This window comes from Kiloniellales bacterium, assembly GCA_030066685.1.
Classification (GTDB): Bacteria; Pseudomonadota; Alphaproteobacteria; order Kiloniellales; family JAKSBE01; genus JAKSBE01.
In genome coordinates, this window is the sequence record JASJBF010000037.1 from 1 (window position 1) to 55730 (window position 55730).

The window sequence follows — 55730 nt, forward strand, 5'->3', positions numbered from 1 at the left end:
GGTCCCGCGATCCGCCGCCAGCTCGGGGGCGTCCGGCAGCTTCGGGTCGCTCACCAGGCCCCAGGCGGCCAGGGCGAGGATCGCCGAGAGGCCGAGATAGAGCCGGATCTGCGTTCCGCCCGGCGCGCGTCCGGCCGGCTGAAAGCTCTGCGGCTTGGCATAACTCATTTGAGATCTCCTCATCCGAAGCTTGGACCTGTCCTTGGCTTGGCATTGCAGGCGAGTCGAGTCTTGGAAGAGAAATGCAACGTGCCGCCGCGCAGCGCAAACGACGAATCCCTATAGGTCAGGTCAGAAAATCTAATGCGACAACAGAGCAGGTCTTCAGCCTGCAGGGCCGAGCGTTCCGTCTCCGCCGGGTGGGGGCCGCCGTCCGCTTGACGGCGGCCCCTCGAAGGACGCGGGCTCGGCCCGGCGTCTCAGTCGGTGTGGATCAGCCAGGTCGTCCGGTACCTCTTGATCTGGCCCTCCTGCAGCCGCGACCAGTAGGACGCGAGCTCCTGCTTCACCACCGGGAAGAGGATGTAGAGCCCGATAATGTTGGCGACCGCCATGGCGAAGATCGCGGAGTCGGAGAAGTCGACCACGGGGCCGAGGCTCATGGAGGAGCCGATGACCACGAAGATGCAGAAGATCACCTTAAAGACGAGCTCGATCTTCTGCCCCTCGCCGAAGAGGTAGGTCCAGCACTTCACCCCGTAGTAGGACCAGGAGATCATGGTCGAGAAGGCGAAGAGCACCACCGCCAGGGCGAGGACGTAGGGGAACCAGGGGAAGACGCTCTCGAAGGCGGAGGAGGTGAGCTCGACGCCGCTCATCCCGGCCTCGTTGGAATAGGAGCCGGTGATGACGATGACCAGCGCGGTCATGGTGCAGATCACCACGGTGTCGATGAAGGGCTCGTGCAGGGCGACCAGACCTTCGGTGATCGGCTCTTTGGTGCGCACCGCCGAATGGGCGATCGAGGCCGAGCCGACGCCGGCCTCGTTGGAGAAGGCGGCCCGCTTGAAGCCCTGGATCAGGGCCCCGATGGCCCCGCCGGCCACGCCTTCCGGGCTGAAGGCGCCGACGAAGATGGCGCCGAAGGCCGCCGGCACCTCGGTGATGTTGGCGAGGATGATGATCACCGCCGCGGTGCAGTAGACCACGGCCATGAAGGGCACGACCTTCTCGGTCACGCGGGCGATCGACTTGATGCCGCCGATGATCACGGCGCCGACGATCCCGGCGACGATCAGGCCGAAGAGCCAGCCCTTGTCGGCCATGAAGCCGGTCTCGCCGCCGGTGATGTTGACGATCTGCTGGAAGGACTGGTTGGCCTGGAACATGTTGCCGCCGCCGAGCGCGCCGGCGATGCAGCAGACCGCGAAGAAGACCGCCAGGAACTTGCCGAGCCCGGCCATGTTCTTCTCGGCCAGGCCCTTGCTCAGGTAGTACATCGGCCCGCCGGAGACCGAGCCGTCGGCGTACTCGTTGCGGTACTTCACGCCCAGGGTGCACTCGGCGAACTTCAGCGACATGCCCATGATGCCGGCCAGGATCATCCAGAAGGTCGCGCCCGGCCCGCCGATGGAAACGGCGATTGCGACACCCGCGATGTTACCCAGCCCGACCGTGCCCGAAAGCGCGGTCGCCAGGGCCTGGAAGTGCGAGACCTCGCCGGCGTCCTTGGGATCGGCGTAGTCGCCGCGGATCAGCTGCATCGCGTGCTTGAAGGCGCGGAAGGAGATGAAGTTGAAGTAGACCGTGGCGATCGCTGCGGCGATCACCAGCCACATGACGATCAGGGGGAACTGGACCCCGAAGACCGGCACCGAATAGAAGATGATGCCGACGATGAAATTGGATATCGGGGCGATCGCCTCGTTGATGGCGGTGTCGATCCCGCGCTCCTGCGTCTCCTGCGCAAGCGCGGCCGGAGTCCAGAAGAGAGCCAGCAAAGCGGCTGCGATCAGCTTTTTCATGGGTGCCTCCCAGGGCCTTTTTCTTGGCGCGCCTGTCGCCGGAGTCTCCGGGGAAGGCCGCGCAATGAACCGTGAAGTCGGTGGTGGTGACTCCGGTCAGGGCACGACGGTGACCGGAACCGGCGAAATCTGAACCAGAGATCCGGCAACGCTGCCGAAGAGCATCGCCTTGATCTTGGACAGACCGCGCCTGCCGATGAATATCTGGCAGGCACCTTTCTCGCTGGCCAATGCGCTGAGCACCTCCGCAGCATGGCCGTGGCGGACCACGCCCTCGACCTCAAGCCCCTCGCCCTTGAGCGAGGCGACGAGGGGATCGAGAACCTGGCTCTGGGCCCGGGCGATCTCCTCCTCACGTCGCTTGTGGCGCTCTTCGTTTTCCTCTGGGGTGTTGAAGGTATAGGGCGACCACTCGATCACGTGGGCGACGATGAGGCGGGCCTTGCCCGCTTTGGCGCGCAGCTTCGCATAGTCGGCCGCGCGTCCGGCAGGCTCGCTGCCGTCCACGGCCAGAAGGAATGTGTCCGTCATGCTTCCCCTCCCGAGCGTCGGGCGGCGATGCGACGAACCTCCACTGCGACTTGATCTCGAAACGACTACTGGGAGTCCGTCGTGACGCCCGTCCGCTCTCCTGTTCCACCCAAGACAATGCCGAGCCCGTCGATGTAACCGGGCGCGTCCGGGTTCGTTGCCCGGACCTGGACAGCGGTCCTCAATGGACCCCTTGAGCGCGATCAGTGTGGCCCTGGCTCAATCGCGGGTCCAGGATTTAGTTGGCGGCGGCAGAACCGCGAAATCAAACGCTACGCCCTCAGCGCCGCGTTCTCCGGGTCGTAGGGGCTTTCGGCGATGATGCGGGCGGGGCGGCGCTGGTCGAGGACGCGGACCTCGCAGGCGCGGCCGATCTCGGCGAAGTCGCTCTTCACGTAGCCCAGCATCAGGGACTTGCCGACGTGGTGGCCGTAGCCGCCGGCGGTGCCGCGGCCGACCACCTCGCCGTCCATGAAGACCGGCTCGTTGCCGAAGGGATCGGCGTCGTCGGCGTCGATCTCGATCGTGCAGTAGGTGTTGGGCACGCCTTCCTCCTGCTGGCGGACCAGGGCGTCGCGGCCGGTGAAGTCGCCCTTGTTGAGCCGCACGAAGCGCTTGAGGCCGGCCTCCAGGGCCGAGTTCTCGGCGTTAAGGTCGGTGCCCCAGAGCCGGTAGGACTTCTCCAGGCGCAGGGAGTCCATGGCCCGCATGCCGGCCAGGCCGATGTCGAACTCGCGGCCGGCCTCCATGAGCGCGTCATAGAGGTGGTTCTGGTACTCGATCGGGTGGTGCAGTTCCCAGCCGAGCGAGCCGACGAAGTTGACCCGCAGCGCCCGGACCCCCGGCGCGAAGCCGACGGTCATCTCCTGCAGGGTGAGCCAGGGGAAGGCCTCGTTGGAGACGTCGGCGTCGGCCAGCTTCTCCAGCACCTTGCGCGCGTTGGGCCCGGCGAGGACGAAGACGCCGTACTGGGTCGTGGTGTCCTTGAGGATCACCGAGCCGTCACGCGGCAGGTTCTTTTGCAGGAAATCCAGATCGTAGTCGTGGGCCGCGCCCGAGGAGATCAGGAAGAAGCGCTCGCCCCAGAGCCCGTCGGCCAGGCGGCTGATCGTGAACTCGGAGCGGATCGACCCCGAGGGGTTGAGGGCGTGGGCGAGGGTGATGCCGCCGAGCTTTTTCGGGATGACGTTGGCGACGAGGCGGTCCAGGAAGGCGCGGGCGCCGGGGCCCTCGACCTCGAACTTCGAGAAGGCCGAGAGTTCGATGACGCCCACGTTCTCGCGGACGGTGCGCACCTCGTTGCCGACGTGCTCGAACCAGTTCGAGCGACGGAAGGAGTAGAGGTCCTTGCGCTCCGTGCCCGCGGGCGCGAACCAGTTGGGCCGCTCCCAGCCGAAGCGCTGGCCGAAGACCGCGCCGGCCGCATCCAGGCGGTCGTAGCAGGGCGGCGCCTTCGCAGGACGGCAGCCCGGGCGCTCCTCCATGGGATAGTGGATGATGAAGACGTGCTCGTAGGCCTCCTCGTTCTTCAGCCTGGCGAAGTTCTTGGAGACCACGCCGAAGCGCCGCGGATCGACGCCGATCATGTCGACCGTGGGTTCGCCCTCGACCATCCACTCGGCGAGCTGCCAGCCGCCGCCGCCGGCCGCGGTGATGCCGAAGGAATGGCCCTCGGAAAGCCAGAAGTTGGGCAGGCCGAAGGCCGGGCCGACCATGGGATTGCCGTCCGGCGTGTAGGCGATGGGGCCGTTGACGATGTCCTTGATGCCGGCGTTCTCGAAGCTGGGCACCCGGGCCATGCAGGCCTCGACGTGGGGCATCAGGCGCTCCAGGTCGCCCGGGAAGAGGTCCTTCTCGAAGCTGGCCGGCACGCCGTCGGCGAAGCGAGCCGGGGCGCCCTTCTCGTAGGGGCCGAGGATCCAGCCCATGCGCTCCTCGCGGAAGTAGTACTGGGCGTCGGACTCGCGGAGGATCGGCAGCTCCGCGTTGCCGGCCTCGCGGTAGTCCTTCAGCACCGGGTCGACGTCGGTGACGATGTACTGGTGCTCGACCGGGATCGAAGGGATCTCCAGGCCGACCATCTTGGCGGTGGCGCGGGCGTAGTTGCCAGTCGCGCAGACCACGTGCTCGCAGGCGATCTCGCCCTTGGCGGTCTTGACGATCCACTCCAGGCTCTCGCTGCGCTCGATCCCCGTGACCTCGGTCTGCTGGTAGATCTCGGCGCCGTTTTGCCGGGCGCCCTTGGCCAGGGCCATGGTTACGTCGACCGGCGCGATGTGGCCGTCGGTCGGGTGCCAGAGCGCGCCGACCAGGCCGTCCATGGAGGCGAGCGGCCAGAGCTTCTTGATCTCTTCGACGCCGATCAGGTGGCATTCGACGCCGATGGTCTCGGCCGTGCACTGGTAGTTGCGGTACTCGTCCATGCGGTCGCGGTTGGTCGCCAGGCGCAGGTTGCCGGTGTTGTGGAAGCCCACGGCCTGGCCGGTCTCGGCCTCCAGCCTCTTGTAGAGCTCGACCGAGTACTGGTGCAGCTGGCCGACGCTGTAGCTCATGTTGAACAGCGGCAAGAGGCCGGCGGCGTGCCAGGTGGAGCCGGCGGTCAGCTCGGTCCGCTCGAGCAGGACCACGTCGTTCCAGCCCTTCTTGACCAGGTGATAGAGGACGCTGACGCCGTTGACGCCGCCGCCGATGACAACCACGCGGGCATGGCTCTTCATGCCGAATCTCCTCGCTGCCGTCCCCCGCAGGCCGCCCGGCCGCCCTGGGCCGGTTTTCTGTCCTGATTACAGCCTCTTAGAGGGTATGTCTCAAGGAAACCATGGTCCCTCGGCGCGCCCCGGTCCCCCGAAGGTGCGACGCTGCCCGCCGAATTTCCGACATGCGGCACCCCCTGACGGGACCGATCCCGGCACCGCCGCCGCGATTGCGCGCAGGCCGGTCGCTGGGGCGACAGAGCGGCGGTGCTGCCTGGGCGGACTATCGCCGCAAGACAAGGCTTTGGGGACAAGGGCCATGGCAAATCCGGCAGAGATCGCCAGGGCGCGTCGGCGCGGGCGCGAGAGCGGCGGCCGCGAGGCGCGGCGGGCGGCGCGCGGCGGCGGCAGGAGCGAGCAACTGCGCTTCATCCAGCGCAAGATCCCGGTCTACGAGATCCTGAGCGAGGAGGGTCTGGCGCTCTGTGAGCAGAACGCCGAGACCGTGCTGCAGGAGATCGGCATCGAATACCGCGACGACGAGGAAGCGCTGAAGATCTGGAAGGACGCCGGCGCCGACGTCGACGGCGTCCGGGTGCGCTGCCCCAGGGGCATGTGCCGGGAGATCATTCGGAAGTCCGCGCCGGCAAGCTTCACCCAGCACGCCCGCAACCCGGCGCGCAGCGTCGAGATCGGCGGCAACGCCACGGTCTTCGCGCCGGTCTACGGCCCGCCCTTCATCCGCAACCTGGACGAGGGCCGCCGCTACGCGACCATTGAGGACTTCCGCAACTTCGTGAAGCTGGCCTATGTGGCGCCGGCCATCCACCACTCCGGCGGCACGGTCTGCGAGCCGGTCGACGTGCCCGTCAACAAGCGCCACCTGGACATGGTCTACAGCCACATCCGCTATTCCGATAAGCCCTTCATGGGCTCGGTGACCGCGCCGGAGCGGGCCGAGGACAGCGTGGCCATGGCCAAGCTGGTCTTCGGCGAGGCCTTCGTCGCCGAGAACACGGTGATGGTCAGCCTGATCAACGCCAACTCGCCCATGACCTTCGACGGCACCATGCTGGGCGCGCTCAAGGTCTACGCCCGGGCCAAGCAGGCGGCGATCGTCACGCCCTTCATCCTCTCCGGGGCCATGGCGCCGGTGACCCCGCTCGGGGTCATGACCCAGACCCTGGCCGAGGCCATGTCGGGCATCGCCTTCGCCCAGCTGGTGCGGCCCGGCGCACCTTGCATCCTGGGCAGCTTCGCCAGCTCGATGTCGATGCAGTCCGGGGCGCCGACCTTCGGCACGCCGGAGCCGGCGCTGGTGCTCTACGGCATGGCCCAGCTGGCCCGTCGCCTGGGGGTGCCCTTCCGCTCCGGCGGCTCGCTCTGCGGGTCCAAGGTGCCGGACGCCCAGGCCGCGCACGAGAGTAGCCAGACCCTGCTGCCGACGGTCCAGGCCGGGGTCAACTTCGTGCTGCACGCGGCCGGCTGGCTGGAAGGCGGCCTAGCCTCCTCCTACGAGAAGTTCGTCATCGACGCCGACCAACTCGCCATGATGCAGGTCCTGACCCAGGGCTACGATCTCTCGGAGAGCGGCCAGGCCATGGACGCCCTGCGCGAGGTCGGGCCGGGCCAGCACTTTCTCGGCTGCGCCCACACCCAGGCCAACTTCGAGACCGCCTTCTACCGCTCGCCGGTCGCCGACAACAACTCCTTCGAGCAGTGGGAGGCCGAAGGCGCCCTGGACACGGCCCAGCGCGCCAACACCCTGTGGAAGAAGTGGCTGCGGGATTACGAGGCGCCGGCCCTGGACCCCGGGATCGACGAGGCCCTGCAGGCCTACATGGCCCGGCGCAAGGACTCCGAGCCCGACGCCTTCGCGTGAGGCCGCCGGGCGCCGGCGCTACTCCGTCGACCTTACGGGCTTGAAGAGCGAGAAGGCGCCGCGCAGATCGCCTTCCGCGAAGCCGACCGCCTGGTCTTCCGGATAGGCCTCGCGCAGGGCTTCGGCCACGCCCGGTGCCAGCTTGCTGCCGTGGCAGCCGAGGCAGGCCTTCTGGACCGGGATCGCCTTCATGAAATGAACGCCGCGCTCGCCCTTGTAGACGGCCGTCTGCACGGTCTCCATCTCGGGCAGGGGCTCGCCCCGGGCGGCGCGGGCGGCGTAGGCCTGCAGCACCAGCAGCTCCTGTGTCCGCGGCCGGTTCTCGGGGTTGCGGACCTTGAGGGCGGTGCGGCGGATGTCCCAGCCGGTCTCCTCCTTCAGATCGGCGGCGACCTGCGGCGCCAGGTGCTGACAGGCGGACACGGCGCCGCCGGGCCCGCGCTCGTCCTTGGCCACCTTCAGCTCCGCCTGCATCGCGGTGACCAAGCGCTTGATTACCGCCTTGGCCTCCTTGGCCCGGGCTTCCAAGGCTTGGGCGTCGGGCTCCTGCGCCGTCGCCGGTGCGGCCAGCATCGCGGCGATCAGGGCCAGCCGTAACACGTGCTTCATCAAGTCTCTCCCTTCGTCCTCTTCCTTTCGCCGGCGCGCCGCCAACTTTGGATATCGTAACTTCGAAGATTCGAATATATTGACACTGTAGCGAGCTTTGTTTGAGAATCCAAGCCTGTTTCGAAGCGAGGAGAGGGCGCGGGATGGATCCGAAGGAAATGCGGCGCACGGCGCCCGCGATCGCCGAGCTGATGAAGGTGCTGTCCAACGAGACCCGCCTGATGATCCTCTGCCTGCTGGTCGAGGGCGAGCGCTCGGTCAATGACCTGGCCGAGACCCTGGGAGTCCGTGGGCCGACGATGTCCCAGCAGCTGGCGCTGCTGCGCAAGGACGGCCTGGTCAAGACCCGCCGCGAGGGCCAGACCATCCACTACAGCCTGGCCCGCGACGACATCCGGGCGCTGATGGGCTTCCTCCACGACAGCTATTGCGGTGCCGCGGGCAGGCGCGGCCGCAAGTCCCGCGCGGCCTGAGGGCCGGCCCCGTGCCGAGGGTCGCGCTCTCGGTCGCGGCCTGCCTGATTCTCGCCGCCTGCGAGAGCTTGCTCTTCTATCCGACGGCGGACCTGACCGGCGATCCAGGGCGCCTCGGGCTTTCCTATCAGGAGATGAACATCGAGACCGCCGACGGGCTGGCGTTGGACGCCTGGTTCCTGCCCGCCGAGGCGGCGCGGGACACGGGCTGCACCTTGCTCTTCCTGCACGGCAACGCCGGCAACATCAGCACGCACCTTCCCATCGTCACCTGGCTCCCGGCGGCTGGCTACGGCGTGCTGCTCTTCGACTACCGCGGCTACGGCCGCTCGCCGGGCGAGCCCAGCCTTTCGGGACTGCGTCGCGATTTCGATGCGGCGCTCGACGCGCTGCTGGCGAAGGATGGCATGGCGCCGGGAGACGTGGTCGTCTTCGGCCAGAGCCTGGGCGGCGCGGTCGCGGTGACGGCGCTCGCCGCCTCGCCCCACCGCCATGAGGTCAAGGCCCTGGTCATCGAAGGCGCGCCTTCGAACTATCGCGAGATCACCCAGGAGAAGCTGGCCGCCTTCTGGCCGACCTGGCCGCTGCAATGGCCGCTGGCGCAGATCATGACCGACGACTTCCGCCCGGCGGAGGCCATCGCCGAGATCAGCCCGACGCCGGTCCTGATCCTGCACGGGCAGGCGGACCGCGTCGTTCCGCCGCACCATGGCGAAGCCCTCTTCGCCGCCGCCGGCAAGCCCAAGACCCTGTGGCGGCTCGAAGGCGGCCGGCATATCGCGGCGCTGAACGAAGAACGCCATCGCGAGGCCCTGGTCCGCTTTCTCGGGCGCTGCGACGCCTGATCCAGGAGGTGACAGGACCGAGGCCTGCCGACCGAGCGGCCCGGACCGCGCCCCTTGGTATTACCCCAAGACCTCGATCCAGGTCGCCATGCCGGCGGCCTGGTGCTCCAGCATGTGACAGTGCAGCATCCACTTGCCGGGGTTGTCGGCGAGGAAGGCGATGCTGGCCTTCTCGTTACGTTGGAGGAGGACGGTGTCGCGCCAGGGCGTTTCGGTCTGGGCGCTGCCGTCGCGCTCGACCACCCGGACGTGATGGCCGTGCAGGTGCAGGGCGTGGGGCCAGGCGGTGTCGTTGATCATCTCGATCACCGCCGTGCGGCCCCGTTCGACGCGCAGCAGGGGCTCGTCCGTCATGCCGGCCGTGCCGTTGAAGGCCCAGGCCTTGCCCTGGTCGACCAGCTCGCGCAGGCCCATGCGCCGGCCCTTGAACCGGGCGCTGGCCATTCGACCCATGGCGCCGCCCTCCATCAGCAGCTCCCGGCGCAGGGCGCCACCGAGGTCCAGGGATCTTGGTAGCGGATTGTCGGGCAAGGCGGCGGGCGGCGGCAAAGGCCGGTCGCGCGTGGGTGCTTCGGGCCGGTAGGCGAGAAAGGCGGTCTCGACCGCGTGGGCGCCGCCGACCTCGAGGATCGCGGTCCGGGCGCCGGGTCCCAGGACCGCGTCGACGACGAGGTCGGCCCGCTGGGCCGGCGCCAGGGTGACGACGCCGTCGGCGGGCTGGTAGGGGGCGATGGGCTGGCCGTCGAGCGCGACCAGCCAGGCGGCGTGGCCGTCGAGCCTGAGCGACAGCACCCGGGCGTTGCAGCAGTTGGCGAGCCGCAGGCGCAGGCGCTCGCCCTTGCGCAGAGCGATTTCCGGCTGCGAGACGCCGTTGACGGTCAGCCAGTTGCCAAGCCGGCCGGCGTGCGCCCAGTCGCGCATGCGCCCCAGGCTGGCCTCGTCGATCTGACCGTCCCCGTCCAGGCGCCAGTCGTCGAAGGCCAGGGCCAGGTCCCGGTCGACCGCCGGCGCCTCGGCCTCCTCGACGATCAGCAGGCCGTAGAGCCCGCGGGCCATCTGCTCCCAGGTCCGGTTGTGGGGGTGGTACCAGAAGGTGCCCGCATCCGGCGGGGTGAAGACGTAGTCGAAGCTCTCGCCCGGCCGCACCGCCGCCTGGGTCAGGCCGGCGACGCCGTCCATGGCGTTGTCGATGCGGATACCGTGCCAGTGGACGGTCGAGGGCTGGTCGAGGCCGTTCTCGAAGCGCAGGTGCAGCTTCTTGCCCTGCCGCGCCCGGATGACCGGGCCCGGCACCCGGCCGTTGTAGCCCCAGACCGCGGTCGGCGCCGCCGCGTCGCCCATCAGCGGCGCCCGCGCGAGGCGGGCCTCCAGGACCTTGACCGCGGCCGAGGCCTCCGCCGGAGAGAGCCGTGGGGCGAGGGTGGACAAGGCGAGGGCCGACCCCGCCGTGGAGAGAAAGCTGCGCCGATTCATCGCCGTGGAGAACTCCTGTCCGGATCGGGAAGCTAGCAGCCTTAACGCAAGCGCGCCAGGGCGGGGGAGACTCATTGGCTGGAAGCCCGGGCGTCGAGATCGTCGTGCCGTCGGCGGATCTCGGGCGGCCAGGTGCTCTTGATGTAGGACAGCACGGCGAGGATCTCGGTGTCGCTCAGGATCCCTTCGTAGGCCGGCATCTCGCTTTTGTAGCCGGGGCCGGCGAAGACCTGCGGGCCGTACTTGGTGAACCGGATCAGGTGGCTGGCGGGGTGGTGCCAGGTGTGCCCGCTGGCGTCGTGGGGCGGGGCGGGCAGCAAGCCGTCGGGGCGCCGCGCCTGCCAGTTCGGCTGGCCTTCGAGATCGGCGCCGTGGCAGGAAGCGCAGTGCTCGGCGTAGACTTGGCGCCCGGCCTGCACGACGCTGCGGTCGTCGGGGCGCAGGACACCGCTCTCTCGCCGCTCGCTCGGAGACCACAGCAAGACTCCGGCCAGCGCTGCCAGTATCAGAAGCGCGAGGCCAATGCCGAGGCGGCGCAGGGGCGGCGCGGTCATTCGGACTCCGGGTGTAAGTTGCAGGTCGTCGAGACCCTCGGAGGCTTGTCTTCGGGCCCCTTTTTACGGGTTCCGCCAGGCGGAAGGTCAAGGCAAGCTGTCGACTCTTCATAAGGAAAACGGCTCGACGGGGGACAGCGATGCCGGTGATTTCCGTGACCTGGAGACGGATCAAGGGGACCGAGGCGGCCCTGGGCTGGGCGGGGCCGCGCAGCGTGGTCGCTGACCGGCCGGCGGGCAAGGCGGGCGGCCAGGGCCTCGGCTTCAACGGCGGCGAGCTCCTGGCCCTGGCGATCGGCGGCTGCTTCTGCAACGATTTGCAGTACGTGGCCCACGACCGCGGCGTCCGGCTGACCGAGGTCGAGGTCGAGGTCACCTTGCAGCTCCAGGAGACGCCCCTGCTGGTCACCGGCGCCGCGATGACCGTGCGCGCCCAGGGCGAGGGTGACGTCGAGGCGGTGATCGCCCAGGCGCAGGCGCTCTCGACCGTCAGCAACTCCATCGCCCGGGGCTTCCCGGTGACGGTCAGCCTTGGGGCGTCGTAGGCGCTTTGCTGGTGGGCCATTCAACCTGGCTGTCATGCCCGGCCATGACAGGCTCAAGGAGGCACGAGCCGGAGCCAATCCTGCGGGCCGGGGTTCTCAGGAGAGCCGATGGACCTTGATTGCCTTCGAGGGCGACCGGTCGCTGCCGGAGGGCGCCTGCCTAATCCAAGACCGCCGTGGCTCCAACCGCATCGCGGTCACGAAGCCTTGATGTCGCGTTAAGCCGACGCCCATGGCTTCGGATGCATAAAGGACGCCCGACGCGAGCGACCCGGGCCGCCGACCGCCATGGACCTTTACTTCCTCTACCTCGCCTTGCTGGGCCTCTGGCCGCCGCTGCTCTGGCCGGCGCTGCGCGCCAGGGGCTGGCTGCGGGTCTGGCTGCTGGTCACGAGCGCCCTCGGCGCCCTGGCGACCCTGCACGAAGCGCGGCTCTGGTTCGCTTCCGGCGAGCCGATCCGGGTCGACATCCTGGCCATCGCCCCGCTGCTCGGCGGCCTCTACGGCGGGGCCGCGGTCCTACTGTTCCGGGCCCGGTGGCGGCGCTTCGCGGCGGTCTACGGCGCGGCGCTGGTCCTGCTCTGGGCCGGCGCGGCGGTGCTCTGGCAGGCCGAGGAGCGGGAACAGGCGCGCTTCCTGGAGGGCCTGGTCCTGGTCGCAAAGGGCGGCTTCCGCAGCCCGCAGGTCTACGAAGACCACTACGGCCCCTTCGCGCCGGCGCCCGAGGGGCTGCCGGCCGGGCACTGGCTGTCCGACGGCGATCCCCTGGCGACCCGCCTGATCATCAATGCCGAGGGGCGGGTCTGGCTGTTTCGCCGGCTCCGCGACGCGGAGACCCTGGACTTCGTCTCGGCCACCGTCCTGCGCCGCGCCGAGGGCGGAGACGGCAGGACCTGGGCCGGCGCCTTGACCGAGGCCCGCCGGACGACCTCGCTTCCGCCCCGGCCGGTGACCGTGACGCGGCGGGGCGCGACCCAGCTGACGCTGACCTTCCGGGACCGACCCGTCGCCTTCGCCAAGGCCCCGCCGCCCATCGATCCAGCGCCTCGGGCGGAGAACCTGAGATATCTCGGATCCTTCGGTCACGTCGATTGCGGTCCGCGCCGGGTCGAGGTCGTCCAACTCTGGCTCTGGCGGGATCAAGACGGGCTCTACGCGGTCGGGGCGGCACGGCCCTTCGCCAGGGGGCAGCCCCTGCGCTCCGCCAGGCTAATGGTCCTGGGCGCCGGTGCGCCCGAGGGCGAGGCCTGGGTCTTCACCTGGGAGGGGGTCAGGGGCGCCTCCCGGGCGCGGCTCACGCTGGATGACGGGCGTCTGGACCTGGTGCTGAAGGAAGGCAGCCGGCCGGAGCGGCGCCTTCGTCTGCGGCGCAGCGACGGCCCGCTGGGCGGCGACATCATCGACCTGGCGCCGCGGCGCAACGCCGAGGCCTGGGCCCACTGGTTCGACCGCGTGCCGCGGGGCAACAGGCTCAGCGGGGAGCTGCCCGGCTGCTGACGGGGCCGGCCTCAGGCCGCCCGGCTGGCGGCCGCCTTGCGGTCCTCGCGGATCATCTCCGCGCCCTTCTCAGCGATCATGATGGTCGGCGAGTTGGTGTTGCCCGAGGTGATGGTCGGCATGACCGAGGCGTCGACCACGCGCAGGCCTTCCAGGCCGTGGACCCGCAGCCGCGGATCGACCACGGCGCGGTCGTCCTGGCCCATCTTGCAGGTGCTGACCGGGTGGAAGATGGTGCTGGCGATGTCGCCGGCGGCCCGGGCCAGGTCCTCGTCGCTGTCGATTTCGGCGCCGGGCTTGTACTCCTCCGGCGCGAAGCGGGCCAGGGCCGGGGCGGCGCAGATCTTCCGGGTCAGCCGCACCGCGTCGGCGGCGACCTGGCGGTCGGCCGGGTGGGAGAGGTAGTTGGGCCGGATCGCCGGCGCCTCGCGGGGGTCGGCGCTCCTGATGTGGACCGAGCCGCGGCTCTCCGGGCGCAGGTTGCAGACCGAGGCGGTGAAGGCCGGGAAGGGGTGCAGCGGGTCGCCCAGGCGGTCGCAGGACAGCGGCTGGATGTGATACTCCAGGTTCGGCGTCGCCCGGCTGGGATCGCTCCTGGCGAAGCCGCCGAGCTGGCTGGGCGCCATGGTCAGCGGCCCGCGCCGGAACAGGAAATACTCCAGGCCCATGACCGCGCGGCCGAGCAGGCTGCCCGCGCGCTGGTTCAGGGTGACCGTGTGCTTGACCTTGAAGACCATGCGGACCTGCAGGTGGTCCTGCAGGTTTTCGCCGACCCCGGGCAGCTCGTGCCGGAGCTCGATGCCCTGCTCGCGCAGCAGCGCGCCCTGTCCGATCCCCGAGACCTCGAGGAGCTGCGGCGAGCCGACGGCGCCGGCGGCCAGGATGACCTCGCCCCCGGCCTCGCGCCGGGCCTCGGCGCGGGCCGGCCGGCCGTCGTGCCAGAAGTCGAGGCCGGTCGCGCGCCGGCCGTCGAAGCGCAGGCGGGCCGCCTGGGCCCGGGTCAGGACGGTGAGGTTGGGCCGGTCCTGGACCGGCCGCAGGAAGGCCTTGGCGGTGTTCCAGCGCACGCCCTTCTTCTGGTTGACCTGGAAGTAGCCGACGCCCTCGTTGTCGCCGCGGTTGAAGTCCTCGACCGCCGGCAGGCCGACCTCGGCCGCGGCGTCGCGGAAGGCGTCCAGGATCTCCCAGGACAGGCGCGGCGTCTCGACCCGCCATTCGCCGCCGGCGCCGTGGAACTCGCTCTCGCCGGCGTAGTGGTCCTCGGAGCGGCGGAAGTAGGGCAGGACCTCGTCCCAGCCCCAGCCCCGGTTGCCCATCTGGCGCCACTGGTCGTAGTCCTGGGCCTGGCCGCGCATGTAGATCATGCCGTTGATCGAGGAGCAGCCGCCCAGGACCTTGCCGCGCGGATAGTCGAGCGCGCGGCCGTTCAGCCCCGGCTCGGCCTCGGTCTTGAAGCACCAGTCGGTCCGGGGGTTGTTCATGGTGTAGAGGTAGCCGACCGGGATGTGGATCCAGATGTAGCTGTCCTTGCCGCCGGCCTCGAGCAGCAGGACCGAGACCTCCGGATCGGCGCTCAGGCGGTTGGCCAGGACGCAGCCGGCCGAGCCGGCGCCGACGATGATGTAGTCGAAGCTGCCGACGCTGGGCGCGCCCGCGAAGCCCTCCGGCATGTCGCACTCTCCTCTCCCGCCCGGGTCCATCTCGCCGGGCGGAGGGAGGGCCGTCAAGGGGCAGGTGCCGGCGCTTGCCTGTTGACAGGGCGCGGCTTCTTGCGTCTTGTACAACCATGGCGTTTGGTCTGCGGTCGAGAGGGTTCCGGCTCGGGGTCGTGGCGGTCGTCGCGGTGGCGATGTCGCTGCTCGGCCTCGCGCACGCCCTGCCGCGCGGGAACCCGGTCGATCTCGCGGACTACGCCCTGCCGGACGGCACGCTTCCGACGCTCTGCCTGGTTCAGGCGGAGCCTGCCTCCCAGCAGTCGGAGGCGGGTGTTGCGGTCTGCGACGCCTGCCTCATGGGAGCCGGCCTCCAGCTCCCGCTCGCCAAGGCCCCGCCGCTCGGCCGGGCTCACCAGGGCCTGCGTCTTCGCCAGGCCCAACCCGACCAGCCGCAGCGGGGCCTTTGCCGGTCCGGCCAAAAGCTGGCCCGGGCCCCGCCGTCCCTGATTTCGTGATCTAGCAGGCCGTCTTCCCGCCGCCCGGACGCCCCTTCGGACGTGCCGTGGCGCGTGGAGATGCCTGAGAAATCAACGATATTCAGGGAGGCATCATGTCGACGCAGGACCTCGAACTGGCCGCGGGCGCCGCGGCGGACACGGCGAGCGACGGCTCGCTCTACCGCGCCATCTGGCGCTGGCACTTCTACGCGGGGCTCCTGGTCCTGCCCTTCATGGTCTGGCTCGCGCTGACCGGCGGGGTCTACCTCTTCAAGGACGAGATCAACGGCCTGCTCTATGCCGACTACCGGACGGTCGCGCCCTCGGACCGGGCGGCCCTGCCGCCCTCGGAGATCGTCGCCCGGGCGAGCGCCGCACTCGGCGCGCCGGCGATCGGCTACGTCCCGCCCGCGGCCGCCGACCGCTCGGCCCAGGTCCGGGTCAAGACGGCGGAGGGCGAAAAGCGCATCGTCTTCGTCGACCCCGCCAGCGGCGAGGTCCTCGGCGACCAGGCCGACGGCAAGTTCGCCGGCTCGCCGCTGATGCTGCTGATCCGCAAGCTGCACAGCCTCAACTACTTCGGCGAGTATCCGAGCCGGATCATCGAGGCGGTCGGCGGCTTCGCCCTGGTCCTGGTGGTCACCGGCCTCTACCTCTGGTGGCCGCGCGGGCGCGCGGGCGGGGTGGTCTCGCTGCGCGGCGCGCCGGGCCGCCGCGTCTTCTGGCGCGACCTGCACGCCGTCACCGGCGCCTTCGCCGGGCTGCTGATCTTCTTCCTCGCGCTCTCCGGGCTGCCCTGGTCGGGCTTCTGGGGCAGCAACCTGAACCACTACGCCAACCAGGCGGGCCTGGCCTATCCGCCGGGCTACTGGGACGACATCCCGGTCTCGAGCGTGCCGATGAAAGAGGCCATGACCGAGACCTCCTGGTCCCTGGAGAACGCGCCCATGCCGGTCTCGACGCCCAACGGCGCGCAGCCGATCGGCCTCGACCGGGTGGTGGCGACCGCGACCGAACGGGGCATCGCGCCGGGCTATGCGATCGACTTCCCGGGCGACGAGACCGGGGTCTTCACCGCCTCGGTCTACCCGGACCAGATCGCCGGCGAGCGGATCCTCCACATCGACCAGTACTCGGGCGAGGTGCTCTTCGACGCCGGCTTCGCCGAGCTGGGCCCGGTCGGCAAGGCCATCGAGTGGGGCGTCAGCGTCCACATGGGCCAGGAGTTCGGCCTGGTCAACCAGCTGGTCATGCTGGCGACCTGCCTGGCCGTCATCGTCATGTCGGTCGCGGCCGCGGTCATGTGGTGGAAGCGCCGGCCCCAGGGCCGCCTCGGCGTGCCGCCCTATCCGGAGAACAAGCGGGTCTATCTTGCGCTCTGGGGCATCGCCGTGGCCGTCGGCCTGCTCTTCCCGATCACCGGCCTGGCGATCGCGGCCATGATCGCCCTCGACCTGCTGCTGATCCGCTGGGTGCCGCCCTTGCGGCGGGCCTTTGCGTAGCGCTGGCCTGCGCCGTTTGGTGAATCATTCCCCTCCCAACCCGCGTGGCGTCGCACGGTGGACGGAAGAAAGGGGGACCGCAATCGACGAAATCGGTTCCAAAGTCGTGCACTTACAAGGGCACCGCGGCTCTTCTCGGCCTCCCCCAATAACCGCTTTCTCCGGCAAAGCCGCCCGCTGCTGGCGCCGCGGCGAAAGGCGCACGGTCGCCACATCAAGGCATCGATCGGGCCTGCCTGGCCATTTGCCGAACCGCTCAACTGCCTTTCACTGAGTTGCGTCAGTTAGCGCACTTCCCGATCAGACGCGTTCGCGTCTGGCCGGGAGTAGTGCGCTAATGCCTTGAAGTCAGGGCATTACATCCGGCCAGATGGATCGCGAAGCGATTCCATCTGATCGGATAATGCCCTAGTGTCGCAGAGCCTGCATGAGTGCAACTTATCCGACAGGCACGCATCGGATTGAAGGCACCCACCCAGGACCAGACGTTCGAACACCTTTCCGCGGGCTCAGGCGAGATCGAATCGATCAAGGTTCATCACCTTGGTCCAAGCGTCAATGAAGTCACGCACGAATTTCTCGCGTGCATCGTCGGCTGCATAGACCTCTGCGATTGCGCGCAGCTCGGCGTTCGACCCGAAAATCAGGTCGACGGGAGTCGCCGTCCATTTGAACTTACCCGTCTCGCGATCAAGCCCTTCATAAACGCCCTCAGATCTGGGTGACTTCGTCCACTTCGTGGACATGTCGAGCAGGTTCACGAAGAAATCGTTGCTCAAGGTCCCCAGCCGGTCGGTGAGCACACCATGTTTGGACTGTCCGGCGTTTGCATTCAGCGCCCGCATGCCGCCGACCAGAACTGTCATTTCGGGAACGCTCAGGGTCAACAGGCTCGCCCGATCGACCAGCATTTCTGCCGGCGATCGACCGTTGCCGTCACCGAAGTAGTTGCGGAACCCATCGGCGGTCGGCTCGAGCACGGCGAAAGACTCCACATCGGTTTGTTCTTGCGATGCGTCCGTGCGTCCCGGATTGAACGGGACCTGCACGTCGTACCCGGCGTTCTTTGCGGCCTGCTCGATGGCCGCGGAACCGCCTAGCACGATGATGTCTGCGAGCGATACCTTCTTTCCGCCCGACTGCGCGCCATTAAAGTCCTGTTGGATCGTCTCCAGGCGCTCCAGCACCGTTGTAAGCTCATCGGGATCATTGGCTTCCCAATCCTTCTGCGGTGCGAGGCGAACCCGCGCTCCGTTAGCGCCACCGCGCATATCCGTACCGCGATAGGTCGAGGCCGACGCCCAGGCGCTCTTGACCAGTTCGGCTGTGGTCAACCCTGATGAAAGGATCTTGGCCTTCAGCTCCGCGATGTCCTCGGCGTCGATCAATTCGTAATCGACCGCGGGGACCGGATCTTGCCAAAGCAGTTCCTCTTCAGGAACCTCCGCGCCGAGATAGCGCGCCCGCGGGCCCATGTCGCGGTGGGTCAGCTTGAACCAGGCCTTGGCGAACGCGACTTCGAACTCCTCCGGGTTCTCTTGGAAGCGCTTCGCAATTTCCCGATAGCTCGGGTCGAGCTTAAGCGACAGGTCTGTCGTGAACATGATGGGCGCATGGGTCTTCGACGGATCGTGAGCATCCGGCACGATATTCGAATCGGATCCGTTCCGCGGAACCCACTGAATCGCACCCGCGGGGCTCTTGGTCTGCACCCACTCGAAGCCGAACAGGTTGTCCAGATATTGCGTGGTCCAGGCGATCGGATTGGCGGACCATGCGCCTTCCAGCCCGCTGGTGATGGTATCGCCGGCCTTGCCGCTGCCGCACTTGTTCTCCCAGCCGAAACCTTGCTGCTCGATGCCTGCGGCTGCGGGTTCGGGACCAAGACATTTGGATGGATCGGCGGCGCCATGGGCCTTGCCAAAGGTATGTCCGCCAGCGATGAGAGCAACAGTCTCTTCATCGTTCATCGCCATGCGACCGAACGTATCGCGAATATCCTTGGCTGCCGCGATCGGATCCGGGTTGCCGTTGGGCCCTTCCGGGTTCACGTAGATCAGGCCCATCTGAACAGCGCCGAGAGGCTGTTGCAGTTCCCTGTCGCCGCTGTAGCGCTCGTCGGCGAGAAACTCGGTCTCGGGCCCCCAGTACACCAAGTCGGGCTCCCAGTCGTCTTCGCGCCCGCCCGCGAAGCCGAAGGTCTTGAAGCCCATGGATTCCAGCGCGACGTTTCCGGTCAGGATCATCAGATCGGCCCATGAAAGCTTTCGACCGTATTTCTGCTTGACCGGCCAAAGCAACCGACGCGCCTTGTCCAGGTTGGCATTGTCGGGCCAGCTGTTGAGCGGCTCGAAGCGCTGTTGACCGCCGCCCGCGCCGCCGCGACCGTCAGCCACGCGGTAGGTGCCCGCGCTGTGCCAGGCCATCCGTATGATAAACGGCCCATAGTGACCGTAATCCGCCGGCCACCAGTCCTGTGAAGTCGTGAGCACCGTCTCGATCTCCTGCTTCACGGCATTCAAGTCGAGGCTTTTGAACTCCTCGGCATAGTTGAAGCCTTCGCCCATGGGATCGGACTCAGCGGCATGCTGGCGAAGGGGCTGCAGATTCAGCTGTTCAGGCCACCAAAATTGGTTCGACTTTGGTTTGTCTTGGGCGGAAGTAGGGGTGGCTGCGACCAGCGCAATCAGTAGAGACAGCACGGTCGCCGGGATGGCGACTATGGACACCGCAGTTCTAACCATTTGAGTTGGGTCCTCCCGGTTGCTCGCGGATTCGCGATGTCAGTTTGAAGCAAACACGCACGCCTTCATCCCTACTGAGCCCCGGGCCAACTTCCGTTGAACACCGTGACGGGAGCGTGACCTGAGGCGCAGAACCAGCGGCAATTTTCGCAACCTCTGAGGCGTGCCTCATCGTCGCAATACCTTAGAATGATTCTTAAAAAAAGACAAGAAAAACTCGGGGATACTGCAACCTAAAATATGCCAGAGCGCCTTTCTTGGGCTCACCTGGGAGCGACGCTCAGATGTGGTGTCGGAACCCAGTCGCAAGACGCCGGCAACGCTCGCTGGCCTTGGAGATGAGTGTCGTCAATGACTTGGAGAGGCGTCACCCGGGGTCGCGAAAGGATCGTCCTTCTTCCGATCCGGCCCGTCACGGCAAGCTTACAGATCCGCCGCGCGATGCTGCCCGGCGCATGTTGCAAATGGCGACGAACGCCAAAGTTGAGATTGAAACGCCAATCCTCTGCAGGCCCGTCCGAATGTCTGGGTCGGGTCTCAGCTTGCCCTTCGCCGACGGCGCCAACCACGCCCGGATGCGTATAGACAGGGACATCCTCTATGTCCGAACGACGTGTTCAGCCGAATGTTGGTTTTGCCCGGGTTTTGTGGACACCTAGGGCATTACATCCGGCCAGATGGATCGCTTCGCGATCCATCTGGCCGGATAATGCCCTAACTTCAGAGCGATAGCGCATTACTCCCGGCCAGACGCGAGCGCGTCTGATCGGGATGTGCGCTAGAACGAGGCGCCTTGAGCGCCGGGAGGTGTCAGATGACGAAGCCGAAGCGATACAAACGCTACAGCGCAGAGTTCAAACGGTAAGCCCTTCTCCGGGCGAGCGAAGAAGGCATAACAGACAAAGCGGTCTGCGATGAGCGGGGGATGATCAGCATACGGCAGTTTCGCCGCTGTCGAGGGGAGCTGGAGCTCTTGGGTAAAGAAGCATTTCCTGACAAGGGCCGAAGCCGCGATCGAGCGCGCCACATCCGGCGATCGTCAAGCGTTCAAGAGTCCGAAGCCCGGGTAAGCGCTTGTCTCACGCCGCCAGGATCCAGTCGCGGACCGTCGTGGCCTGAGGGGAGAGGGTCTGGTCCTTGGGCCAGACGACGTAGAAGCCGGCGCCGGTGGCCTGGCTCTGGGGCAGGGGGCGGAGGAGGAGGCCGCGCTCGACCAGGGGGGCGGTCAGGTGCTGCCAGCCCAGGGCCACGCCCTGACCCTCCAGGGCGGCCTGCAGGACCAGGGCGTAGTCGTTGAGCCGCAGGCCCTCGCCGCGGTCGTCGTGGTCAAAGCCGGCGGCGGCGAACCAGTCGCGCCAGCTCGGGCTCGGCCGGAAGGGCTCGTCCAGGTGGATCAGCTTGTGGCGCGCCATCTCGGCGAGGTCGCGCGGCGCGCCGACGGCCTGAAGATAGGCCGGGCTGCAGACCGGGAAGATCTCCTCCGGCGCGACCAGGGCCGAGTCGTAGGACGGCCAGGCGCCGTCGCCCAGGCGGACGCCGAGGGAGATGCCCTCGGCGCGCAGGTCGACGTCCTTGTCCGAGGTCTGCAGGCGCAAGTCGATCTCGGGATGGGCCTCGCGCAGTTGAGCCAGGCGCGGCACCATCCAGTAGCCGGCGAAGGCGGTCGAGGCGGAGAGCGTGACGTGGCGGTCGCCGCGCTGGCGCTTCAGGGTCTCGGCCGAGCGGCGGATGTGGGCAAGGCCGATGGCCAAGTCGTGGAAAAAGCGCTCGCCGTTCTCGGTCAGGGCGATGCCGCGGTGGCGGCGGTGGAACAGGGTCACGCCGAGGGCGGTCTCGAGCTGCCGGATCGAATAGCTGATCGCGGCCTGGGTCACGCCCAGCTCCTCGGCGGCGCGGGTGAAGCTGCCGTGGCGGGCGGCCGCCTCGAAGGCGAAGAGGCCGCTGGGCGAGGGGATCAGGCGGCGTAGGCTATCCATAAGCTGAGCTTATTCAAAGGCTCAGGATTTTCCAAGTTCACCCGCCTTCGGCCCTGAGCTAGCCTGATGAAAAGGACCGCTTTGGCAACCTCTGCCGGAGGGAGGCAGCATGGCCGCATCAGCCGCCCGACGCCGTCGCGAGGTGACGGAGAACCCATCCCCGGCGCGGCGCGCGGGCCGACGTGCCCGGCGCGAGCGCGCCCCGGTCACCGGGCCGGCCTACATCACCCGGCGGATCCCGACCTACGAGCTGGTGAGCGAGGAGGGCCTGGCCCTGATCGAGGCGCAGGCCGAGCGCATCCTGAAGGAGATCGGCATCGAGTTCCGCGGCGACGAAGAGGCGCTGCGGTTGTTCAAGGCGGCCGGCGCCGAGGTCTCCGGCCCGCGAGTCCGCTTCGAGCCCGGCCAGGTCCGGGCGCTCTGCAGCACGGCGCCGCGCCAGTTCACCCAGGTGGCGCGCAACCCGGCGCGCTCTGTCGTGATCGGCGGCGACCACACGGTCTTCTCGCCGGCCTACGGCGCGCCCTTCGTGCGCGACCTGGAGGGCGGGCGCCGCTACGGCGCGATCCAGGACTTCGCCAACTTCGTCAAGCTCGCCTACCTCTCGCCCTGGCTGCACCATTCCGGCGGCACCATCTGCGAGCCGGTCGACATCCCGGTGAACAAGCGCCATCTCGACATGGTCTACGCGCACCTGCGCTGGTCGGACAAAGCTTTCATGGGCTCGGTCACGGCGCCCGAGCGGGCCGCGGACTCGATCGAGATGTGCCGGATCCTCTTCGGCGCCGATGTCGTCGACGAGACCTGCGTCATCCTCGGCAACATCAACGTCAACTCGCCCTTGGTCTACGACGACGTGATGTCGGGGGTGCTGCGGACCTATGCCGCGGCCAACCAGGCCACCATCGTGGTGCCCTTCATCCTGGGCGGCGCCATGGGGCCGGTGACCCCGGCGGGGACCATCGCCCAGGCCCATGCCGAGGCCCTGGTCGGGGTCGCCCTGACCCAGCTGGTGCGGCCCGGGGCGCCGGCGATCTACGGCAACTTCCTCTCCTCCATGTCGCTGCGCAGCGGCGCGCCGACCTTCGGGACGCCGGAGCCGGCGCTGGCCTACATCGCGGTCGGCCAGCTCGCCCGCCGGGCCGGCCTGCCGGTCCGGGTCGGCGGGGCGCTGACGGCTTCCAAGGTGGCGGACGGGCAGGCCCTGCAGGAGAGCGCGGATTCCATGATGCCGGCGATCCTGGCCGGCGCGAACTTCATCCTGCACTCGGCCGGCTGGCTCGAAGGCGGCCTCTCGATGGGCTACGAGAAGTTCGTGCTGGACTGCGACCGCTTGGGGATGCTGCACGTCTTCATGAAGGGCCTGGCTCTGGACGAGAACGCCTTCGCCATGGCGGCCTTCCACGAGACCGGGCCCGGCGCGCACTTCCTCGGCACGGCGCACACCATGGCCAACTACGAGACCGCCTACTACGAGCCGCCGCTCGCCGACTGCAAGTCCTTCGAGCAGTGGCGCGACGAGGGCGAGAAGGACTCTCTGCAGCGGGCCAGCGAACGCTGGCGCGAGCTTCTGGCCGGCTATGAGGCGCCGGCCCTCGATCCCGGCATCGACGAGGCGCTCAAGGCCTTCATCGCCCGGCGCAAGGGCAGCCTGCCCGACATGTGGCACTGACGGCCAAACCATGCGGATCCTCGACGCCGACGCGGTCCTCGCGCTCTCGCCCTTCGGCCCGCTGATCGAGGCCCTGGCCGAGGCGCACCGCCAGGCCCTGCCCGAGATCGGCCGGGTCTTGTTGAGCCCGCCGGCCGAGAGCGGCCACGGCGAAGAGGGGTTCCTGGTGCTGCCGGCCTGGGCGCCGGGGCGGGCCCTGGGCGTCAAGATGGCCAGCATCTTTCCGCAGAACGTCGAGGCGAGCGAAGGCCTGCCGACGGTGCAGGCGGCCTATCAGCTCTTCGACGGGGGCAACGGCAGTCCCCTGGCGGCGATCGACGGCACGATGCTGACCCTGCGCAAGACCGCGGCCGACTCCGGCCTGGGCGCCAAGCTCCTGGCGCGCGCGGACGCGGAGGTGCTGCTGATGGTCGGCGCCGGGGCCCTGGCGCCGCATCTCATCGCCGCCCACCGCACGGCGCGGCCCTCGATCCGCCGGGTGCTGCTGTGGAACCGCAGCGCGCCGCGGCGCGACCTTCTGCTGCGGGAGCTGGAGGCCGAGGGCGTTCCGGTGGAGGTGGCGGAGGATCTGGATACGGCGGTGCCGCAGGCCGACGTGATCTGCGCCGCGACCATGGCGACGGCGCCCCTGGTCCAAGGCGCCTGGTTGAAGCCCGGCGCGCACCTCGACCTGGTCGGCGGCTTCACGCCGGCGATGCGGGAAGCCGACGACGAGGCCGTGCGCCGGAGCCGGGTCTTCGTCGACTACCGCGGCTCCACCGTAGGCGAGGCCGGGGACCTGACCCAGCCAATCGCCGCCGGGGTCATCACCGAGGACGACGTCCTGGGCGATCTCTTCGACCTCTGCTCTGGGCGGCAGTCGGGCCGGGAAAGCGAGGCGGAGATCACCTTCTACAAGAACGGCGGCGGCGGGCACCTCGACCTCTTCACCGCCGAGTTCATCTTCCGGCAGGCCTGAGGGGGAGGGCGATGCCGCAGCCGGACTTCCCGCACCTCTTCTCGCCGCTCCCCCTGCGCCACAAGACCCTGAAGAACCGCCTGGTCTTCGGCGCCCACACGGCCAACATGTCGGCCGAGGGCCTGCCGGGCGAGCGGCACCGCGGCTACTACGAGGAGCGGGCCCGCGGCGGCGCGGCCATGATCGTGGTCGAGCCCATGCCGGTCCATCCGACCGCCGTGCTGACCCGCGGCAACTTCCGCCATTCCGACGATGCCGTCATCCCGGCCTTCCGGCGCATCACCGAGGCCTGCAAGGCCCACGACGCGGTGATGCTGCAGCAGCTCTACCACGTCGGCCAGCACGGCGACTTCGACAACTCCTTCCGGCCCAACTGGTCGCCTTCGGGCCAGCCCTCCTACCACGACTCCGACGGCAGCCACGCCATGACCGAGGCCGAGATCGAGGAGGTTCTCGAGGCCTTCGTCCGGGCGGCCTGGCGCTGCAAGGAAGCCGGTTTCGACGGGATCGAGCTCTTCGCCGCCTACCACGCCCTGATCGACCAGTTCTGGACGCCCTGGTCGAACCGGCGCGAGGATCGCTGGGGCGGGTCCTTCGAGAACCGCATGCGCTTCTCGACCGAGCTGACCACGCGGATCCGCAAGGTCGCCGGCGAGGACTTCGTCATCGGCATGGCCGTCTCCCTGCATCCCGTCGTGGAGGTCTCGCTCTCGGTCGAGGCCATGCAGGAGATCGCGGCCTATCACGACCGGCGCGGCCTGATCGACTACATCACCTGCGGCACGGGCAGCTACTTCGACTTCTATCCTTTGATGCCGACGGCGATCTATCCGGACAAGTTGGGCGCGCCCTACGCCGAGGCCCTGAAGCAGGCGGTGACGCATGCACGCGTGCAATGCGAGAGCCACATCCGCACCCCTGAGGCCGCCAACACCGTGATCGGCGCCGGCCAGGCCGACATGGTCAGCATCGTGCGCGGCCAGATCGCCGACCCGCAACTGGGTGTAAAGGCCTTGGAGGGCCGGGCCGAGGACATCCGGCCCTGCCTGTCCTGCAACCAGATGTGCTGGGGCCGGCGCCACCGGGACTACTGGATCTCCTGCCTGGTCAATCCCTCGGCGGGGCGGGAGTTCGAATGGCAGGGCGACCGCTTCACGCCGGCCGAGAGGCCGCGGCGGATCCTGGTGGTCGGCGGCGGCCCGGCGGGCCTCGAGGCGGCGCGGGTCGCCGCCTCCCGTGGCCACCGGGTGACCCTGGCCGAGGCGGCGCCGCAGCTCGGCGGCCGCTTCCGCCTGGCCGGGGAGCAGCCGCGGCGGGCGCAGATCCTCGATCTGATCCATTGGTACGAGACCCAGCTCGCCAAGCTGCAGGTCGAGGTCCGGCTCAACACCCCGGTCGAGCCCGAGGAAGTGGAGGCGGCCGAGGCCGAGGCCGTGGTCTTGGCGACCGGCTCCCTGCCGGCGGAGACCGGATTCCAGCGCGGCCTGCCGCAGCTCGAGACCCTGCCCGGGATCGAGAGGGGCGGGGTCTATTCGGTCGAGGACGTCATGGGACTGGCGGCGCGGCCTGGCAAGCGGGTCGTCGTCCTCGACGACATCGGCCATTGGCACGGCGCCGGCACGGCCTGGCAGCTGGCCGAGCAGGGCCACGCGGTCACCATCGTCACCCGCTTCCCCATGGTCGCCTGGGAGCTGATCCGCACGGCCACCGACTGGCCGCTGCGCAAGAGGCTCAAGGAGCTTGGGGTCGAGAGCGTGACCGACGCCGGCATCACCGCCTGGCACGGCGACGCCGCCGAGGTGCTCGACCTGCGCGACGGCACGACCCGGCGGATCGCGGCCGAGACCCTGGTGCTGGCCACCACCAACGTCTCCCAGACCTGGCTGGCCGAGGCCCTGGCCGGGAGCGGCAAGGAGATCCACTCGATCGGCGATTGCGTGGCGCCCCGCCTCGCGGTCATGGCAATCTACGAAGGCCGCGAGCTGGGGATGCGGCTTTAGGTTAGGTATTGGCTCATGACGTTTGGCGCGCTTGTCGAGTCGTTACCCCCCACCCTAACCCTCCCCCACAAGGGGGGAGGGCACGATGAGCTGCGCCAAGGAGTTTCTCCCTCCCCCTTGATGGGGGAGGGATGGGGTGGGGGTGATATCTTTAGGCTGACAAGGTGGGCTTGGTGCCGTGCAAAGGCCATTCAAGCAGGAGGCCGGCATGACCTCTAAGGACCCGCTCCTGCAGCCCTATCAGCTGAAGCACCTGACCCTGCGCAACCGGATCATGTCGACGGCGCACGAGCCGGCCTATTCCGAGGACGGTCTGCCCAAGGACCGCTACCGGCTCTATCACCTGGAGAAGGCCAAGGGCGGCATCGCCCTGACCATGACCGCGGGCTCGGCCCTGGTCGCCGAGGACTCGCCGGCCGCCTTCGGCAACCTGCACGGCTACAGGGACGAGATCGTGCCCTGGCTGAAGCGCCTGGCCGACGACTGCCACGAGGAAGGGGCTGCGGTGATGATCCAGATCACCCACCTGGGCCGGCGCACCAGCTGGAACCATTCCGACTGGCTGCCGGTGCTGGCGCCCTCCTCGGTGCGCGAGCCGGCCCACCGGGCCTTCCCCAAGGAGGCCGAGGACTGGGACCTGGAGCGCATCATCGCGGCCTACGGCGCGACGGCCCAGCGCATGCAGGCCGCGGGCCTGGATGGCATCGAGCTGGAGGCCTACGGCCACTTCATGGACGGCTTCTGGTCGCCGGCCACCAACAAGCGGACGGACGAGTGGGGCGGCAGCCTGGACAACCGCCTGCGCTTTACCTTCAGGGTGCTGGAGGAGATCCGCAGGCAGGTCGGGCCGGAGTTCATCGTCGGCATCCGCATGGTCGCCGACGAGGACTGGGAGAAGGGCCTGAGCCGCGAGGAGGGCGTCGAGATCGCCCGGCGCCTGGTGGCCGGGGGGCAGGTCGACTTCCTCAACATCATCCGCGGCCACATCGAGTCCGACGCGGCGCTGTCCAAGGTCATCCCGGTCCAGGGCATGGCCTCGGCGCCGCACCTGGACTTCGCCGGCGAGGTCCGGGCCGAGACCAGGTTCCCGGTCTTTCACGCCGCGCGCATCAACGACGTCGCCACCGCCCGCCACGCCGTGGCCGAGGGCAAGCTCGACATGGTCGGCATGACCCGCGCCCACATCGCCGAGCCGCACATCGCGCTCAAGGTCATGGAGGGGCGCGAGGCGGAGATCCGGCCCTGCGTCGGCGCGACCTACTGCCTGGACCGGATCTACGAGGGCCACGAGGCGCTCTGCATCCACAACCCGGCGACCGGGCGCGAGGCGACCATGCCCCACGTCATCGCGCGCGGCGAAGGCCCGGCCCGGCGCGTGGTGGTGGTCGGCGCCGGCCCGGCCGGCCTGGAGGCGGCGCGGGTCTCGGCGGAGCGCGGCCACGAGGTGATGCTCTTCGAGGCGGCAGGCGATCCCGGCGGACAGGTCCGCCTGGCGGCCCAGCACCGGCGCCGGCGCGAGCTGATCGGCATCGCCGACTGGCGGGCCGAGCGCTGCGCGGCGGCGGGGGCCGAGCTGCGCTTCAACGTCTACGCCGAGGCCGAGGACGTCCTGGCCGAAGAGCCGGACGTGGTGGTCGTCGCCACCGGCGGGCTGCCCAACGCCGAAGTCCTCGATGAGGGCAACGCGCTCGCGGTCACGACCTGGGACATCCTGTCGGGCGACGTCAAGCCGGCGGAGGAGGTGCTGCTCTTCGACGACAACGGCGGCCATCCCGGCCTGCAGGCGGCCGAGCGCATTGCCGAGAGCGGCGCCCGCCTGGAGATCGTCACGCCCGAGCGCTTCTTCGCGCCCGAGGTCGGCGGCCTCAACCACGTCGCCTACGCCCAGTGCTTCCAGAAGCACGGCGTGGCCATCACCATCAACCGCCGCCTCCTGGGCCTGCGCCGCGAGGGCAACAAGCTGGCCGCGCGGATCGGCAGCGACTACGGCGACTGGGCCGAGGAGCGCCTGGTCGACCAGGTGGTGTTGGAGCACGGCACCCTGCCGCTCGACGAGCTCTACTTCGCCCTCAAGGAGCTCTCCTCCAACCGCGGCGAGGTCGACTACCGGGCCCTGATCGCCGGCCGTCCGCAGGAGATCGCGACCAATCCCGAGGGCCGCTTCCAGCTCTTCCGCATCGGCGACGCCGTCTCCAGCCGCAACATCCACGCCGCCATCTACGACGCGCTCAGGTTGTGCAAGGATTTGTGATTTCTCAAACTGCGGCTTGAAGTCGCGCGCGAAGCGGTCGATCCTCAAGCCCTGGGGATGGGGCCCTGTGCGATGGAGGACCCGGACGTTGCGGCGGCTTTTTGTATTCGGGGCGGTGCTGGCCGTCTGCGTCCTCTATGGCGAGACGGTCCTTTCGCAGCAGCTCCTCAGCGTGTCGTTCAAGAACGTGAGCTACAACTCGGTTCATCTGACCATCAACGACGACGTGTGCAAGCGCTTGGTCTTCCAGCGCCGCCTCGCCAACGCGGCCACGACGCGCTTGCGGTTCTGCGCCGACCGTCGCGGCAGGGCACAGGTCTCGGTCTACGACTATCGCGGCCGCCGCTACACCTTCAGTAACGTGATCGACGGCCGGACGATCTCGCTTCCGGTGCGCTGAGGCCGCCCGGCCGCAGCCGGACCTTCAGGAAATCGACGAAGGCGCGGACCTTGAGCGGCAGGTAGGCGCGGCTGGGATAGAGTAGCCAGGCGGCGGTATCGAAATCGGTGGCGGTGACGCGGTGCCCCGGGAAGAGGTCGACCAGCCGGCCGGCGGCGATGTCGGCGCCGATCAGCCAGTCCGCGAGCAGCGCAGGGCCGAGGCCGTTGAGGGCGCAGTCGCGCTGGGCCAGGGCCGAGGAGATCACGAAGCGGCCCTCGATCGGCACCTCGGTCCGGCGCCCGGCAGGGTCCAGAAAGATCCAGCGCGAGCGGAAGCCGGGCAGGGCGAAGGTCAGGCAGGGCCGGCCGCGCAGCATCTCGGGGGTCGCGATCCCGCCATTACGGGCCAAATAGTCAGGGCTGACGCAGACCCGGTAGCGGGTGTCGAAGAGGCGCAGGCCGATCAGGCCGCTGTCCCGCCTGGGCCCAAGGCGCAGGGCGACGTCGATGCGCTCCGCCACCAGGTCCAGGTTGCTGTCGGTCAGCAGCAGCTCCAGGGCAAGCTGCGGGTAGCGGCGCTGCAGCTCGGGCAGCAGGGGCACCAGGCAGGTCTGGCCGAAGGCGACGGAGGCGGTCACCCGCAGGGTCCCGCTCGGCGCCTCCTGGAGGTCCGTCGCCGCCTGCCGCGCCTGCTCCAGCTCGCCGAGCAGGGGCTCGACCCGCGCGAAGTAGAGGGCCCCGGCCTCGGTCGGGGCCAGGCGCCGGGTCGTCCTCTGAAACAGCCGGAGCCCGAGCTCGGCCTCCAGCGCGGCGACGCTGCGCGAGATCGCCGAGGGCGAGACGTCGCGGTCCCGCGCCACCGCCGCGAAGCTGCCGCGGCGCATCACCTCGGCAAAGACCTGTAGAGCGGAGATTTCCATTCGTGCAGTTTACGCACGAATATTGTGCTTGGCATCCTGTTTATGCGATTTCAGCACCGATATAGCCTGCCGGCTCCGGAACTCGAAAACCAGGAGGAGACCCCCGATGACCCGGATCGCCGTGCTGGGCCTTGGCGCCATGGGATCGCGGATGGCCGCCCGGCTGCTGGCCGCCGGCCACGAGGTGAGCGTCTACAACCGCAGCCCCGAACGCGGCGCCCCGCTGGAAGCCCGGGGCGCGCGCCGCGCCGCCACGCCCCGCGAGGCGGCGTCGGGAGCGGCGGTGGTGATCGCCATGCTCCGCGACGACGCGGCCTCGCGGACGGTCTGGCTGGACCCTGAGACGGGCGCGCTCGGCGGCTTGGGCGCGGGCGCCCTCGCCATCGAGTCGAGCACCCTGACGCCCGGCTGGGTGCGCGACCTGGCCCCGGCGGTCGCCGGCACCGGCGCCCGCTTCCTCGAGGCGCCGGTGGCCGGATCGCGGCCCCAGGCCGAGGCCGGGCAGCTGATCTATTTCCTCGGCGGCGAGGCCGAGGCCGTGGCGGCGGCCCGGCCGGTGCTCGAGGCCCTGGGCGGGGCCCAGCACCACGTCGGCCCGGCCGGGGCGGCCGCGGTGGTCAAGCTGGCGGTCAACGCCTTGTTCGGGATCCAGGTCGCCGCCGTGGCGGAGATCCTCGGACTCTTCAGAAAGGCCGGCCTCGATGCGGCGGCCGCGGCGGCGGTCCTGGGCGAGACCCCGGTCCTGAGCCCGGCGGCCAAGGGCGCGGCGGGCCTGATGCTGGCCGGCAACTTCGCGCCGCAGTTCCCGATCGACCTGGTCGCGAAGGACTTCGGCTACGTCGCCGCGGCCGCCGCCGACGCCGGTGCCGAAATGCCGATCGCGGCGGCCGTGCGCCAGGTCTACGTCCGGGCGGCGGAGGCGGGCCTCGGCGGCGACAACATCGCCGGCGTGGCGCAGCTCTTCGGCTAAGGGCAAGGTACGCCGGCTCGGCCTGGCGATTATCCAAGCGGTCGGGCGTGGACTAGGTGTTTGGTCCCGGCATAAGACCGACCCGGTCCATCGAATGCCGGGACTTAACACTCATTTGGACATCTTGATCATCACTGTCCCGATCAACGTAACGCCTGTGGATGCCAGGCGCGCCAGGTCGAGGCGCTCCTTGAGGAAGAAGACGCCAACGAGCACAGCGAAGATCATGCTGGTTTCCCGGACAGCGGATACCAGCGCCATAGGCGCCTGCGTCATTGCCCAAATGACAATCCAGTACGCCAAGAGCGATATGATGCCCGCGAGCACTCCAAGCTTCCAGGATTTCCGCAGCGATACAAAAAACCGACCCCTTCGCAGATAGAGCGCCAACAAGGTTATTGGAATTCCGTTCAAGAGGTGGACCCAGAAAGTGTAGCTATGGGCACTGTCGGCAAGACGGGCGCCTAAACCGTCTGCGACTGTGTATCCGGCTATAACGACGCCCGTGCTCACGGCATACAGCATTGCCTTGGGTTCCCTGAGGCCGCCCGCGCCACGCGTGAGGGTCAGGCTCATGATCCCCAGCGCGATAAGAACAACCGACAGAGCAGCCTGGCGGTTCAGTGATTCGCCCACAATTGCAACGGATATGACCGCAACGATCAGCGGCGCGGAACCCCGGGCAATGGGATAGACGTGACTCAGATCACCATAGCGATATGCATTGATCAGAAACACGAAGTAGGCCGTGTTCAGGGCGGTTGAAGCCCAAATATACGGCCAGCTTGCCGGCGTTGGAAACGCCACAAACGGGACAACCAGCATGGCAACGGCAATCTGGCTCATCTGCATGATTGCTATCATGACAAGCCGATCGCCATTCACCTTGACCAGCGCATTCCACGCCGCATGAAACAGGGCTGCGCCAAGCACCATCGCAAACACTCCGGTCGTCATATCAATCTCCGTGTCCGATAGTGTTCATCCCTGGTGTCGATTTCGGCTCGTTTGCCCGACCCGACCCGTGAATTGCGCCATGATCAGCGGAAAATGCGCAGGAGCCGGCGCATCTCCGGACATTCGCGCGCCCAGGTCTGAAGTTGGGGTCATAGCAGTCGTGCTGCGGACGTGCCCAGAAGGTCGTGGTGTTGCCAGAACCAGACAATCTCTCAGACCACAACGATGCCCGATTCTTAAGGCGCCGGAATCGGTATACCCATTCGATCTGAGCAAGAGAAAAGCCGAAGAATTTGGGTTGCCGAATGGTTGCTTAGGAAACGGAGCCTCCTTGGCCGTCGAATCGAAGTGCAAATCCTGCGCATTTAGCTTTCAATTGAGAGAAGCGGTTCAGGGTTGAGCCCAAGCGAACTCGATCGGGTTGCTGCGGGGTCGGAGAGGCAGGATGGACATCGTCACCGCTCTGGCGATCGCAACGATCGCGATCGTTCTGGTATTTGACTACACCAACGGCTTTCACGATGCCTCGAACATAGTCGCCACGGTCATCGCGTCGCGCGCCATGACGCCGATCCAAGCGGTCATCTTGATCGCTATCTTTGAGTTTCTCGGCCCACTCCTCGGCGGCACCGCCGTGGCCAACACCATCGGCAAGTTCATCGACGTGAGCGCGCTGGCCGGGATCACCTCGCTCGGCATTATCTTGGCCGGCGTGATCGGTGCCATCGTCTGGAACCTAGGGACCTGGTGGTTCGGCATTCCCTCTAGCTCATCCCATGCCCTCGTTGGCGGTCTGGTCGGCCCGGTCGTGGTCTCGGCCGGTTTCGACTACGTGGTCTGGGGCTTCAGGGAACTGTTTTTGCACGGCCATGTGACCGGTGTGACCAAGGTGTTGCTCGCGTTGATCCTCTCCCCGATTATCGGCTTCTGGGTCGGCTTCGTCCTACAGCGCTTCACCGGCCTGCTGCTGCGCGGTGCCCGACCATCTCTCAATCGCTACCTGCGCCGATCCCAGATCGCGACCTCCGCCTGGCTGGCCTTCTCACATGGCACCAACGACGCCCAGAAAAGCATGGGCATCATCACCCTGGTGCTGGTGACCGGCGGCCTGATCACCAGCTTTGAGGTGCCGTTCTGGGCGATCCTGGCCTGCGCTGCCGCGATTACTTTGGGCATATTGTCAGGGGGCTGGCGTATCGTGCGCACAGTCGGCTTCGGGATCTACAAGGTTCGGCCGCTGCACGCGCTGAACGCTCAGGTGACCGCAGCGGGCGTGATCTTCGGAGCGGCTTTGGTCGGCGGGCCGGTGTCGACCACCCACGTAGTGAGCTCGTCGATAATGGGGATCGGTGCATCGGAACGCCCGAAGTCCGTGCGCTGGGCGAAGGCCAAGGAGATTGTCTCGACCTGGTTGATCACGATTCCGGGTGCGGCCACGATCGGAATCCTCGCCTGGTTCGTGGTGCAGGTACTCCTATAATGCCACGATAGCCAGCCGCATCGGACCGCCGACGGTCACGCCGTGCCGCTTGGAGGAATTGCAATGAGTGGAGGTTCGGGCAACGTCGTCACGAAACTGGTCGATCGCGTGTTCCCACGCATGCCGGACTTCTACGGCCTGATGAACGACCAGTGCGATCTCCTCGTGACCGCAATGGAGGAGTTCGTCGAATACATGCGCACTGGCGACCCTAACACCGGCAAGCAGATCGCGAGTGTTCTGGAGAAGCAAGGCGACGAGCTGAAAAGGCGCAATTTGCGGGTCCTCAACAAGGCCTTCGCCACGCCGATGGACCGCGAGGAAATCTATCGTGCGATCGAAGGCATCGACCACGTCCTAAACTACGCCAAGACCACGGTGCGCGAGATGGAGGCATTCGACGTCGAACCGGACGGCCACACCCTCGAGATGGCCATCCATCTGAAGGATGGATCCCAAGCGTTGCAAGCGGGCTTCCGCAAGATCGCCACCGCGCCAGCGCAGGCCGAGTCAGATGCCCAAGCCGCACGCAAGGCTGAGCGTCAGATCGAGAAGTGCTACCGCCGAGCGCTGGCCGAGCTTCTCAAGGCCGAGGCCTACCACGCTGAGCTACAGGAGAAGAGCGGTGGCACCGGCACGGATGCGCTGCGCTGCATGACCGAGATCCTGAAGCGGCGCGAGATCTACCGCCACCTGTCGAACGGCGGCGACCGCTTGGCGCACACGGGACAGACCCTGCACGACATCATAGTCAAGATCGCCTGAGGCTCGGCTTCTGATTGGATGGCCTGATGGCGCGTGCCATCGGCATCGCTCCCTGGCGGCGCAAGCCAAATGCGACGCCAAGTGGGATCATCGAGACGCGGGCGGAAGTTGCCAAAGCACTTGAGGCCGACATCGTGACCCGAAACGGTCCGTTGGGTGGATCGGGTAAATGACTGCTTCGTGGTGATCTGGTTTACCGCTGAATGCTTTGAGGGGAGAACCTCAGCTTGGGAAGATGTTGATGTACTTCGTCCACCGAATAGCCAGCTCAGATTTCGAGCTCATCGTGTGTCTGAGGTTGCCACTGCACCCGTAGGCCACCCTCGATCCCGACAACTACGGGTCAAAACCACAAACCGCCACCTACCCGACAATAAACCGTTTGCCAATAGCCAGGCTCAACGCCCATTCGCCAGTTTGCTTTTCTTATGCTCCTCGAGTTCATTCAACCCGGTAAGCTCGCATAAGACGTCTTCATCGAGCGATTCAACGGCAGCTACCGTGACGGCGTTGTCTATATCTGGGCCTTAATTGTCCTCGACCAAGTCTGAGAAGAGACTGAGCAATGGCTGGGAGAGTGCGATACGGTGCGCCCGTACGAATCACTCGGGGACATCTCTTTCAATTGCCGTGGACTTGGAGAATCTCTACCTATGCCGAGACCTAGAGCAGCCTGCGTTCATTCGAACGCAGATGAGCTGCTCTATCTGGATGAAATAGATCAAGTTATCTGCGCTCAATTGATTCCGATTGAGCGCAGATAACTTGATCTAGTATGGGGCAGTGAACACAACGACTTTGCTATAATCGACACGGTTCAGATCGGGCCCGGCGTGTGTCGTATTGCTTTCTGTGGTGAGCCATCGGACGGCATTCAGGGCCGTGATGGATTTGGCAGCCGCTCATCTCGTTTAGTGCGGCCTGGTAACTCTGGCTCGGGATCCTCGGTGGCGGCGGGTCGCACGCGCCTAATCGTCACCCGGTCTATCCGCCGCGGCGATGCCTCGGAAATCTTCACCTCCAGGCCATCAATAGTAAAGACGGCGTCTTTCTCGGGAATCGAGTCGGTGCGGGTCAGGATCCAGAGACTCACCGTATCGGTGGGCTTACCCGGGAGGTCGAGGTCGAAGTAATCCTCAACGACGCGTAGCTCTGTAGATCCATCGACGGCTAGCTCGTGCTCGGAAACCCTGGTCGCCATGGTCTGTGCAATGTCACTTTCGTCGTAGATCTCACCCACCAGCTCTTCGAGGAGGTCTTCGAGGGTCACGATGCCCCTGATCACGCCATGTTCATCCACGACGATGGCAAGGTGGCGCCTGTTTCGCAGCAGTTTCGAGAACAACTCGTCAATGCCCTGGAATTGGGAGACAAACAAGGGGTCGTGGGCGATCTCGTCGAGCCGTGCACTGACCCGGCCGTCGGCCACCGCGGTGAGCAGATCGCGCAGATAGAGTACCTTGTAGAGGTTGTCTCGATTTTCATCGTGAAGTGGAATGCGTGTGTAGGAGCCTTCTGCCACGAGAGGCAACGCTTTGGTGACCGTCTTGCTTCCGTCGAGCGAGAAAACGTCGCCATGGGGCGTCATTACGTCCCGGACCTTGAGGTCATGAAACTCGAACACGCGCTCGATGATTTCGCGCTCGCCCTGGTCTATCGTGCCCTCCCGCTCCCCGTGCCCCAGCATGCTGATCAGCTCTGACTCGGTAATCGTAGGGTCGCTCTTTGCGCCGGTTCGCTCGTGTACCCAAGTGGTGAACCTGCCGAACAGCCAGACGAGCGGATAAATCAAGCGCATGAAGGCGAGCATTGGTGGCGCGATGGTGAGCGAAATCCGCTCCGAGTACCGAGTCGCGAGACTCTTCGGCGTTATTTCGCCGAAGACCAAAATCATAATGGTCAAAACGCCGACCGCGACGCCAGGGCCCGCGTTGCCGAACCATCTCGATGCAAGAACCGTCGCCATGACCGATGCAGCGATGTTCACGACGTTGTTTCCGATCAATATCGTCGTCAGCATCCGAGAGGGGTCTCGCTTCAGCTGATGCAGGGCGCGCGCGCCCCGCCGGCGCTCCTTGACGAGACCCTCGACCCGACCGATCGACAGGTCCACCAAGGCCGTCTCCGAGCCGGAGAACACGCCGGAGAGGATCAACAGCACCAGCAATACGAAGAGCTCTGTCATGGATTCAGCCGACCGCTCTCTCGATCACGGGCCAGCCGTCTGACCCGCCCCCACGGAATGGTTCCACGCGCTAGTTTAGACCTTCGGCAGCGTGGCGGAAGCGTCGATCGGTCTGGAGCCCGTCCGGAGCGCGAGACAGATCGACGCGGTGGTGCTTGATGGTCTCCGGCGCTGAGGGCAGACAGTCCGAAAGGGTCAGACTCGGACCTCGTCGGATTCGGCAGTTAAAGTCTGCTTCTGGGCCGTCATCGGACGGCTCTCGGGCATTGTCCTTTTGTGAGTCCATGACCTAGTCTGGCCGGCGAGCCATCGGGGGCTTGGGCGGCCTGCCTGTCCGGGGACCCGCCGATGGGATCCGCCGCAGCGAGACTTCCGCAGGCATGAAGATCTTCCACCGTATCGGGATCAATCCGGACGAGGTTCAGCGCCGGGCGTTTCAGGCCGCGGGCGTGGAGCTGGAAACGGGCTTCGGCGTCTTCAGGATCGCCGAGGCGGATCCGCGCTGGCCCCAGGTCGAGGCCCTGGTCGAGCGATACAGCCTGCCGGACTTCGCGGAGACCAGGTTCACCGAGGCCGAGAAGCGCCGGGCGGACTACCTCAGCATGGGGCCGACTTGGCACCACGGCTATCCGGAGCCGTCGGAGGACTTCGGCTATCTGAGCCGGACCTATGACCTGTTGGACTATTGCGCCGGCTGCGGGATCGGCAAGCGCCAGGCCGCGCCCTTCCGCTTCAAGACGGCGCCCAAGTGGGGACGCCAGGTGATCCTGCAGCTGAACTGGATCTTCGACGAGTACTTCGTGGAGCCGAGTTTCTGGCGCCGGGTGCTGGAGCCGCTCGGCATCGGGGTCCGCCCGGTGGTCCTGGATCGGAGCGGAGAGGCGCTGGACTCCGTGCTGCAGCTGGTTATTCCCGCCGGCCCCGGGCTTGACCTGGACGGCAGGCCGGTCGAGACCTGTCCGCTCTGCCGGCGCGAGAAGTACCTGCCGATCACCCGGGGGTTCTTTCCCGCGCCCGAGGACACGGACGCGCTCCTCTTCAAGTCGGCGCAGCTCTTCGGCAGCGGGGCGAGCGCGGAGCACGGCGTCCTGGTCTCGAACGCGCTCTACCGGGCCTTCGCGGCGGAGAAGGCGAAGGGCGTAGCCTTCGCGCCCTGCGAGGCGTGACGGTCCGAGCCCGAAGCCGCCGGCGCGCGGGACCGGGCGGTCAGGGCAGCCCGAGCTCCAGGTAGCGCACCGACTTGCCGCGGTCGGCGAGCGCGGCCCGGCCGACCTCGCGGAAGCCGAGCGCGGCGTGGAAGGCGTCCGAGCCCGGGTTGGGCGGGTCGGCGTTGACCTCGCAGACGATGCGGTCGTGACCCCGGGCCAAGGCCTGGCGGAAGAGGTCGTCGTAGAGCGCCCGGGCATGGCCCCGGCCACGCTGCGCCGGCGCGACCGTGATCCGGTCGACGTAGACGAAGCGCGCGATCCGGTCCCGGAACCAGAGGAAGTTCGGGCTGTCGTAGGCGGCGTCCTGGTCGAAGGCGAGCAGGAAAGCCGCCTGCGGGTCCAGCGCCTTGGCGTAGAAGGCCGCGGCGACCAGTTCCTCAAGCCGGGGCGGGGTGAGCGGCGAGAGCTCGATTTCCTGCGCCCGGTTCAGGGCCAGCACCCAGTCGAGGTCCCGGTTTCGGATCTGTCTCGGGGCTGGGGTCGTGCCGCGGCCGGGTTCTGGCTTCATGGTATGGGCGTCCGCTCGGTCAGGCCGTCTGCCATAGCAGAGCTTCTGGTGGGCTGGGAAGGAATTTGCGCCTCACCGGCCCATGCCGCCTCGGCGCCCGAGCGTGGCAAAGGTGCATTCGATCAATGAACCTGCGGCCGAGACTTCTTGGAGTAGATTTCGGTTGGGCGGGACCCCGGGGCCCGAGCCCGATCCGCTCCGACCCGACGGATCATCGCCCGACCAAGGAGCGATCCCGTTCGGGCGTCTCGGGTAATACCAAGGGGCGTTGACAATGATCCATTTGATGGCGCGCGGCGGCCCGCCGGGCAGGCGCGGCCCGCGGCGCGATGCCGGCGCATCGGGCCCAGGTTCGTTCGGGGCGCGCAACGCACCCGGCGGGCAAGCAAACCCGGTCAAATGAGTCAGTATGAACGCCCCTTGGTACAGGAGGAGGAGCGAAGATGTGCCGTTGGTTGGGTTACGCGGGTGCGCCCGTCTATCTGGAAGAGCTGATCTCGAAGCCGGAGCATTCTCTCATCGACCAAAGCCTCGAGGCGCGTGCCGGGGCGACGACCACAAACGGTGACGGCTTCGGGATCGGCTGGTACAGCGGCCGGGAGACCCCCGGCATCTACAAGGACACTCAGCCCGCCTGGAACGACAGCAACCTTCTGGACCTGACGGCGCACATCGAATCCCCGCTGTTCCTCGCCCATGTCCGCGCGACAACGGGCTCCGCGATCCAGCGGACCAACTGCCATCCCTTTCGCCACGAGAAGTGGCTCTTCGTCCACAACGGCCTGATCCGCGACTTCGACAGGGTCCGGCGGGACCTGGCGCTGGCGGTCGCGGCGCCGCTGTACCCGAAGATACTGGGCACCACCGATTCGGAGCTCCTGTTCTATCTCGCCCTGACCTTCGGCTTGGAGACCGACCCTCTGACCGGACTCGCCCGGATGGCGGGTCTTGTCGAGAGGGTCTGCGCAGAGCACGGAATCGAGCATGCCATCCAGCTCAGCGTCGGGCTGTGCGACGGCGAGCGCTTGCTGGCGGTCCGCTATTCGACGGAGCGGCGGTCGCGCACTCTGTTCCACAGCAAGAGCATGCGGGCGCTGCAGGAGATCCAGCCGGACCTGAAGCGGTTCCCGCCCGACGCCCGCGTCGTCGTCTCCGAGCCGCTCTCGGACCTGACGGACGAATGGGAGGAGATTCCGGAGTCGACGGCGATCCTCGTTCAGCGGGACGAGGTCGAAAGGCAGGCCTTCGAGCCGCAGCCGCCCGATTGATGGCAGGCTCGCGCGCGGGCGGTCCAGGTCGCCGCCTCGGGGCCCTCGGCGAGCCGTTGATGGTGGCGGCGGGTGAGGGAGTCGAACCCCCCGGCCTCCTGAGTCAGAGTCAGGCGCTCTGGCCAACTGAGCTACCCCGCCTTGGTGTGTCCCCGAGGACTCGAACCTCGTTCTTCCGGGCTTCGGCCGGACGTGAGCACCCGCTTCACCAGAGACACCCTGGCTTGGTGGAAGGGGGGAGGAGTCGAACCCCCAAGGCCGTCTAAGGCTCGCCGGTTTTCAAGACCGGTGCAGTCGCCAATCTGCTTGCCCTTCCCCAGTACCCCCATCAAGGGTCTGGTGCCAGCGGTAGGAGTCGAACCCACAACCCCCCGAGTCTGAGTCGGGTGCGTCTACCAATTGCGCCACGCTGGCCCGTCCCGCGTTCTTGGAGGACCCGGCAGGATTCGAACCTGCATGCTGCGGATTAAAAGTCCGCCGTCTCCCCATCGAACCACGGGTCCGTATGTCTGGTCGCGGTGGAGGGACTCGAACCCCCGACTCCATCCCTTATGAGGGGACGGCTCTGCCGCTGAGCTACACCGCTCTGGAGGACCCGGTGGGATTCGAACCCACATGTCGCGGATTAAGAATCCGCCGCTTCCCTGTCAGGCCACGGGTCCTCAATATCTCAACTCCCTTTGGAGCCCCGGGCCGGCCACGATCCGGCACCACCGGGATACAAAGCCGGCGTTCTGCCCGCTTAAACTACCGAGGCTCGATCACTGGCGCCCTAGCGGGGAGTCGAACCCCGATCTCCGAATCGACAGTCCGGTATCCTGGCCGTTGAACGACTAGGGCGCGCCACAGGGGCCTTCGTCTTGGCGGATGGGGGAGGGATCGAACCTCCGTCACCTTACGGTGGCCACGGGTTAGCAACCCGGCGCATTACCGCTCTGCCACCCATCCGGTATTTTGGGCGACCGGGTGGGACTCGAACCCACAACCTCCCGGTTCGAAGCCGGGGACTGTGCCGCTTCAGCTTCCGGTCGTCGCATCTGGCTGACCCGGCAGGACTCGAACCTGCAGCCGCCGGCTTCGCAGGCCGGTGCTGATCCCTTCAGCTTCGGGTCACTGGTACTCGGCGGGAGATTCGAACTCCCATGTCGGGCCGTGTAAGGACCTTGCTTCCCCGTCAGCCAGCCGAGCGCTCTTCCATGTTCTCCTTCTCATTCAAACCATCGAAACTGGCCATCGAAACTGGCCATCGAAACTGGCGCGACGGGTGGGATTCGAACCCACGTCCTCCGGATTGAAAATCCGGGGTCCTAGGCCGCTAGACGACCGTCGCCTGGTGGACCATCAGAGAATCGAACTCTGCCGACAGCGATCTTGCAAAGATCGCCCGCGGACCCAGCGCATCGCCCAAGTTAAGTCCTCACATAATCCGTCGATAACCCATGTCTTTAGCCGACAGTTCGGCCATATTCCGTCAAAGTTTACCCCTCGGCGGCTCGAACATATCGCCCGCGGTTTCTTACGTTGTGGAGCGACGGATGGGATTCGAACCCACGTTCTCCTGCCTGAGAAGCAGGGCTCCTAGGCCGCTAGAGGACCGTCGCATTGGAGCGGTGCATCGGAGTCGAACCGATACCCTCTGGGTGGAAGTCAGAGATGCTGCCATTGAACACCAGCACCGCTTCGTTTGGGGTGGCGCGGGGAATCGAACCCTCGCTTTGACGTCCACAAGGTCACGTGCTGCCACTGACACTAGCGCCACCGTCGTGTTGGTCTGGGCACTTGGATTTGAACCAAGGACTTCCTCCGTCCGAGGGAGGTGCTCTGGCCAGGCTGAGCTACACCCAGTTGGTCGTCGGTCCCGGACTCGAACCGGGATCATTCGCTGATCGGGCGAAGGTCCTACCGCTTGGACGAACCGACAGTGCCTTTGTATCTCCTTTCCGCCTCTCGGCTTTCGTCGTCTTCTCCCCGCCGGACGGGCGAGGCCGGGACCAGGCCTCTTTAAGCTCCCTCCCGGGAGCACCCCGGATCTCTTTGGCACGCCTGTCTTGGCTCCCCGGCCAGGCTTCGAACCTGGAACGGCCGGATTAACAGTCCGGCTCCCGTACCCACCGGGACCCCGGGGAACGAAAAAGCCCCGCTCTTTCGGGCGGGGCTCCAAGAAGACAGCTGTGGTGTTCGCTGTTATCCGATGGAGTCCCCCCGCGCGGCGTTTTCGACGCCGGACAGGACGCGCAGCCGCGAGTCATGGCGCGCGTCGGCGGCCGGGAAGCGGCTTCCCGCCGGGCGCGGCGTCACGAGATATGTCGCGGTCTGTTTCATCACTGGTCCTCGAAAATTCGGATCGTTGATTTAGGCTTTTTCGATTCGATAGTCAAGGCCTAAGTCGATTTGCTGCGGGAATTTGTCCGGCCAGCCGGACCCAAAGGTCTCGGCGATATGAATTCTTTGCCAGCCAAGTCTTTGATTGCCGCGCCGAAGCTCGTGGGCGGGCGCCCGGAGCCCGGGTCTCCCCTCTTCCGGGTCTCGACACCCGAGCCGTTGCAATTTCAGCTCAGGTTACCAGCTCTACAGCCGGGCCAAGATTCACGGAGGAAGCGCACCATGGCGCTTGCGGAAACCGCTCTCGGACGACGGCGCCTTCGGCTCGTCGTGCTGGCCGCTGCCGTCGCGGCCTTTGTCGCCGGCTGCTCCAACGATCCCGAACGCAAGAGTAACCTGAGCCCCTACAACACCACCTTCGGCCGCGGTCCCAACAGCTGGCGGTAGCCGGAGCCGGACGGCATCGGCCGCGTGGTGCGGTCTCATCGGCCCTCACGGCCCCCGGGGGGGCACAATTCTAGCGGCAGCTGACCCCTTTCGAAGATCCTGGGGACATCGCCGTGTCGTGCGGAGTCACCCGCGCCCAAAGGCCGCGCTGGTGACCTCTGCGGTCCGCTTCCGGTAGGCCTGCATCGCGGCTCTGGCGAGAAGCTCCCGCGCCCAGCGGTGCGAGCGCCCGGTCTGCTTTCTCGGATGCCAGATCAGCGACATGGAGATCGCTTCGAGCGGAATGGGCAGTTCGTGAACCGAAAACTCCTCGCCAAGGCGAGAGGCCATCCCTCTCGGGAAGAGCGAGACCAGGTCCGTTACGGCGACGACGGCGGGCACGGCGTTGTAGCTGGTGACCGTCAGGCGAATGTCGCGGATTTGATCCTGCGCCTCGAACGCCCGGTCGACGCGGCTCCTGCCTTCTGTCCCGGTCGGCGTAACCCGCAAATGCGCGCAGGCCGATAGAGCTTCCTTGGTGAAGGGCTCCCTATCCATGGGATGGCCCCGTCGCATGACGCAGACGAAGTCCTCCTCGAACAGCTTTCGCATGCGCAGGGCTGGCGGGGCCAGAAACGCCGGCAGTATGGCGAAGTCCAGGCTCCCTTCATCGAGTGAATGCGCCAGCCGGTCGAGGGCGAGCGGTTGCATGAACAGCCGCGTCCGTGGGGCTTCCTCCGCCAAGATGCGCATGACGCTCGGCAAGAGGACCGAGTGGGTGAAATCGGAGGCCTCGATCCGCAGCTCCAGCTCGTCGGTGGCGGGATCGAAGGCTGCGGTCTCGCGCTCGAGCGCCTCCACCGTGGCAATGATCTTCCTGGCCTCGACGAGGACCTCCTCGGCCCGTTCGGTGGTCGCCAGGCCGCCGCCGGAGCGAACGAAGAGGGGATCGTCGAAGGCCTCTCGGATCTTGCGCAGCGTCGCGCTCATCGCCGGCTGCGTGATATGCAGGCGCCGCGCCGCGCGCGTGACGCTGCGCTCCTCCGCGATAGTCACCAGGGCCTTGAGCAGCCGGAGTTCAAGCATACAAGATCATTTATGCTATGTATTAAGACTATGGATTTTGTTTATATACCGATCCGTGTGACCTTCAACCCGCACCGGGAGCAACTCGACCGGTGGCGCTAGGATCAACACGGAGCGAGAGGTCTTCTCATGCCCTACCCGAAACCGACGCTGATCGCACTGATCGGGGCAACGATGCTGTTCAACGGCCCGCCGGCCTCCGCGGAGACTGCGGAAAAGCTGACCGGACAGCAGGTCGAGGGCTATCTCAAGGGCAACACCGTCTATGTCGACATCGTGCCGGACGGGCCCTTCGGCAAAGGCGGACTGTCACCTTTCTACTACGGACACGACGGGCGCTTCGCGGCCCGCATGCCGAACGGCCGGATCTCCGGCAGCTGGAAGCTGTCGGACACCGCCAGCTACTGCATCGACATCGTCGAGCACGGCAAGACCTATTGCACGGACGTCTTCAAGACCCCGACGGCGATCGAGCACCACAGCGTCGGGCTGAAGACCCTGATGGGGCCGGTCAGACGGATCGTGCCCGGAAACGACGCCGATCTTTAGGGCGTTCGGGGGCAGTTTGCTTGTCTGCGGCCCAGCGTCGGCCGGCGAGGGCCTGCGGTCTTCGAGTTCCGTGGAGGCAGGGCAGTGGGCGAGAGCCTGGGCCGCGATCGTATCGGAGTCCGGAAAAGCTACTCTGTTCCCGCATTTCCAAACGGCTAGGTTTCTGGACTGCACGCCGTGACTCAGCCACGGGGTGCAGCCCAAACCCTGACCCCGTCGCCCGTTGCACCCACTGCCATCCAGGCGCCTATCTTGCCACGCTTGGCATGACCCGTGTTGCTTCAGACCTCGGTGCTCATGCCGAGGTTCGGCCGAGCCTCGCTGACACCCTCGCACCCAATCGACGGGCTCATTGGACCTCATTCCAGGAATTGAAACGCCCTGTCCCGTCTTCCGATGTTTGCCTTTTTTTGGGTTGTTTGCTCCTTGGCGTGTGAGAACCTGATTTCTGCCTGACGACTTTGGGGGTATATCCGGAGTACGTTGGACAAGGTGCCCTGGCCCAACTGGCGGCGGGTGGCCGGTCCGTCGAGAGGGTGGAGCTTGGAGAGGACCAAAGATGGCGAAAGAAGCAGCACGCATCCTGCTGCGGGCGAAGGCCGATGCGGCCCCGCGAAGTCGTACCGGCATTGCCAGGAGCCAAGCGACCGGAAAAATCTGGCTGGGCCGACTTGTCGGAGCGGTGGCATTGTCGCTCGTGGCGACCTCCTGCACCGCCCCGGGTTCCGATGAGTTTGCGCCGGTATACCTCGAGGGCGCAGACGGCGGGTTGCAGGCGCAGATCATCGGGCGTCGTGACGGTGGCTTCTTCGGCGAAAGCGCCGCCAGCACGCCGCCCGCCTACCACGCGGAGCGCCGATGGCTCTATGTCATCGCCTTGCCGCGCCTGTCCATCGAAGTGCTCGATATCAGCGATCCGACCCGCCCCCGGCTGGTCAATCGGATTGGCTATCTCCGGTTCGTGCAAGCCTTGCTCTTCGATCCCTCTCGCCGCGCCGAAGCCGAGCGCGTGCAGCGCCTCGACGAGCCGACGCGCAACATAGAGCTACCGCGGCTTATCGGAGAGATTAAGGGCGTTGCCTTCGCCGACGGCGTCCTCGCGGTGGCGTTCAAGGCCCTGCAGGAAAACGAACGCGGGCGCGTGCTGTTCCTCGACGAGTTCGGCGCCCCCATCGCCGACCCGGTGTCGGTCGGCATCGATCCGGATGCGATCGCCTTCTCGCCGGACGGGCGGAAACTCGTGGTCGCCAACACCGCTACCGGCGAGGAAGGCGACGACCCCAAGGGCAGCATCAGCATCGTCACCGTGGATCGCGACGCGGGCGGTCAGGTGACGACGGATGTTCGCCAGATCGGTTTCGAGCGGTTCGACGGCCAGGCGGCTCAACTGCGCAGCGAGGGGGTCCGCATCTACACGCCCGGATCCACCGTCGCACAAGACCTCGAGCCGGAGTCGGTGGCGATCTCGCCCGACGGTTCGACGGCCTATATCGGTTTCGTTCGCAACAATGCCTTCGCGACCGTCGATCTGACCCTCGAAACGGTGGTCGACATTCACGGCTTGGGCACGCGCGACTTCAACGTCGCGGGGCAAGGGATCGATGCCAGCGACCAGGATGGCGAGATCGCCATCCGGCCCTGGCCGGTGTCGGGCTATTTCTCGCCCGATGGTATCGGCGTCCTGCCGACCGGCGGTGCGCTCCATGTGGTGACCGCGAACGAGGGCGACCCCCGCGACTTCGAGGATGCCCGGGTTGCGGGCTTGACGCTCGATCCCACCGCCTTCCCGGATGCCGCCGACCTGCAGCGACCGGAGAACCTGGGCCGGCTGCGGATCACCCGCGTCGAGGGCGATCCGGACGGCGACGGCGACTACGACCGGCTTTTCACCCTGGGCACCCGTTCCTTCGCCATCTGGAGCCGCGACGGCCGGCTTGTCTTCGACAGCGGTGACGACTTCGAGCAAAGGACCGCCGAGGCCGTTCCGGCCTTCTTCAACACGCCCGACGACGTCAACCGCTTTGACGGGCGCAGCCCTGATCGCGGGCCGGAGCCGGAGCCCCTTGCGGTCGGTAAAGTCGGCGATCGCTGGTACGCCTTCGTCGGCTTCGAGCGGATCGGCGGGATCATCGCCTACGATGTCACCGAGCCCACGGCGCCACGCTTCGCCTTCTACCTCAACAACCGCGACTTCACCGTCGATCCGGCCGCCGTCTGCCAGCGCGACACCGTGAAGACGCCGGAATGCGCCGCGGTCGGCGATCTCGAGCCCGAGGCCTTGGGTTTCATTCCGGCCGAGCAGAGCCCGAACGGGGCCGCCTTGCTGGTCGCAACCCACGAGCAGACGGACAGCGTCCTCCTGCTCCAACTCGACCCCAAGTGAGGAACCTGACGGCGAGCCTCAACCCCTGTCCGGTGCTCCCGCCAGACCTCGGCCGAGAGCATCCCCGGTCAGATCCCTCGCCATCGAGCTCGACGATGCCTTCGCCATTGCCGAGGCAATCGACGTCTGAACCCTGGGACGGAGCGGATACGCTCCGCTCATCCCGCTACCGCGACGGTGCAGCCAAGAGCCGTCACTCAACACGGACCTGCTCAAGCAACAATGGATGACCGCCTGGCCAAAGAGGCCACCAGCTCCAAACACAAAGTGCGAAATACTCTAGACGCTACCTACTGGCCTCGAGATTCGTCTGCGAGACTGCATATTCTGTCCCCTAAATTCTGAGAATGCATGTACTATCCCTGAAATTCCTTGCTAGCCTGAGCCGTGATTTGTGGAGCATCTGATGCAGCTATGGGAAGACCTTAAGGAACGCAGGGGCCAGGCGATTGCCGAGATTTGTTCCCTGCAGCAAGCCGAATCCCAGGATTTAGAGTTCAAGCAAAAGAGTGATGTAAGTAATCCAATATTGAATAAGGACGACAAAAGAAATCTTGGGAGGTCTTTGTCTGGCTTTAGCAACGCAACTGGTGGAGTCTTAATCTGGGGTGTCGAAACCGGAAAGAGTTCGGATGACGAATCGCTTGCAAAAAGCCCCAAACCAATTTTCAGCTATGATAGATTCGCGAGGAATCTTAGTGCGCTGATTCCGGAGTACCTATCGCCGCCAAACCTGTCAATTGAAATTCTGCCAATCGAGTCCGCCGCTAATGATGGGTCAGGATTTGTCGCAATCCGAGTCGAAGCGTCGGATAAACGCCCTCATATGAGCCTAGCACCGGGACACAATACCTACTTCTTGCGTGTTGGCGATGTGACGCATCCGATGGTCGATTTCCAAGTTCGAGATATGTTGCGAATTCAGACGGCGCCGGTTCTCAAAATGGGATACCTTTTTGAGAAGACGAGCATTTCTGGAGCTGTTCATGGGGCCGAGCTTATTTTGACAGTTGCGAACGAAAGCGACATTTCGGCAAATCATCCTTACCTTCTAGTTCTAGAACGTGGTGGAGCAGTAGGATCCTCCAAGGCCAAGCTGAATTTTGAGCGAATTGAACCTGCGGACCGATCGACTTTGTGCTACCATGCTATTAATCAGTGTATCTTGCATCCAGGAATTGAATTAAGAGCTGTGGCCTTCTTGGGGATTCGGTTTCAGAAATCGAATTCCGGCGTTTATTTCCGATCAGACAAAGAAGGTAATGCGGTGAAATCAGAGATTTATATCAAGGCCGCTGTAGGCTGTGAGCACACTAGAGCGAGAGAGGTTGAGCTGCGCATTGACAGTAAAGAAATGGAGTTGATCGCCATGAGAACAGTTGAGGATTGGGGATATCTTGGGAAAAAGAGGTTCTAGAATTCCCGACAGAAAGAGAAACGTCATAATCCAAGGGTTCGCCACTTAGAAGCGCTGGACGAGACAACGCGTCTCCAATGATCTAAGTTCGTTTAACTATCACGCTGGCGAACCGGCCCGCAGATCGAGTGCCAAGCATGCGGCGGCGTTCTCTCCTAATAGCTCGCTGGTGTTATCAATTCAACCCCGCCTCACCACCGCCACCCCGTACTCCTGCCCCGCGTCTTCCAGCCAGTGCCAGAGGTATTCGGCGAAGGAGCGGAGGACGTAGAGGTCGTAGGCGGGTTCCTCGGAGGTCTGGTGGAGCAGGCCGCTGGTCTTGGCGAGCTGGCTCTGGGCGCAGGCGCCGGGCGCGAAGACGCGGGGGTGGAGGTCGAGGGGGCAGGCCTTGGCGAGGAGGTCGCGGGCCCGGGGGCCGGAGACCTCGATGCAGCTCCGGCTCTCGCCGACCTCGGTGACCGCGGCGTGGAGGCCGGCCAGGGTGGTGCGCAGGCGGGCGGCGTGATCGGCCGCGGGCTCGGCGGTGACGATCCACCATTCGTCGGGGCCGAGCCAGAAGGCGGTGGTCTTGCCCTGGGTCGCCGTGGTGTTGGGGGCGAGCGGCAGCGCGAGGCCGAGGGCGCCCTCGACGGCGGCCAGGACGGCGGCGTCCTCGGGGTTGCCGCGCAGGTTGACGATGGCGCGGAACGGCTTCTCGGCCAGGGCGACGCCGGCCTCGCCGCGCTCGGGACGGGCGCGGCCGTCGAGGCCGAGCTGCGCCAGGGCGCTCTGGCGGATCATCAGGTCAGCCACGGAGCCGCTCCCCGGTCGGATCGAAGAAGACCGGCTCGGTCACCTTGCAGGCCAGGGTCTTGCCCTCCAGCGGGGCGTGGACCGTATGGCCGATCCGGGCCCGGCCGCCTTTCACCAGGGCCAGCGCGATGGAGCGGCCGATGTTGGGGCTGTGATAGCTGGAGGAGACGTGGCCGATCATGGCCATGGGCGGCTGCGCCTGCGGGTGCTCGACCAGCTGCGCGCCTTCGGGCAGGACCTCGTCGATGTCCTCGGTCAGGAGGCCGACCAGCTGCTTGCGGTCGGGCTTGTCCATGTCGGCGCGGGTCAGCGAGCGCTTGCCGATGAAGTCCTTCTTCTTGGAGACGATCCAGTCCATGCCCAGGTCGTGCGGGTTGATCGAGCCGTCGGTCTCCTGGCCGACGATGATGTAGCCCTTCTCGGCGCGCAGCACGTGCATGGCCTCGGTGCCGAAGGGGGTGATGTCGTAGGTCGCGCCGGCGGTCATGATCGCCTGCCAGAGGGCGAGGCCGCGGCTCGCCGGGACGTTGATCTCGTAGCCGGCCTCGCCGGTGAAGGAGACCCGGAAGATCCGCGCCGGGATGCCGCCGACCTCGGTCTCGGCCAGGCTCATGTGGGGCAGGGCGTTGGGCGAGAGGTCGAGGTCGGTGAAGCCTGAGAGCAGGCGCTGGGCGTTAGGGCCGGAGAGCGAGAGGGTGGCGAACTGCTCGGTGACGCTGGTCAGGTAGACCTCGAGCTCCGGCCACTCGGTCTGCAGCCACTCCTCGAGGTGGGCCAGGACCGGGGCGGCGTTGCCGGTGGTCGTGGTCATCAGGAAGTGGTGCTCGCCCAGGCGCGCGGTGACGCCGTCGTCCATCACCATGCCGTCCTCGCCCAGCATCAGGCCGTAGCGGCAGCGGCCGACCTCCAGCTTGCTCCAGGCGTTGGTGTAGACCCGGTTCAGGAACTCGGCGGCGTCGGGGCCCTGGATGTCGATCTTGCCCAGGGTCGAGGCGTCGAGGATGCCGATCGAGCGGCGGCAGGCCAGGACCTCGCGCTCGACCGCGGCGTGGAGGTCCTCGCCGTCGCGCGGGTAGTACCAGGGCCGTTTCCACTGGCCGACGTCCTCGAAGACCGCGCCGGCCTGCTCGTGCCAGGGATGGATCGGAGTCTTGCGGACCGGGTCGAGCAGGTCGTCGAGGTCGCGCCCAGCGTAGGCGCCGAAGCTGACCGGGGTGTAGGGCGGCCGGAAGGTGGTGACCCCGACCGAGGGGACGGGCACGCCGAAGTGCTCGGCGACGATGCCGATGGCGTTGACGTTGCCGGTCTTGCCCTGGTCGGTGCCCATGCCGGTGGTGGTGTAGCGCTTGACGTGCTCGATCGAGCGGTAGCCCTCGCGCAGGGCCAGCTTGAGGTCGGCGGCGGTGACGTCGTTCTGCAGGTCGACGAAGGCCTTGCCGCCCTGGCCCGGGGGCTTGTCGGCCAGGGCCTTGTCGGGGGGCAGGCGCCAGATCCAGCGGCCGAGCAGGGGCCCCTGTTCGCCCGCCTTGGGCTGCTTGCGCCGGCCGCCCTTGGCCTTGAAGCCGGCCGCAGCGGCGGCCTTTGTTCCCGCCTCGGCGCCCTGCTTCAGGCAGGACTGCAGGCCGAAGGCGCCGTTGCAGGCGCCGGCGCAGAGCACCGCCTGGCGGGCCTCGTCGGGGACGAAGCAGGCCAGGTCCGGGTCCCACGTCAGGCTGCCCTTGGCCTGGGAGAAGAGATTGACCGTCGGGTTCCAGCCGCCGGCGACGGCCAGCAGGTCGCAGTCCAGCCGCTCGGCCTCGCCGAGCACGGCGTCGCCGGACTCGTTCAGGGTGGCGATCTTGACCGCGCTGACGCGGTTGCGGCCCTCGGTGCCGACGATGGTCTGGCCGGCCAGGACCGGCAGGCGCGCGGCCTCGGCCGCCTCGCTCAGCGGGCCCTCGGGCTCCGCCCGAAGGTCGACGATGCCGGCGATCTCGACCCCGGCCGCTCGCAGGTCGAGGGCGGCGCCGTAGCCGGAGTCGTTGTTGGCGAAGACCACGGCGCGCGTGCCCGGGCGGACGCCGTAGCGCCGGACGTAGGTCCGGCAGGCGCCGGCCAGCAGGATGCCCGGGCGGTCGTTGTCGGCGAAGACCAGGGGCCGCTCGATGGCGCCGGTCGCCAGCACCACCTGCTTGGCGCGCAGCTTCCACAGGCGGTGGCGCGGCAGCTCCTCCGGCGGATCGCCAAGGTGGTCGGTGACCCGCTCGAAGAGCGCCAGGTAGCCGTGGTCGTAGAAGGAGCTGACCGTGGTCCGGGTCAGGATCCGCACCTCGTCGTTCTGCTCCAGCTCGGCCAGGGCGGCGGCGACCCAGTCCAGGGCCGGCTTGCCGTCGATCTCCTCGGCGAGGCCGAGCAGGGCGCCGCCGGGCTCGGGCTGCTCGTCGGCCAGGACCACCCGGGCCCCGGCGCGGGCGGCGGCCAGGGCCGCGGCCAGGCCGGCCGGGCCGGCGCCGACCACCAGGACGTCGCAGTGGGCGTGGGTCTTGTCGTAGCGGTCCGGGTCGCGGCCCTCGGGCGCCTTGCCCAGGCCGGCGGCCCGGCGGATGACGTACTCGTAGCGCTCCCAGAGGCCGGCCGGCCACATGAAGGTCTTGTAGTAGAAGCCGGCCGGGATCAGCCGCGAAGCCAGGTTGTTGACCACCCCGACGTCGAACTCCAGGTTCGGCCAGCGGTTCTGGGAGCGGGCCTCCAGGCCCTCCAAGATCTCGGCCTGGGTGGCGCGGATGTTAGGCTCGCTGCGCGCGCCGCGGCCGAGCTGGACCAGGGCGTTGGGCTCCTCGACCCCGGCGGAGAAGATGCCGCGCGGCCGGTGGTACTTGAAGCTGCGGCCGACCAGGTGGACGCCGTTGGCGAGCAGCGCCGAGGCCAGGGTGTCGCCGCGATAGCCCTGGTAGCTCCTGCCGTCGAAGCGGAAGCTGACCGGCTTCGCGCGGTCGATGCGGCCCCCCTCGGGCAGGCGGAAGTCCTGTGCCATCCGGGGCGCCTCAGATGTATTTCGTGTTGTCGAGCTTGGGCGGCTTCTCGCCCATGCGGTAGACCGCCAGGATCCGGTAGGTGACCGTGTCGCGGGCGAGGTTGAACCAGCGCCGGCAGCCCTGGCTGTGGCACCAGCGCTCGAGCAGCACGCCCTTGACGTTGGACCTCATGAAGACGTAGTCGCCCCAGTCCTCGTCGGAGAGCTTCTCCGGCTTCTTGGGCCGGGCGATGTGCGCCTCGCCGCCGTAACCGAACTCGGTCTCGTCGCGCGGGCCGCACCAGGGGCAGTCGATCAGGAGCATGCCGTCGTCTCTCTCAGTGCGCCACGGCGGCGGCGCCGTGCTCGTCGATCAGGAAGCCGCTGTGGAAGCGGTCCAGCGCGAAGGGCGCGTTGAGCGCGTGGGGCTCGTCGCGGGCGATGGTGTGGGCGAAGACGTGGCCGGAGCCGGGGGTCGCCTTGAAGCCGCCGGTGCCCCAGCCGCAGTTGATGTAGAGACCCTCGACCGGAGTCTTGGAGAGGATCGGGCTGGCGTCGGGGCAGACGTCGACGATGCCGCCCCAGTTGCGCAGCATGCGCATCCGCCGGAACATGGGGAAGAGCTCGCAGATCGCCGCCAGGGTCTCTTCGGTCACCGCGATGCCGCCGCGCTGACCGTAGCCGACGTAGTGGTCGACGCCGGCGCCGATCACCAGTTCGCCCTTGTCGGACTGGGAGATGTAGGCGTGCACGGCGTTGGACATGACCACGGTGTCGAGCACCGGCTTGACCGGCTCGGAGACCAGGGCCTGGAGCGGCAGGCTCTGCACCGGCAGGCGGAAGCCGGCCTGCTCGGCCAGCACGCTGGAATGGCCGGCGACCACAAGGCCGACCTTTGCGGCCTCGATCCGGCCCTTGCCGGTGCGCAGCGCCTGGATCTTGCCGTTGGAGATGTCGAAGCCCTCGACCGGGCACTCCTGGATGATGTCGATTCCGCGGGCGTCGGCGGCCCGGGCATAGCCCCAGGCGACCGCGTCGTGGCGGGCGGTGCCGCCGCGGCGCTGCAGCGAGGCGCCCAGGACCGGGTAGCGGCCGTCGCTGCGCAGGTCGATGATCGGGCAGAAGGCCTTGATCTGGGCCGGGCTCAGGAACTCGGAGTCGATGCCGTTCAAGCGGTTGGCGCTGACCCGGCGGTTCAGCTCGCGCAGGTCGTGCTGGTTGTGGGCCAGGTTCATCACCCCGCGCTGGCTGAACATGACGTTGTAGTTCAGGTCCTGGGACAGGCCCTCCCAGAGCTTGAGCGCGTGCTCGTAGAGCCGGGCGCTCTCGTCCCAGAGGTAGTTGGAGCGCACGATGGTGGTGTTGCGGCCGGTGTTGCCGCCGCCCAGCCAGCCGCGCTCGATCACCGCGACGTCGGTGATGCCGTGCTCCTTGGCCAGGTAGTAGGCGGTCGCCAGGCCGTGGCCGCCGCCGCCGACGATGACCACCTCGTAGGACGGCTTGGGCTCCGGGCTGCGCCAGGCCTCCGGCCAGTCCTCGTGGTAGCTGGCCGCGTTGCGCAGCAGGCTGAAGATCGAATAGCGCGGCGTCATGGATCTCCCCGGCAGTGCGCTGCGGCGCCTATCCTGGCACAGGGCGCCGCGTTTTCAATAGTTTCCAAGGAGCCGGGACGACCTGTGAAGGCTTGGGGATGAGCCTTTTGCCGGCCGGCGGCTAGCGGGGCAACGCCCACAATTTTTCATTTCGCGACACCGGGCGATTTATGCCAGAGTGGCCGCAAAAGGCGAAGAAAAGACGCCGGGTTTCGGCGCGGGGAATGGGAAAGCATGCTGGCCGCACCACCGCGAGAGCTGCCACACCGGATCGGCTTCCTGCTGATTCCGCAGTTCTCGATGATCTCCTTTTCGACGGCGGTGGAGCCGCTGCGCTTGGCCAACCGGCAATCGGGCAGGGACCTCTACGCCTGGGAGCTCTTCTCCCCGGACGGTCAGCCGGTGACCGCCTCCAACGGGATCGAGATCCGGGTCCGGGGCGGGCTGGAGGCGGCCAGCGCCCTGCCGGTGATCGTGGTCTGCGCCGGGATCGATGTCCACCGCTTCGACAACAAGGCGGTCCTGTCCTGGCTGCGCCGGATGGACCGCAAGGGCAGCGACATCGGCGCCGTCTGCACGGCCAGCCACATCCTGGCCCGGGCCGGCCTGCTCGACGGCTTCCGCTGCACCATCCACTGGGAGAACCTGGCGAGCTTCGCCGAGGACTTTCCCAACATCGAGGTCAGCTCCGAGATCTTCGAGATCGACCGCAACCGCTTCACCTGCGCCGGCGGCACGGCGCCGCTGGACTTGATGCTGAACATGATCTCGCTGCAGCACGGCCACGAGCTGGCGGCCAGCGTCGCCGACCAGTTCATGCACGAGCGGATCCGCGACCAGCACGACCACCAGCGGATCTCGCTGCCGGCGCGCCTGGGCGTGCGCCATCCCAAGCTGCTGACCGTGATCGAGATGATGGAGCAGAACCTGGAGGAGCCCCTGTCCCGCGGCGAGTTGGCGCGGGCGGCCCGGCTCTCGACCCGGCAGCTCGAGCGGCTGTTCCGCAAGTACCTGAGCCGCTCGCCGGCCCGCTACTATCTCGAGCTGAGGCTGAACCGGGCCCGCCTGCTGCTGCTGCAGACCAACATGTCGGTGATCGACGTGGCGCTGGCCTGCGGCTTCGTATCAGCCTCCCACTTCTCCAAGTGCTACCGCGACTTCTTCGGCCACACGCCGCGCAAGGAGCGCGGCCTGCCGCTCGCCGGCAGCGGCGCCGGCAACAACCGGGTCGTGGCTGCGATTTAGTCGACCGGCGCGCGGTCCGAGGCCGCCAGTCTGTGATCCATTCTCCAGCTGTCCGGGACGGGCTGGGCTCGTTGCTGTGCGATTGAGGCTCGGAGGGCCGCTCCAAACGCCTCCTCCCCCTTGATGGGGGAGGATCAAGGAGGGGGTGGCGGCCGGTAGGCCGCAAGGATCCCGCCCAATCATATATATGGAGCCGACTTCACCCCCCACCCCGACCCTCCCCCACAAGGGGGGAGGGAGCTTCATGTCAGGTCTTGGGATTGGTGGTACCCATCGGCGTCGGTCAGTAGTTCATCTTCGGTTCGCGGGCGAAGAGGCGGCGGACCATGGGCTCGAAGGCCGCCAGGGGCAGGGTGTCGTAGTCCGGGTCGAAGGAGGTCTGGTCCCAGCGCTCGCAGAAGGCGGCGGTGATCTCGAAGCAGGGATGGCCGCGGAAGCTCTCGCGGGCGTCCCGGTCCAGGCCGAAGTGGTGGAAGTAGTAGTAGCCCTGGAAGATGCCGTGGTGGAGGACCAGCCAGTGGTTCGCCTCGCCGACGTAGGGCCGCAGGACGGCGGCGGCGAGCTGGCTGTGATTCTCCGGCGCCAGGACGTCGCCGATGTCGTGGAGCAGGGCGACCACCACGGTCTCCTCGTCGGCCCCGTCTCGCAGGGCGCGGGTCGCGGTCTGCAGCGAATGCTGGTAGCGGTCGATGCGGTAGCCGAACTTCGGCCCCGCCATCGCCTTGAGCATGCCGAGCACGCTGTCGGCGAGGGTTGCCCGCGTGTGGGCGCGGAGCAGGCCGTCGACCAGGGCATAGTCCTCGGCCGTGCCCTGGTCCATGCGGGTGAAGCTGACGCTGTCCATGGCTGCCCTCCTGAAGGACCCCCGGCCCCGGTCGCGGTCCGGGCTTATTCGTTCCGTTCGGCCCTGCCTGCGGCCCAGTCCCCGGCGGCCAGGGCGTAGACGAAGATCCGGCCCTTGGCGGCGACCCGATCGTGGTCGAGCCGAAAGCCGAGTGCCCTCATGATCCGGTGTGAGGCCGCGTTGCGCTCCTCCACCACCGACATCACCGCTCCGAGAGCGAAGCGGTCGAAGCCCTGGTCGAGGACCGCCGCGATCGCCTCGCGCGCCAGGCCTCGGCCCCAGTAGCGGCGCAGCAGGGCGTAGCGCAGGAAGGGCTCGGGCCGCTCCGACATCGAAAAGAAGCCGCATTCTCCGACGAAGTCGCCGGTCGACTTCAGGCTCAGCGCGTAGAGGCCGCGCCCCTCGCGCGCCCAGTTGGCCAGGTGGCCGGCGAAGACCTCCTTCGCCTGGACCCGGTCCAGGCACCCCAGCTTGGTGTGGCGGGTGACCTCCGGATCGCCGTAGAGCGTCACCGCCGCCTCCAGGTGCTCCGGGACGTAGGGGTCCAGCAACAGGCGCTCCGTCTCAATCCGAGTCACGGCCTGCCCCTTGCTCGCAGGGGGACGAAGGGGAGGGCGGCTGCGTAACGCAAGTCATCACGTGCCGAAGTATGCAACAGGCCTCAGGGAGACGACAGGATGACGAGTCGCAGCAAACGTGTGGTGACGATCTTCGGAGCCTTCGGCCTAGCCCTGGTGTTGTCGGGCTGTCACTACCATCACCTCCGTCACCACCGCCACCACCACGGCCACGGTTTCGACCAGGGGCACCACGGTCACGGCGGCGCATACCACGGCCACTACAAGAAAATGCATCACGACGACGACTGAGGATCCGGCGCGCAGTGCCCGGTCCCCCTTCAGGCCCCGTTGCGCCGACGGCGCCGGCGGCGGCCCTCGGCCGGTGCCGCCACCGCCTTGGCGGCGCGCGGTGCGGGCAGCTTCACCGCCTCGGCGAGCTTGGGGAAGGCCGCGGTGGAATGCGGAATGCCCATGGCCTCGACGAAGTGGGCCTGGAACTGCGGCTCGACCGCGGTCTCGACCTTCTCGACCCCGCGCACGATGCGCTGGATCTCGTCGC

At 67.1% G+C, this 55730-nt stretch carries 45 protein-coding genes, 20 tRNA genes and 1 pseudogene (1 of these 66 running past the window's edge); 25 read left to right on the top strand and 41 right to left on the bottom strand.

Annotation, left to right across the window (positions count from 1 at the left end):
• Positions 1 to 419 precede the first annotated feature (419 nt).
• From QNJ30_20875 to QNJ30_20885, 3 genes are all read right to left on the bottom strand, one after another.
• Positions 420 to 1964 (bottom strand): alanine/glycine:cation symporter family protein, encoded by a 1545-nt coding sequence (locus QNJ30_20875; protein ID MDJ0945928.1) that lies wholly within the window; start codon positions 1962 to 1964, stop codon positions 420 to 422.
• A gap of 96 nt (positions 1965 to 2060) precedes the next feature.
• Positions 2061 to 2495 carry a universal stress protein gene (locus tag QNJ30_20880; GenBank protein MDJ0945929.1) on the bottom strand — a complete coding sequence of 145 codons (435 nt, stop codon included), beginning with the start codon at positions 2493 to 2495 and terminating at the stop codon, positions 2061 to 2063.
• 272 nt (positions 2496 to 2767) lie between these two features.
• On the bottom strand, positions 2768 to 5212 hold the full coding sequence (locus tag QNJ30_20885; GenBank protein MDJ0945930.1) for an FAD-dependent oxidoreductase: 2445 nt from the start codon (positions 5210 to 5212) through the stop codon (positions 2768 to 2770).
• Positions 5213 to 5507: 295 nt separating this feature from the next.
• Between QNJ30_20885 and QNJ30_20890 the strand changes: the two genes are divergently transcribed.
• Positions 5508 to 7070 carry a trimethylamine methyltransferase family protein gene (locus QNJ30_20890; protein ID MDJ0945931.1) on the top strand — a complete coding sequence of 521 codons (1563 nt, stop codon included), beginning with the start codon at positions 5508 to 5510 and terminating at the stop codon, positions 7068 to 7070.
• An 18-nt stretch (positions 7071 to 7088) separates the two neighbouring features.
• On the opposite strand, the gene QNJ30_20895 is transcribed toward QNJ30_20890, so the two are convergent.
• Positions 7089 to 7679, bottom strand: coding sequence for a DUF3365 domain-containing protein (locus QNJ30_20895; protein ID MDJ0945932.1), 591 nt, complete (start codon positions 7677 to 7679; stop codon positions 7089 to 7091).
• 143 nt (positions 7680 to 7822) lie between these two features.
• Here QNJ30_20895 and QNJ30_20900 point away from each other — a divergent pair, with 143 nt between their 5' ends.
• Both QNJ30_20900 and QNJ30_20905 read left to right on the top strand, forming a co-directional pair.
• Entirely contained in the window at positions 7823 to 8152 is a 330-nt protein-coding gene (locus QNJ30_20900) for a metalloregulator ArsR/SmtB family transcription factor (protein ID MDJ0945933.1), read from the top strand.
• Between the two features lie 11 nt (positions 8153 to 8163).
• Positions 8164 to 8997 carry an alpha/beta fold hydrolase gene (locus QNJ30_20905; protein ID MDJ0945934.1) on the top strand — a complete coding sequence of 278 codons (834 nt, stop codon included), beginning with the start codon at positions 8164 to 8166 and terminating at the stop codon, positions 8995 to 8997.
• 60 nt (positions 8998 to 9057) lie between these two features.
• Here the strand turns inward: QNJ30_20905 and QNJ30_20910 are convergent, their stop codons facing one another.
• Both QNJ30_20910 and QNJ30_20915 read right to left on the bottom strand, forming a co-directional pair.
• Positions 9058 to 10470 carry a multicopper oxidase family protein gene (locus QNJ30_20910; GenBank protein ID MDJ0945935.1) on the bottom strand — a complete coding sequence of 471 codons (1413 nt, stop codon included), beginning with the start codon at positions 10468 to 10470 and terminating at the stop codon, positions 9058 to 9060.
• 71 nt (positions 10471 to 10541) lie between these two features.
• Entirely contained in the window at positions 10542 to 11024 is a 483-nt protein-coding gene (locus QNJ30_20915; protein MDJ0945936.1) for a cytochrome c, read from the bottom strand.
• A 140-nt stretch (positions 11025 to 11164) separates the two neighbouring features.
• Between QNJ30_20915 and QNJ30_20920 the strand changes: the two genes are divergently transcribed.
• The gene (locus QNJ30_20920) at positions 11165 to 11569 is read left to right on the top strand and encodes an OsmC family protein (protein ID MDJ0945937.1); all 405 of its coding nucleotides are present in this window, start codon (positions 11165 to 11167) and stop codon (positions 11567 to 11569) included.
• Positions 11570 to 11857: 288 nt separating this feature from the next.
• Entirely contained in the window at positions 11858 to 13066 is a 1209-nt protein-coding gene (locus tag QNJ30_20925) for a hypothetical protein (protein ID MDJ0945938.1), read from the top strand.
• Between the two features lie 11 nt (positions 13067 to 13077).
• Here the strand turns inward: QNJ30_20925 and QNJ30_20930 are convergent, their stop codons facing one another.
• Positions 13078 to 14736, bottom strand: a complete 1659-nt coding sequence (locus QNJ30_20930) for a choline dehydrogenase (protein ID MDJ0945939.1) — start codon at positions 14734 to 14736, stop codon at positions 13078 to 13080.
• A gap of 116 nt (positions 14737 to 14852) precedes the next feature.
• Between QNJ30_20930 and QNJ30_20935 the strand changes: the two genes are divergently transcribed.
• Positions 14853 to 15236, top strand: coding sequence for a hypothetical protein (locus QNJ30_20935; GenBank protein ID MDJ0945940.1), 384 nt, complete (start codon positions 14853 to 14855; stop codon positions 15234 to 15236).
• A gap of 95 nt (positions 15237 to 15331) precedes the next feature.
• Positions 15332 to 16720, top strand: a complete 1389-nt coding sequence (locus QNJ30_20940) for a PepSY domain-containing protein (protein ID MDJ0945941.1) — start codon at positions 15332 to 15334, stop codon at positions 16718 to 16720.
• 509 nt (positions 16721 to 17229) lie between these two features.
• Here QNJ30_20940 and katG read toward each other — a convergent pair.
• Positions 17230 to 19464, bottom strand: a complete 2235-nt coding sequence (gene katG, locus QNJ30_20945; GenBank protein MDJ0945942.1) for a catalase/peroxidase HPI — start codon at positions 19462 to 19464, stop codon at positions 17230 to 17232.
• Between the two features lie 814 nt (positions 19465 to 20278).
• Here katG and QNJ30_20950 point away from each other — a divergent pair.
• Positions 20279 to 20455: pseudogene (locus QNJ30_20950) on the top strand (IS3 family transposase).
• An 88-nt stretch (positions 20456 to 20543) separates the two neighbouring features.
• On the opposite strand, the gene QNJ30_20955 reads toward QNJ30_20950, so the two are convergent.
• Positions 20544 to 21440 (bottom strand): LysR substrate-binding domain-containing protein, encoded by an 897-nt coding sequence (locus QNJ30_20955; GenBank protein ID MDJ0945943.1) that lies wholly within the window; start codon positions 21438 to 21440, stop codon positions 20544 to 20546.
• 109 nt (positions 21441 to 21549) lie between these two features.
• Here QNJ30_20955 and QNJ30_20960 point away from each other — a divergent pair, with 109 nt between their 5' ends.
• From QNJ30_20960 to QNJ30_20980, 5 genes are all read left to right on the top strand, one after another.
• Positions 21550 to 23112, top strand: coding sequence for a trimethylamine methyltransferase family protein (locus QNJ30_20960; GenBank protein ID MDJ0945944.1), 1563 nt, complete (start codon positions 21550 to 21552; stop codon positions 23110 to 23112).
• 10 nt (positions 23113 to 23122) lie between these two features.
• Positions 23123 to 24070: an ornithine cyclodeaminase family protein gene (locus tag QNJ30_20965; GenBank protein MDJ0945945.1), complete on the top strand. Its 948-nt coding sequence runs from the start codon at positions 23123 to 23125 to the stop codon at positions 24068 to 24070.
• Positions 24071 to 24081: 11 nt separating this feature from the next.
• The gene (locus QNJ30_20970; GenBank protein MDJ0945946.1) at positions 24082 to 26070 is read left to right on the top strand and encodes an FAD-dependent oxidoreductase; all 1989 of its coding nucleotides are present in this window, start codon (positions 24082 to 24084) and stop codon (positions 26068 to 26070) included.
• A 208-nt stretch (positions 26071 to 26278) separates the two neighbouring features.
• Positions 26279 to 28321, top strand: coding sequence for an NADH:flavin oxidoreductase (locus QNJ30_20975; protein ID MDJ0945947.1), 2043 nt, complete (start codon positions 26279 to 26281; stop codon positions 28319 to 28321).
• An 88-nt stretch (positions 28322 to 28409) separates the two neighbouring features.
• On the top strand, positions 28410 to 28721 hold the full coding sequence (locus QNJ30_20980; protein ID MDJ0945948.1) for a hypothetical protein: 312 nt from the start codon (positions 28410 to 28412) through the stop codon (positions 28719 to 28721).
• On the opposite strand, the gene QNJ30_20985 is transcribed toward QNJ30_20980, so the two are convergent.
• Entirely contained in the window at positions 28675 to 29622 is a 948-nt protein-coding gene (locus QNJ30_20985) for a LysR family transcriptional regulator (GenBank protein MDJ0945949.1), read from the bottom strand. The genes QNJ30_20980 and QNJ30_20985 overlap by 47 nt on opposite strands.
• A gap of 106 nt (positions 29623 to 29728) precedes the next feature.
• On the opposite strand from QNJ30_20985, the gene QNJ30_20990 reads away from it, so the two are divergent.
• Positions 29729 to 30592, top strand: a complete 864-nt coding sequence (locus QNJ30_20990) for an NAD(P)-dependent oxidoreductase (GenBank protein ID MDJ0945950.1) — start codon at positions 29729 to 29731, stop codon at positions 30590 to 30592.
• 111 nt (positions 30593 to 30703) lie between these two features.
• Here QNJ30_20990 and QNJ30_20995 read toward each other — a convergent pair whose 3' ends face one another.
• Positions 30704 to 31549 carry a DMT family transporter gene (locus QNJ30_20995; GenBank protein ID MDJ0945951.1) on the bottom strand — a complete coding sequence of 282 codons (846 nt, stop codon included), beginning with the start codon at positions 31547 to 31549 and terminating at the stop codon, positions 30704 to 30706.
• 445 nt (positions 31550 to 31994) lie between these two features.
• On the opposite strand from QNJ30_20995, the gene QNJ30_21000 reads away from it, so the two are divergent.
• From QNJ30_21000 to QNJ30_21010, 3 genes are all read left to right on the top strand, one after another.
• Positions 31995 to 33029: an inorganic phosphate transporter gene (locus QNJ30_21000; GenBank protein ID MDJ0945952.1), complete on the top strand. Its 1035-nt coding sequence runs from the start codon at positions 31995 to 31997 to the stop codon at positions 33027 to 33029.
• A 63-nt stretch (positions 33030 to 33092) separates the two neighbouring features.
• Positions 33093 to 33794 (top strand): DUF47 family protein, encoded by a 702-nt coding sequence (locus QNJ30_21005; protein ID MDJ0945953.1) that lies wholly within the window; start codon positions 33093 to 33095, stop codon positions 33792 to 33794.
• A 26-nt stretch (positions 33795 to 33820) separates the two neighbouring features.
• Positions 33821 to 33967 (top strand): hypothetical protein, encoded by a 147-nt coding sequence (locus QNJ30_21010; GenBank protein MDJ0945954.1) that lies wholly within the window; start codon positions 33821 to 33823, stop codon positions 33965 to 33967.
• 701 nt (positions 33968 to 34668) lie between these two features.
• On the opposite strand, the gene QNJ30_21015 is transcribed toward QNJ30_21010, so the two are convergent.
• Positions 34669 to 35979 carry a hemolysin family protein gene (locus QNJ30_21015; protein MDJ0945955.1) on the bottom strand — a complete coding sequence of 437 codons (1311 nt, stop codon included), beginning with the start codon at positions 35977 to 35979 and terminating at the stop codon, positions 34669 to 34671.
• A gap of 380 nt (positions 35980 to 36359) precedes the next feature.
• Between QNJ30_21015 and QNJ30_21020 the strand changes: the two genes are divergently transcribed.
• A complete protein-coding gene (locus QNJ30_21020) occupies positions 36360 to 37145 on the top strand; it encodes a hypothetical protein (GenBank protein ID MDJ0945956.1) in 786 nt (261 codons plus the stop codon).
• A gap of 40 nt (positions 37146 to 37185) precedes the next feature.
• Here the strand turns inward: QNJ30_21020 and QNJ30_21025 are convergent, their stop codons facing one another.
• The gene (locus QNJ30_21025) at positions 37186 to 37695 is read right to left on the bottom strand and encodes a GNAT family N-acetyltransferase (GenBank protein MDJ0945957.1); all 510 of its coding nucleotides are present in this window, start codon (positions 37693 to 37695) and stop codon (positions 37186 to 37188) included.
• A gap of 443 nt (positions 37696 to 38138) precedes the next feature.
• On the opposite strand from QNJ30_21025, the gene QNJ30_21030 reads away from it, so the two are divergent.
• A complete protein-coding gene (locus QNJ30_21030; GenBank protein MDJ0945958.1) occupies positions 38139 to 38963 on the top strand; it encodes a class II glutamine amidotransferase in 825 nt (274 codons plus the stop codon).
• Between the two features lie 63 nt (positions 38964 to 39026).
• On the opposite strand, the gene QNJ30_21035 is transcribed toward QNJ30_21030, so the two are convergent.
• From QNJ30_21035 to QNJ30_21130, 20 genes are all read right to left on the bottom strand, one after another.
• Positions 39027 to 39104 (bottom strand) — tRNA-Gln (locus tag QNJ30_21035).
• Positions 39105 to 39188: 84 nt separating this feature from the next.
• A tRNA-Ser gene (locus QNJ30_21040) sits at positions 39189 to 39279 on the bottom strand.
• Positions 39280 to 39300: 21 nt separating this feature from the next.
• Positions 39301 to 39377: transfer RNA gene (locus QNJ30_21045), tRNA-Leu, on the bottom strand.
• Between the two features lie 14 nt (positions 39378 to 39391).
• Positions 39392 to 39466: transfer RNA gene (locus QNJ30_21050), tRNA-Lys, on the bottom strand.
• Positions 39467 to 39473: 7 nt separating this feature from the next.
• Positions 39474 to 39549 (bottom strand) — tRNA-Met (locus QNJ30_21055).
• A gap of 1 nt (position 39550) precedes the next feature.
• Positions 39551 to 39625 (bottom strand) — tRNA-Lys (locus QNJ30_21060).
• Between the two features lie 19 nt (positions 39626 to 39644).
• Positions 39645 to 39720 (bottom strand) — tRNA-Thr (locus QNJ30_21065).
• An 8-nt stretch (positions 39721 to 39728) separates the two neighbouring features.
• Positions 39729 to 39803: transfer RNA gene (locus QNJ30_21070), tRNA-Asp, on the bottom strand.
• A 21-nt stretch (positions 39804 to 39824) separates the two neighbouring features.
• Positions 39825 to 39911, bottom strand: a tRNA-Ser gene (locus tag QNJ30_21075).
• A 7-nt stretch (positions 39912 to 39918) separates the two neighbouring features.
• Positions 39919 to 39994, bottom strand: a tRNA-Arg gene (locus QNJ30_21080).
• A gap of 7 nt (positions 39995 to 40001) precedes the next feature.
• Positions 40002 to 40076 (bottom strand) — tRNA-Arg (locus tag QNJ30_21085).
• A 1-nt stretch (position 40077) separates the two neighbouring features.
• Positions 40078 to 40151 (bottom strand) — tRNA-Val (locus QNJ30_21090).
• Positions 40152 to 40216: 65 nt separating this feature from the next.
• A tRNA-Glu gene (locus QNJ30_21095) sits at positions 40217 to 40293 on the bottom strand.
• A 1-nt stretch (position 40294) separates the two neighbouring features.
• A tRNA-OTHER gene (locus tag QNJ30_21100) sits at positions 40295 to 40391 on the bottom strand.
• Between the two features lie 96 nt (positions 40392 to 40487).
• Positions 40488 to 40564: transfer RNA gene (locus QNJ30_21105), tRNA-Glu, on the bottom strand.
• Between the two features lie 2 nt (positions 40565 to 40566).
• Positions 40567 to 40642: transfer RNA gene (locus QNJ30_21110), tRNA-Gly, on the bottom strand.
• A 6-nt stretch (positions 40643 to 40648) separates the two neighbouring features.
• Positions 40649 to 40722 (bottom strand) — tRNA-His (locus QNJ30_21115).
• Between the two features lie 8 nt (positions 40723 to 40730).
• Positions 40731 to 40808 (bottom strand) — tRNA-Pro (locus QNJ30_21120).
• Between the two features lies 1 nt (position 40809).
• A tRNA-Ile gene (locus tag QNJ30_21125) sits at positions 40810 to 40884 on the bottom strand.
• A gap of 128 nt (positions 40885 to 41012) precedes the next feature.
• Positions 41013 to 41089 (bottom strand) — tRNA-Asn (locus QNJ30_21130).
• 478 nt (positions 41090 to 41567) lie between these two features.
• Here QNJ30_21130 and QNJ30_21135 point away from each other — a divergent pair.
• Positions 41568 to 41732: a hypothetical protein gene (locus QNJ30_21135; GenBank protein MDJ0945959.1), complete on the top strand. Its 165-nt coding sequence runs from the start codon at positions 41568 to 41570 to the stop codon at positions 41730 to 41732.
• 126 nt (positions 41733 to 41858) lie between these two features.
• On the opposite strand, the gene QNJ30_21140 is transcribed toward QNJ30_21135, so the two are convergent.
• Entirely contained in the window at positions 41859 to 42797 is a 939-nt protein-coding gene (locus QNJ30_21140) for a LysR family transcriptional regulator (GenBank protein MDJ0945960.1), read from the bottom strand.
• Positions 42798 to 42926: 129 nt separating this feature from the next.
• On the opposite strand from QNJ30_21140, the gene QNJ30_21145 reads away from it, so the two are divergent.
• From QNJ30_21145 to QNJ30_21155, 3 genes are all read left to right on the top strand, one after another.
• Positions 42927 to 43346, top strand: coding sequence for a hypothetical protein (locus tag QNJ30_21145; GenBank protein MDJ0945961.1), 420 nt, complete (start codon positions 42927 to 42929; stop codon positions 43344 to 43346).
• A gap of 559 nt (positions 43347 to 43905) precedes the next feature.
• On the top strand, positions 43906 to 45729 hold the full coding sequence (locus QNJ30_21150; GenBank protein MDJ0945962.1) for a choice-of-anchor I family protein: 1824 nt from the start codon (positions 43906 to 43908) through the stop codon (positions 45727 to 45729).
• Between the two features lie 406 nt (positions 45730 to 46135).
• The gene (locus tag QNJ30_21155; GenBank protein ID MDJ0945963.1) at positions 46136 to 47146 is read left to right on the top strand and encodes an ATP-binding protein; all 1011 of its coding nucleotides are present in this window, start codon (positions 46136 to 46138) and stop codon (positions 47144 to 47146) included.
• A 180-nt stretch (positions 47147 to 47326) separates the two neighbouring features.
• On the opposite strand, the gene QNJ30_21160 is transcribed toward QNJ30_21155, so the two are convergent.
• The 4 genes from QNJ30_21160 to QNJ30_21175 are packed head-to-tail and all read right to left on the bottom strand — an operon-like array spanning position 47327 to position 52522.
• On the bottom strand, positions 47327 to 47938 hold the full coding sequence (locus QNJ30_21160; protein ID MDJ0945964.1) for a sarcosine oxidase subunit gamma family protein: 612 nt from the start codon (positions 47936 to 47938) through the stop codon (positions 47327 to 47329).
• Entirely contained in the window at positions 47931 to 50951 is a 3021-nt protein-coding gene (locus tag QNJ30_21165) for a sarcosine oxidase subunit alpha family protein (protein ID MDJ0945965.1), read from the bottom strand. The genes QNJ30_21160 and QNJ30_21165 overlap by 8 nt, the downstream gene beginning before the upstream one ends.
• Before the next feature lie 10 nt (positions 50952 to 50961).
• Positions 50962 to 51255 (bottom strand): sarcosine oxidase subunit delta, encoded by a 294-nt coding sequence (locus QNJ30_21170; protein ID MDJ0945966.1) that lies wholly within the window; start codon positions 51253 to 51255, stop codon positions 50962 to 50964.
• Positions 51256 to 51268: 13 nt separating this feature from the next.
• Positions 51269 to 52522: a sarcosine oxidase subunit beta family protein gene (locus QNJ30_21175; GenBank protein ID MDJ0945967.1), complete on the bottom strand. Its 1254-nt coding sequence runs from the start codon at positions 52520 to 52522 to the stop codon at positions 51269 to 51271.
• A gap of 234 nt (positions 52523 to 52756) precedes the next feature.
• Between QNJ30_21175 and QNJ30_21180 the strand changes: the two genes are divergently transcribed.
• Positions 52757 to 53767 (top strand): GlxA family transcriptional regulator, encoded by a 1011-nt coding sequence (locus QNJ30_21180; GenBank protein MDJ0945968.1) that lies wholly within the window; start codon positions 52757 to 52759, stop codon positions 53765 to 53767.
• 283 nt (positions 53768 to 54050) lie between these two features.
• Here QNJ30_21180 and QNJ30_21185 read toward each other — a convergent pair whose 3' ends face one another.
• Positions 54051 to 54611 carry an HD domain-containing protein gene (locus QNJ30_21185; protein MDJ0945969.1) on the bottom strand — a complete coding sequence of 187 codons (561 nt, stop codon included), beginning with the start codon at positions 54609 to 54611 and terminating at the stop codon, positions 54051 to 54053.
• Between the two features lie 44 nt (positions 54612 to 54655).
• Complete coding sequence (locus QNJ30_21190; GenBank protein MDJ0945970.1) at positions 54656 to 55189, bottom strand: GNAT family N-acetyltransferase; 534 nt, start codon at positions 55187 to 55189, stop codon at positions 54656 to 54658.
• A gap of 123 nt (positions 55190 to 55312) precedes the next feature.
• On the opposite strand from QNJ30_21190, the gene QNJ30_21195 reads away from it, so the two are divergent.
• The gene (locus QNJ30_21195; protein MDJ0945971.1) at positions 55313 to 55480 is read left to right on the top strand and encodes a hypothetical protein; all 168 of its coding nucleotides are present in this window, start codon (positions 55313 to 55315) and stop codon (positions 55478 to 55480) included.
• A gap of 29 nt (positions 55481 to 55509) precedes the next feature.
• Here the strand turns inward: QNJ30_21195 and QNJ30_21200 are convergent, their stop codons facing one another.
• On the bottom strand, positions 55510 to 55730 hold the 3' end of the coding sequence (locus QNJ30_21200) for an ASKHA domain-containing protein (GenBank protein ID MDJ0945972.1). It continues 1804 nt past the right edge of the window; 221 of the gene's 2025 nt are visible here — the last part of the coding sequence; its start codon lies beyond the right edge, outside the window; it ends in the stop codon at positions 55510 to 55512.

Bases quoted from the DNA above. Each gene is read 5' to 3' on its own strand.
- QNJ30_20955 (MDJ0945943.1), bottom strand. From the start codon at position 21,440: ATGGATAGCCTACGCCGCCTGATCCCCTCGCCCAGCGGCCTCTTCGCC.
- QNJ30_20925 (MDJ0945938.1), top strand. From the start codon at position 11,858: ATGGACCTTTACTTCCTCTACCTCGCCTTGCTGGGCCTCTGGCCGCCG.
- QNJ30_20960 (MDJ0945944.1), top strand. From the start codon at position 21,550: ATGGCCGCATCAGCCGCCCGACGCCGTCGCGAGGTGACGGAGAACCCA.
- QNJ30_20890 (MDJ0945931.1), top strand. From the start codon at position 5,508: ATGGCAAATCCGGCAGAGATCGCCAGGGCGCGTCGGCGCGGGCGCGAG.
- QNJ30_20915 (MDJ0945936.1), bottom strand. From the start codon at position 11,024: ATGACCGCGCCGCCCCTGCGCCGCCTCGGCATTGGCCTCGCGCTTCTG.
- QNJ30_20900 (MDJ0945933.1), top strand. From the start codon at position 7,823: ATGGATCCGAAGGAAATGCGGCGCACGGCGCCCGCGATCGCCGAGCTG.
- QNJ30_20970 (MDJ0945946.1), top strand. From the start codon at position 24,082: ATGCCGCAGCCGGACTTCCCGCACCTCTTCTCGCCGCTCCCCCTGCGC.
- QNJ30_21150 (MDJ0945962.1), top strand. From the start codon at position 43,906: ATGGCGAAAGAAGCAGCACGCATCCTGCTGCGGGCGAAGGCCGATGCG.
- QNJ30_20985 (MDJ0945949.1), bottom strand. From the start codon at position 29,622: ATGGAAATCTCCGCTCTACAGGTCTTTGCCGAGGTGATGCGCCGCGGC.
- QNJ30_21020 (MDJ0945956.1), top strand. From the start codon at position 36,360: ATGAAGATCTTCCACCGTATCGGGATCAATCCGGACGAGGTTCAGCGC.
- QNJ30_20935 (MDJ0945940.1), top strand. From the start codon at position 14,853: ATGGCGTTTGGTCTGCGGTCGAGAGGGTTCCGGCTCGGGGTCGTGGCG.
- QNJ30_20940 (MDJ0945941.1), top strand. From the start codon at position 15,332: ATGTCGACGCAGGACCTCGAACTGGCCGCGGGCGCCGCGGCGGACACG.
- QNJ30_20875 (MDJ0945928.1), bottom strand. From the start codon at position 1,964: ATGAAAAAGCTGATCGCAGCCGCTTTGCTGGCTCTCTTCTGGACTCCG.
- QNJ30_20990 (MDJ0945950.1), top strand. From the start codon at position 29,729: ATGACCCGGATCGCCGTGCTGGGCCTTGGCGCCATGGGATCGCGGATG.
- QNJ30_21175 (MDJ0945967.1), bottom strand. From the start codon at position 52,522: ATGACGCCGCGCTATTCGATCTTCAGCCTGCTGCGCAACGCGGCCAGC.
- QNJ30_21000 (MDJ0945952.1), top strand. From the start codon at position 31,995: ATGGACATCGTCACCGCTCTGGCGATCGCAACGATCGCGATCGTTCTG.
- QNJ30_20895 (MDJ0945932.1), bottom strand. From the start codon at position 7,679: ATGAAGCACGTGTTACGGCTGGCCCTGATCGCCGCGATGCTGGCCGCA.
- QNJ30_21005 (MDJ0945953.1), top strand. From the start codon at position 33,093: ATGAGTGGAGGTTCGGGCAACGTCGTCACGAAACTGGTCGATCGCGTG.
- QNJ30_21015 (MDJ0945955.1), bottom strand. From the start codon at position 35,979: ATGACAGAGCTCTTCGTATTGCTGGTGCTGTTGATCCTCTCCGGCGTG.
- katG (MDJ0945942.1), bottom strand. From the start codon at position 19,464: ATGGTTAGAACTGCGGTGTCCATAGTCGCCATCCCGGCGACCGTGCTG.
- QNJ30_20910 (MDJ0945935.1), bottom strand. From the start codon at position 10,470: ATGAATCGGCGCAGCTTTCTCTCCACGGCGGGGTCGGCCCTCGCCTTG.
- QNJ30_20880 (MDJ0945929.1), bottom strand. From the start codon at position 2,495: ATGACGGACACATTCCTTCTGGCCGTGGACGGCAGCGAGCCTGCCGGA.
- QNJ30_21170 (MDJ0945966.1), bottom strand. From the start codon at position 51,255: ATGCTCCTGATCGACTGCCCCTGGTGCGGCCCGCGCGACGAGACCGAG.
- QNJ30_20965 (MDJ0945945.1), top strand. From the start codon at position 23,123: ATGCGGATCCTCGACGCCGACGCGGTCCTCGCGCTCTCGCCCTTCGGC.
- QNJ30_20975 (MDJ0945947.1), top strand. From the start codon at position 26,279: ATGACCTCTAAGGACCCGCTCCTGCAGCCCTATCAGCTGAAGCACCTG.
- QNJ30_20995 (MDJ0945951.1), bottom strand. From the start codon at position 31,549: ATGACGACCGGAGTGTTTGCGATGGTGCTTGGCGCAGCCCTGTTTCAT.
- QNJ30_21145 (MDJ0945961.1), top strand. From the start codon at position 42,927: ATGCCCTACCCGAAACCGACGCTGATCGCACTGATCGGGGCAACGATG.
- QNJ30_21030 (MDJ0945958.1), top strand. From the start codon at position 38,139: ATGTGCCGTTGGTTGGGTTACGCGGGTGCGCCCGTCTATCTGGAAGAG.
- QNJ30_21185 (MDJ0945969.1), bottom strand. From the start codon at position 54,611: ATGGACAGCGTCAGCTTCACCCGCATGGACCAGGGCACGGCCGAGGAC.
- QNJ30_21165 (MDJ0945965.1), bottom strand. From the start codon at position 50,951: ATGGCACAGGACTTCCGCCTGCCCGAGGGGGGCCGCATCGACCGCGCG.
- QNJ30_21135 (MDJ0945959.1), top strand. From the start codon at position 41,568: ATGGCGCTTGCGGAAACCGCTCTCGGACGACGGCGCCTTCGGCTCGTC.
- QNJ30_20885 (MDJ0945930.1), bottom strand. From the start codon at position 5,212: ATGAAGAGCCATGCCCGCGTGGTTGTCATCGGCGGCGGCGTCAACGGC.
- QNJ30_21140 (MDJ0945960.1), bottom strand. From the start codon at position 42,797: ATGCTTGAACTCCGGCTGCTCAAGGCCCTGGTGACTATCGCGGAGGAG.
- QNJ30_20930 (MDJ0945939.1), bottom strand. From the start codon at position 14,736: ATGCCGGAGGGCTTCGCGGGCGCGCCCAGCGTCGGCAGCTTCGACTAC.
- QNJ30_21155 (MDJ0945963.1), top strand. From the start codon at position 46,136: ATGCAGCTATGGGAAGACCTTAAGGAACGCAGGGGCCAGGCGATTGCC.
- QNJ30_20920 (MDJ0945937.1), top strand. From the start codon at position 11,165: ATGCCGGTGATTTCCGTGACCTGGAGACGGATCAAGGGGACCGAGGCG.
- QNJ30_21025 (MDJ0945957.1), bottom strand. From the start codon at position 37,695: ATGAAGCCAGAACCCGGCCGCGGCACGACCCCAGCCCCGAGACAGATC.
- QNJ30_21180 (MDJ0945968.1), top strand. From the start codon at position 52,757: ATGCTGGCCGCACCACCGCGAGAGCTGCCACACCGGATCGGCTTCCTG.
- QNJ30_21010 (MDJ0945954.1), top strand. From the start codon at position 33,821: ATGGCGCGTGCCATCGGCATCGCTCCCTGGCGGCGCAAGCCAAATGCG.